The following is a 47845-nucleotide window of genomic DNA, read 5'->3' as shown; positions in this document are numbered from 1 at the left end:
GCCGCGTTGCGTGCCGATCCGCTGCTGGCGGCGGCGCCGGCGGCATTCCGCGCAGAAGTGGCGGCCGCCGAGGCGCGCCTCGCGGAGTCGGCCAAATGAACGCGCCGACCCTGGAGCTTGCAGCGCGAGCCAGCACCGTGCGCCTGACCGACTTGCGCAAGCGCTACCGCGTTGGCGACGACTGGGCCGAGGCGCTGAAGGGCGTCAGCCTGACGGCGGCGGCGGGCGAGATGGTGGCGCTCACCGGGCCTTCGGGCAGCGGCAAGAGCACGCTGCTCAACCTGGCCGGCCTGATCGACACGCAGGACGCCGGTACGCGCGAGATCGCCGGCAGGCCGGTGGATGGCCTCGACGATGCCGCGCTGACCAGTCTGCGGCGCGAACAGGTGGGCTTCATCTTCCAGGGATTCAATCTGGTGCCGGTGATGAACGTGGCCGACAACGTGGAATACCCGCTGCTGCTGCTCGGCCGCGCGCCGGCGGAACGCCGCCGCAAGGTGGCGGAGATACTGGAGCGCACCGGACTGACCGGGCTGGCCGGCCGCCTGCCGGACGCGCTCTCGGGCGGCCAGCGCCAGCGCGTGGCGATCGCCCGCGCCCTGGTCAAGTCGCCCAGCCTGGTCATCGCCGACGAGCCGACCGCCAACCTCGATTCGCACACCGCGCAGCAGATCGTCGACCTGCTGCGCGAGCTGTCGCACGAACGCGGTGCGGCCGTGGTGGTGGCGACCCACGACGAGCGCATGAGCGCGCATTGCGACCGCGTGCTGCGCCTGGCGGACGGTGAACTGGTGGACGCCCATGGAGCGCCGACTGGACCCGCGGAAGAGAAGCAGGCGAAAAGCGAATTGATCGCCCCCCACCCCCTGACCCCCGCCCCTGGGCGGGGGCGACCGACTGGCTCGCTAAGCTCGACCGTTACCCGGGACTCCGCAACCGGTACTTCATCCGTTAAGGGAGAGCGGCAATGAAATGGATCCTGTTTGCCTGGAAGAACGTGATGCGCAACAAGCGCCGCTCGCTCACCGCGATGCTGATCACGGCCATGGGTACGGCGGCGGTGCTGATCGGCGGCGGCTTCGCGTTGTTCACCTACGAATCGCTGGAAGAGATGACGGCGCGTGACAGCGGCCACGTGGTGCTCGCCGCCGCGCGCGGTTTCGACAACGACGAGGACGTGCCGCTGCAGCATGGATTGAGCGGGGCGGCGGCGCTGGCGACGCACTACGCCACACTGCCCGGGGTGCGCGCCGTGGCGCCGCGCATCCAGTTTTCGGGGCTGATATCGAATGGCGACAAGTCGGCGGTGTTCATCGGCAGCGGCGTCGATCCGGCGCTGGATTTCCGCCTGCGCGGGCCGCAACTCGGCTTCGTCGCCGGCGAGGCGCCGGGGCCCTCGGACGCGGTGCCGGAAGTCGCCATCGGCGACGAACTGGCCAAGCTGATGAAGGCCAAGGTGGGCGGCTCGCTGACGCTGCTGGCCACCACCACCGAGGGCAACCTCAATGCGGTGGACGTGATCGTGCGCGGCATCGTCAGGACCGGCGTGCCCGACATCGACCGTCGCCTGGTGATGACCGACATCCGTGCCGTGCAGCGCCTGCTGCTGACGGACAAGGTCGGTAGCCTGGCCATCTACCTCAAGGACACGGCGCAGACCGCGGCGATGGCGGCGCAGGTGAAGGCCACCCACCCGGAACTGGCGGTGCGCACCTGGGGCGACCTGGCGGTCTTCTACCAGGCGGTGCGCGCGCTCTACAACCGCATCTTCGGCATCCTCGGCCTGATCATGGTGGTGATCGTCGCCTTCGCCATGAGCAACACGCTGGGCATGGCGGTGGTCGAGCGCACCCGCGAGATCGGCACCCTGCGCGCGATCGGCACCCAGCCGGGCGAGGTGGTGCGCAACTTCGTGCTCGAAGGCGTGGCCATCGGCGCGGCGGGCGCGGCGATCGGCATGCTGGCGGCGGGCGCCACCACGTTGGCACTGCTGTTCGCCGGCCTCGAAATGCCGCCTCCGCCGGGACGCTCGGCCGGCTACCCGCTGCTGCTCGCCTTTTCCGCTCCGCTCTACCTCGGCGCGACGCTGGTGGTGGTGGCGCTCGCCGCGGCTGCCGCCTGGCTCGTCAGCCGGCGCGCCGCACATAAACCCATTACGGAGGCCTTGGCACATGTTTGAGAATCCACTGAATTCACCGTCACACCGGCGCACGCCGGTGTCCAGTACCGTGTTTCCGCTGGATTCCGGCGTTCGCCGGAATGACGAACCGGAAGGCTTCGCAAGGAATGCTTTGAAGCTGGTCGCGCTGCTTGCCATTGGCCTCTCCGCAACGACCACTTTCGCCGCCGACGCCAAACTGCAGGCCATGGTCAAGGAGGCCGACGCCTACCGCCTGGCGATGGACGCCGGCCGTGTCGAGACCGAGATCCGCAGCTTCAAGGCCGGCCAGCTCGACAAGACGCGCAACTACACGGTGTACCTGAAGCCCGGACATCGCTCGCTGGTGCTGTTCCGCAGCCCCGCCGAGCGCGGCCAGAAGCTGCTGATGCAGGGCGACGACTTCTGGCTGATGATGCCCAGCAGCCAGCGCCCGCTGCGCATCACGCCGATGCAGAAGCTGCTCGGTGAAGCTTCGAGCGGCGACATCGCGACCATGACCTGGGGCGAGGACTACGAGGCCGCGTCGCTGGGCGAGGAGACTGTCGCCGGCCAGGCCTGCATCAAGCTCGAACTGACCGCCACGCGCAAGGGCGTCAGCTACCCGCGCGTGGTGGCCTGGCTGGCGAAGAAGGGCCACGCGCCGGTGCAGGCCGAGCTCTACGTCGCGTCGGACAAGCTGGCCAAGGTGGCGAGCTTTGCGCTGGGCGACGTCGATGGCCGCCGCCAGGTGACGACCATGACGCTGACCGACCATCTGCAGAAGGAACGCCGCACCGAGGTGCATTACCTTTCGCGCACGCCGAAGACACTGGGCGACGAGTGGTTCAACCCGGCCTTCCTGGTGCGCGCGGAATCGCCGCAATGAAATCGCCGTGTCTCCAGCGCCGACTCTTGGGTCTGCTGCTCGCCGCGTTGATGGGGCCGGCGGTGGCGCAGGACCTGGCGATGAACGCGCCGGCCATCGACATCGCCTGGACCACGCGTGCGGTGGCCGAGGCGCGCAGCCAGCGCGACGACAGCGTGTTCGGCGCCGGCCTGGCGCTGACCGGCTTCGGCCGCGACCGCGCGCGCATCGAGCAGGAGGCGCGCGGCAGGCTCGGCCCGGTGAACCTGCTGGCGACGGTGACGGCCAGCGGCCAGGAAGGCGCAAAGCCGGAGACGAAGTTCGTCGCCCACGAGACCTACGTCGACTTCAGCCTGGGCGGCGAGCGCTTCAGCCTCGGCCGCAAGGTGCTGTCGGGCGACGTCGGCTACGCCTTTCGCCCGCTCGACGTGCTGCAGCGTGAATCGCGCCTGCAACTGGCGCCGCCGCCGCTGACCGGCATCCCGATGATCGCCTGGGACAACTTCGGCGCCGACAGCGCCTGGTCGCTGATCCTCGCCAATCCCGGCCACGGCCCGGGCAATGCGGGCAGCACGGCGGCGGCGCGCGACGACAGTTCGCTGGCGCTGCGCGTTTTTCGCCGTGTCGCCAGCGCCGACTTTCATGGCATCACTCGTGCGTCGGCACGCCATGGCCTGGAACTCGGCGCGGGTTTCGCCGCCGTGCCCAACGACGCGGTCGAGCTGCACGGCTCGCTGCTGCTCCAGCAGCGCGGCGAGCGGCGCGTGCCGCTGGCGGCCGGCGCAACTGCGGCGCAATTGCTCAATGCCGGGCGGGCGCTGCAGGTGGAATCCCACGGTCGGGTTGGCAAGGCGCTGCTCGGCGCCACCTGGACCGCCGAGAGCGGCCTCTCGGCGATGGGCGAACTGTGGTGGGACGGCGGCGCCAACTCGGCCGACGAGTGGCGGCGGCTGCGGACCAACGCCGTGGCGAGGAACGCCTTGCGCGGCCTGCCGGGCGTGCCGGACCTCGCTATTGCCGGTGCCAATGCGGCATCGACGCGCCTCTTCGAGCAGGGCAACCTCGCCCGGCGCGGGCTGCTGGCGCGCCTGGCCTGGACCGAGCCGGCCGGCAAATGGAGTGCCGCGGCCGACTGGATGGCTTCACTCGACGACGGCAGCCGCAACCTGACGCTGTCCGCCGGCTATGCCGCCGACACGTGGCGGCTGGATGCCGGATTGCGCGCCTACGGCGGCAAGGTGGACTCGGCCTTCGGCATGCTGCCGGAGCGGCGCGCGGCCTTCGTCACGTTGTCGGCGTCGTACTGAGCTGGCGATTCGCCACGCCGCTGACCACGTTCCCCGTCGGCACCAGCCTCGCCGGCCGTCTCGCAGTGCCGGGTCCGGTCGTCGAAGAGGAAGTCGGGTTCGGGCTCGAGCAGGAAGTGAGGCTTTTCTACCGCCTGGATCCCATGGTCGGCGCGGCTCCGGCGGCGTGATTTCCGGGATACGTCTCGACCTGCTGCGCCCAATGCAAGGCCTCGGCCTGGCAGCGGTTGACCGCCTCCGCGTCAAGGCCGCATGCCGCGGCGGCTGCAGCGATACGTTCCTGGTCGAAGGACTCGCTGGCCAGCGCCAGTTCCACGTAGGGCGCGTAAATCCCCTCGTTGTGCAGCAGCGCGGCCGGAATCTCTTCCGCCAGTTGGACCTGGCGCAGGACTTCGGTCAACGGCACTTTCAGCACCAGATCCAGCATCGAGAACAGCCCGGTCACGAACAGTCCCTCGCGCAGCGCCGGGCTCGCGAGGCCCCGGCCGGCCAACTCCATGAATCGTCCCCGCAGCAGCGCGGTCTCCATCAACGCGGACGCGCCCTCCCTGCTATTCCCCGTGTGGAACAGCAGCAGCGTCAGCCAGCGGTAGAGCTGGGAGCGGCCCATCATCAGCAGGGCATCCTTGACCGACGCAGACTTCTTCTGCAAGCCGAAGGCGGCGGAGTTCAGGTAGCGGAGCATGCGGAAGGAAAGCAGGGGATCAAGCCGGATGATGTTCGCCAGGTCTTCCGTATCGGCGTCGCGACGCAGGCGGTTGAGCAGTTCGCACACCCTCAGGCCGTCCGGCGCGAGCGTGTTCGTCTTCCAGTCCTCGCGGCGCGTCACGAAGGGTCCCTGAAAGCGCTTGAAGCCGAGCTTGCGTACCACCTCGAAATCTTCCGGGCCGGACACCCCCTTGGCGACCGTCGTCGCTTCCGGGTTGATCTTCGCCAGGCCAGCCATCAACATGCGCAGCGAAACCGGATTGCGCGCCGCCACGTCGACCACGAAATAGTCGACCGTCGGTGCCAGCTGGCCGAAATAGGGCGCGTCGAAGCACTCTTCCAGAGCCACGCAGAAGCCGGCCTGCCGGAGTTCGCGCACCTGGTCCAGCAACTCGGTGCCATCCGGCTTCTCGCCCGTCCCCTGCTGCAAGACGATGACGACACCGTGGGGGGGCATCTGCCGCAGCACCGGGCTGGCCGCGAAGCTGTCAATCACCGGCACGAAGGTAACGCGCGGGCCCAGCATTTTGTGCACGGCATGCTGGACGAGATTGCGCACCAGCACCTCGTTCTGCAGATGTTGCACCCGCCTGCTCTGCGCCAGCAAGCGGCTTCCGGCACCCCGCCGCAACTGGAATTCGTAGCCGGCCACGCCCTGATCGCCGTCGAGCACCACCTCGCGGCAAAGAAACGACTGCGCCGATTGCGCGCCCTGCTCGGCGGGCGCGGCGACACGCTCCGGCGCAACGGCATCCAGCCGCCCCGTATCGATCTCGGATACGGACTTGGCGGGTGCGGGCGATGGACGGCCACCCATTAATCTGGAGAACAGGGCTCGCAGCATGGTTTGGCGATCAACGCCTTCGCAATCGGGACGCCATCATTCTAAGGCGTCCCCGCCGGACCGGGGCTACCGACCCGGCGTGTCGGTCCGCTCAAGGCAGTTCGATCAGGCGTCCGGCCGATGCCAACCACCGGCGAGCGGCTTAGCCTTGATTCGCCACGCCGCTGACCACATTCCCCGTCGGTACCAGCATCGCCGGCCGTCACCGGCAGGCCCGTGGCTCCGTCAGGGTTTCACATTCCTCCGCCGCGGGCCTGCCGGCGCCGGCCTCGTCGCCGTGTCGCCGGCGCCGACTCTTCGGATGTTGCCCATCTACCGAAGCGGGGTCGACACGGCTAATCCAATGGATTAGTATAACTAGATGCAGGTCACCGTTGCCGAACTGCCCGAATACATCCGTTGCGCCGAGCGCCTGCTGTCGGAGGTCGAGCGCAAGGACGTGATCGATTACCTCTCGGCGCAGCCGAAAGCGGGCGAACTGATGCAGGGTACCGGCGGTGTGCGCAAGCTGCGCTGGGCACGCGGCGGCAAGGGTAAGAGTGGCGGCGTGCGGGTGATCTACTACTTTCACAGCGACCGCATTCCACTCTATTTGCTGACGATGTTCGGCAAGGGTGAAAAGGACAATCTGAGCAAGGCGGAACGTAACGAGTTGGCCGAACTGGTCGGTCTGCTCAAGGATCTGGCAGGAGGCGAAAAATGAGCAAGGCATTTGCAAGCATCAAGCAGGGGTTGCAGGAGGCCATAGCGCATCAGCGGGGCAGGCAGGCGGGCGTCAAGCTCCATGTAGCGCCACAGGTCGACGTAAAGGAAGTGCGTCGCCTCACGGGCCTGACCCAGGTGGAATTTGCCGCCCGGTTCGCGATCAGCCTGGGCACGCTGCGCCATTGGGAACGCGGCGATCGCACGCCGCGCGGCACGGCATTGGTGCTGCTCAACATCATTGCGAAAGAACCGAAGACCGTCCTGCGTGCGCTGGAAGCGGCCTGAACGCTATCCCGGCCAACGAGCGACGAGATGACCCGCATGCACAATCCACCCCATCCCGGGGAAGTGCTGAGGGATGGCGTTTTCACCGGCACCGAAATCACCGTGACCGATTTTGCCCGGCGCATCGGTGTCACCCGCGTGACGTTGTCGAATGTCCTCAACGGCAAGAACGGCGTCAGCGCCGACATGGCGGTGCGCCTCGCCGCCGCGCTCGGCGGCAGCGCGGAATCCTGGCTGCACATGCAGGCGCAATACGATCTCGCGGCGTCGGAGAAGGCGTTGAAGAAGGTGATTGCGAAGATCGAGCCGCTGGATCTGCCTGAAACCGCTTGATCGCCTGCCCCGGCCCTCACCGGCAGGCCCGTGGCTCCGTCAGGGTTTCACATTCCTCCGCCCCGGGCCTGCCGGTGACGGCCTTCGCCGTGTCGCCGGCGCCGACTTTTTGCCGACTGCCGCGCCCGATTGCGCAAGCTGTCGGCAGAGGCTAGACTAGTCAGGTAACTAGTCATCGGAGATCGCCATGAACACTTGGCCCGTACAAGATGCCAAAGCCCGATTCAGCGAATTGCTGGATGCCTGCGTCAGCGAAGGCCCGCAGGTGGTTACCCGGCGCGGCACGGAAACGGCTGTGCTGGTGCCCATTGCGGAGTGGAAACGACTCCATGCCACGGCGCGTCCGACGCTGAAGCAGTTGCTGCTTTCCGACGAGGCGCGATCGGCCCTGACGCTGCCGGCGCGCGGCAAGGCAAGGCGCCGAACCCCGGCCGGCTTGTAGTTGCGCGATGTACCTGCTCGATACCAACGTCGTCTCCGAACTGCGCAAGCCGAGGCCGCATGGCGGCTTGCTGGCGTGGATCGAAGCTGTCGACGACGCCGACCTGCACATATCCGTGGTCACGCTCGGCGAGATACAGGCCGGCATCGAGATCACCCGAGAGCAGGACCCGGCCAAGGCCGCCGAGATCGAATCCTGGGCGGATCAGGTCGCCGCCGCTTACAACGTGCTGAACATGGATGCCGCGACCTTCCGCCTGTGGGCGAAGCTGATGCACCGCCAGTCCGATACCGTCTATGAGGATGCGATGATCGCAGCCACCGCGCTGGTGCGCAAACTGACCGTGGTGACGCGCAACGTCGGCGACTTCAAGCGCTTCGGTATGGCTGTGCTGAATCCGTTCCGGTAGGGGATTGCCCCGGCCATCACCGGCAGGCCCGTGGCTCCGTCAGAGAGATTCCTCCGCCCCGGGCCTGCCGGGGCCGGCTTTATCGCCGTGTCACTGGCGCCGACATTTCGAGCAGAGAATTCAAATCACTCTGACCCTTTGGTACTCTGACCCTTTGGTACTTGCCGGGCAGACCGGAACCTTGATCCATTGGCGGGATACGAAGAGTCGGCGCTGGCGCGACGGTGAGTGTCGGGTCATCGGCCAAAGCCACTATTGAAACGGTTGACGTGCTGCGGCAAGTATGCGGCTGATTGCCGCCGCTCAAGACGTTGAATCTTTGTCGACCACCGCTATATCAGGAACTCACGCTACAAGTAGGAAACTAACATTGTTCTAACTTGCAGTTGCTGACATTCCAAGAATATGCCGCTATGCTTACAGCGTGATTGTTGTCGATGGATTTGAGTTAGGCTCGCCTTGCTCTGGTTCGTCGCTTCGAGCTCGTACCGGCAACTATTGAGGAAGGCGAAAAATTTGCAGCGACGGTGCGCAAGTCGTCGTCGGCAAAAAATTTCCGGGTCACTATGGCGACGATGATTCCTGCCTTCGGGCCGTTAGAGACTGAGAGCTATGGCGAGAAGGTCCTGTTCAAAGTCATAAAGGACCAGCTGTCCGACGACTTCACCGTCGTGCACAGCTTGCCGTGGCTGTGTGCTGCCGTAAAGGAGGTCTCGGAGTCGTTTGCCCCAACGGGCGAAATCGACTTCTTAATCATTCACCGCGAGCTTGGTGTCCTCGCGCTTGAGGTCAAAAGCGGTAGGTATCGAGTCGACGGCCTCGAATTCATTCATCTCAAGTCGGGCAAGTGCATTGCCCCAGTGCATCAGGCGAGACGGAATTTGCACGGGCTCGCGCATTGGCTTGGAACCGATAAGAGCCTTAGGCTGCGTATGGGGTACGGGCTCGTCTTTCCCGATAGCGAGTTCGGAGATGAAATTATCAGCACAGCGCTTGTCGACGTCTCAGTGACCCCACCCCAGTGCATAGTTGTGGACAAGGGCCAAGTCCCGAAATTGGGCGCTCGGATTGTGGAGATGATGCAGTATTGGAAGGCAACGCTGAATACAGTCAACCTCACGGAGGCTGTCTTTGGCAAGCTGGTCCGGACGTTGTGTCCGAAGTTCGATGGTTCGCCAACATGGGGTACACGGGTACTCTATGACTCGTACATCTGGCTGCCACTGACCACAGAGCAGCAAAGAGTGGTGGCTGGCGCGTTGCGGCAGTCTCGTATGGTGATTACGGGCTGGCCAGGCACCGGGAAGACTCTGATTGGGATTGCACTCGCCCGAAAATTGGTCCATCAGCGGAAGCGCGTTTTGGTACTGACCTTCAACAACCTCTTGACTGACTACCTTGCGAAACAATTGAACTTCTCTCCTGCTGAAGGCCAGGTATCGACTTGGCATGGCATGTGTGCGCAAGCCCGGAAACGCCGTGGGTTGCCCGGAGACTTCGGCAATGAGGCATGGTACAAAACCGAGTGTGCAAATGACCTCAGCACAGCGCTGAAGGATAAGAAGCTTGAGTCTTACGATGTCCTCATTCTCGATGAGGCGCAGGCTCTTCGACCAGAGTGGTATGCCGTTCTGCTTGAATGGTTTCGCGACAGCAAAATTCTGGCCTTCTGCGATGAGACGCAGGTCTTTCCATTTGAAACGGGTACGTCGTTGAAGGACCTCTGCCGGCTCATCGGCGTAGACGCGCCATTCCTTTTGACCATCGCCCTGCGAACGCCAAAAGCTGTAACAGAACGGCTATTGGAGGTGAAGCCGGTTCCGTACCAGCTGCAATGCCCGCGGCCAGAAGAACTCGATACGGTTCGGGAGTTGGTTGTAGAAGACGATTGGAAGGCGATGATCGATCTTGTCCAGCAATTTAAGGCGGATGGCGTCGATGGCGACGACATCGTCGTATTGAGCAAGTTTGGTCTAACAGAGAAGTGCGAAGCGACGGTAAACAATCTTGGCGTACGTCATGAGGTGGTCGCGCGCTTCCGCGGCCTGGAGGCACCCGTCGTCATTGTTTTGGGGGCTGAACAAATGGGTGAGGGGCAGTTATTTTGCGCCTACTCGCGCGCGACTACTGCGTTCGTTGCTCTGTATGTTGCCGAGGTCCTTGGATGGCAGAAGACGATGGAGCGCTTTCAGGAGCTCGTCTTGCAGGACGACGATAATCGAACCCGCGCCGAGAGTGCCAGAGCGGCATCTCTTGCCTGCAACATGATTCGCAAGAACGTCGACATTGAATGGCTGCCACTTAGCACAATTGCACTGGGTTGGTGTTCTTCATGGGGTGCTTGGGTAGCCGAGTTTTCCGATTTTGGACAAGGTGACCTTTGGTTGGACTTTCTGGCAACTCATTACGATTGGCCGGTGTTCTATTGGAACACTGAAGCACGAGACACCTTTTCACACCTGAAGCCGGTGGCGAGCTTGGCCGAACACTTGTCCGGGATCGGCGGTGTCATGTTGCGTACGTGCGAATGCTGCGGCTTCTCCCCGCACTATGACAGCGCCCGACCGAAATGCGTATTCTGCTCAGAAGCCGAGTCTGTGCGTAGCGAGCGGCCTGGACCGGAAGTTCTGACGCGGTTAGGCGTGTTGGACGAAATCGTTAAGAGGAGCAGTAAAGGAAAGGCATCTCCCGCCCAGCTTGGTGCACTACCCATCTCACTAGCCGCGTACCGAGCACGCAGATATGTCGCAGAAAACGGTGTCCGCGAGTTACCCGACATGGGACATCCTGGGGGGCGGATCATCTACCGTGCTGCGCTCGCTCTGGTTCAGTCGCAGATTGCACTAGTGCCGATTGGAACACGAATCGAAACGGCGAGTCTTGCAAAGGGATGGTACGAAAGATACGGCGAGATCCAAGGCGCTATGACGGAGGCAGCTTGGAAGAGCGTCGTCTCGAACGCCGTTTCGACCTGTTATCAAAAGAAACTTCTTTCGCGTGTCGGTAAGGGTGTATTTGATACCGTCTAGCAATCGATGTCGTCTTAATGAGCTATTTGGGGTCAGCTTCGAATTACTTTCCAAACCCATCTGAATCGCCGTCTCGCCAGCGCCGACTTTCATTGAATCAATCGGGCTGTCGCGCGATTTCATCAGCCCAACAAAGATTCGACCAGCGCGTTCAGCTGCGGCAGATCGTTCTTGACCGTCTCCCAGACCACGGCGGCATCGACGCGGAAGTATTCGTGGGTCAGGACGATGCGCATGTCGTAGGCGTCGCGGAACTGCTGCCAGGCATCGGGGTTGCGCTGTGCGAGCACGGGATCGAGGCGCATGACACGGTTGGCGGCTTCGCCGATGACGATCAGACTTTCGAGCACGGCGCGTTGGGTCTTGCCGTCAGCGAGGAATTCCTCTTTGGTCAGGGCGCCAAGGTCGTCGCGGGCGTTGGCAATCGCCTCGCGCATGTCCTGCAGCCGCTCGGGGATGCGGCGTGCCTTGTCTTTCATACGGGCAGCGCTTCGGCCAGCACGGCCTGGCGGAAGCGTTCGTGCAGGGACATCGGCGTGAGGACGTCGGTGGCGACGCCGGTGATCGCCTCGATGTCGCGCTTGATGCGCACCAGGCTCAACAGCGTGGTTCGGCCTTCGATGGGATCGACCAGCAGGTCGAGGTCGCTGGTTTCCCCGTCCGTGCCATGGACGACGGAACCGAATACGCGCGGGTTGCGCGCGCCGTGGCTTTCCACCACGCTTCGAATCCGGTCTCGATGTGCCTGCAAGGCCACGGAAGGTTTCATGGGGTCACCTGAGTGCTGGTTGTTTCGCGTATTGCGAATTGCGTTGATTCTATCGCGGTGCCTCGAATGAGACTTCTACGCATGCATCCGCAAATTCCGTCCCTAATTACAAAAGGCGCGCCGACTGGCCTGCCGCCGTGAGCAGCGAAACCGCCTTCTTGTCGAAGGAAACAAAGGTTTCCCCGCCGAGCCAGCAGCCCTCGTAGGCGATGACACCATCGGCGAAATCCCCGCCGGCTTCGAGTACCGACAGGCCGGCCTCGACGGCGGGGCGGTTGACTTCCACATTGGCCGCGGCAAGCAGTGCCCGGATCGCGCTGGCTGCGTCGGCGACGGTGAAGCCGTAAACTTTGCGCAGCACCCACACAAACTCGCATAGACATGGCAATGCCACCGCGATCAATTCGGCCTTGGTCAGAATTTTGGCGGCGACTTTCGCTTGCACTGAGTCATCGCGCACGACGGCACGAATCAGCACGTTGGTATCGACGGCGATCCTCATTCCTCGCCGGCCCAGCCCTGTGCGCTTGCCGCGTTGATCTCTTCAATGGTGGCGACTTTCTTTGACCGGCCGGCGAGCAATCCGACGAAGCCATCTATCTTTCCGGCAGGCCTGGCCGCCTTGAGCATGCCCCGACCGTCCGGCAGCAAGTCCAGCTCGATTTTTTCTCCCGGCCTGATGCCGAGGTGTTGCAACACTTCTTTTCTGAACGTCACTTGTCCCCGGGAGGTAACGGTCAAGGTTGTCATGGCGATGCCCTCATGGTTTCCTGATCGCTTGGATGGTAATGCAGAATAGCCTTACTTGCAAGAAAGGAAGCAGAGAGAAGTCCGCGGCAAGCGAGGTTGTCGGGCCGCAAGCTACTCGGAGTTCGCCACCCCGCTCACCACATGCCCCGTCGGCACCAGCCTTGACGCCGGCTCGCAGTGCCGGGTCTGGTCGTCGAAGAAGAAGTCGGGTTCGAATTCGCGCAGGAAGCGCGACTTCTCCAGGCCGCCGAGGAACATGGCTTCGTCGACTTCGACCTTCCATTCCATCAGGGTGCGGATGGCGCGTTCGTGGGCGGGGGCGCTGCGTGCGGTGACCAGCGCGGTGCGGATTTTCATCGGGCAGCCGGCGCTGTCGGCGCGCAGGCGGTGCAGGGCTTCGAGCAGGGGAAGGAAGGGGCCGGGCGGCAGCGGGTGCAGCGCGCGGCTTTCTTCGTGGTCCTGGAAGGCGGCGAGGCCCTGCTCCTGGTACACGCGCTCGGCTTCGTCGGAAAACAGTACGGCGTCGCCGTCGAAGGCGATGCGCACTTCCTGCGGGTGCTGCTCGGCTTCGCTCAGCGTCGTCGAATACACGCGTGCGGCGGGGAAGCCGCCTTCCAGCGCGGCGCGCACGTCGGTTTCGTTGGCGGAAAGAAAGAGGTTGGCGCCGAGCGGCTTGAGGTAGCCGAAGGGCGGCCGGCCGCGCGTGAACACGCCGCGCTCGAGTTGCATGCCGGCGGCCTCGGCGGACTTGAAAATGCGCAGGCCCGAGACCGGGTCATTGCGCGAGAGGATCACCACGGCGACGCGCTGGCGCTCGGGCGTGTTGAAGGCCAGCAGCTTTTGCACCAGCGGGAAGGCGACGCCGGGCCGCGCCGGCTGGTCCATGCGATCCAGTTGCAGTCGCATGTAGGCGGAATCGTCCTGGTCCTCGAAGACGCGGTTTTCCTCTTCGAAGTCGAACAGCGCGCGCGAGGAAAGCGCGACGACAAGCTGGCCTTCGAGGCTGGCAGGCATCCTATATCACCGCCCGACCAGGCCTACTTGCCCAGTCCTCGCGTTCAGGCCGCGTTCAGATGAGTCAGAGGCATGTGGTTGATTGCCAACCGGTGAATATCGGCACGCTGCGAGGCATGCTGTACGTCGATTCCGACGAGGGCTCCTGCTGCGTCGTAATCCAGTACCACGCCATCCGCAACCTCGTCGGAGTCGACCGAAGGCCGTTCGGCCAGATGGATATAGAGCGAATCGGTCGCCGCGTCATAGTTGAGTTTCATGGCTTGAATCTCCTGTCGGGGAATGCATTGTGCAGCGTGACACCATCCGGCAGCGTTACGACACGCAGATAGCGTCCGAGTTCCTCAATCCAGACCAGTAGCGCACACGCCCGTCTTCCGCTTGGACCTCGCGCTTTACCGGACTTCGAAGCGCCTCGATACACCAAGTCAACCGAATGTACGGCCGCTTTTCCATGACGTCGTTGCGGAAGTAGTCGGTCATCGGCTGCATGCAAGAATGTTGCCGGTCATCTCCTACCTCGTCAAGCCATACGCCGTGCCACAGGCTACGACTCCTGCACGCTTTACCGGGTCAACAGCCGCCGACGCACTTGCCGCCGGCATCGAACTCCATGGTCTTGCCCGACAGCGGCACATGCACCGGCACCTTGCTGGCCTTGATGAAGGTCTCGGTGCGCGAGCCGGCGCGGACCTTGCCGCCGACGGTGCCGACTTCATTGGCATGCGAGGCGATCACGGCATTCGGCTTGACCAGGTCGTTGATGACGTAGGCGGCCTCGGTGGGGCCGGTGGTGAAGGTGTCGCCGATGTTCATCACCGCCAGCTTGGCGTTGTAGTGGCCGCGCACCACCTTGTCCTGGTCGCCGGTGATGCCGGTGTCGCCGGAAAGGTAGGCCACCAGGCCGTTGCTGAACTTCAGCACGTAGCCCGTGGCCTCGCCGACATAGGCGCCGATGCCGGCTTCCTTGAGGTACTGGCCGAGCACGCCGCCGATCAGGTCGGGGTCGAGCGCATTGCTGTGGATCGCGGTGACGGTGGAGATGGCGACGCCGCCGACCTTTTGCGTGGCGCCGAAGCGGGCGAGGACGGAGTTCTTCGGGTCGCCGCCGGCGGCCTTCAGCTTGTTGCCGAAGAAGCCGGCCATTTCGGAGCCGGTGACCATCTTGGCGCCCTTGGCGACGGCGATGTTCACCGCGCTCGAATTCGGCTTGGCCGATACCGAGAAATCGGGCTTGTCGCAGGCGCCGGAATTCGGCGCCTTGGCATGCAGGTCGCCGACGTGGTCGCCATGCATGTGGCTGACCAGCACCACGTCGATCTTGCCCAGGCGCGGATCGTCGGCGCCGGCGACGGTGCGGCCCGGGTCGTAGAGCACGCGCGTGCCGCTGGGGTCTTCGAAGATCAGGGCGCGATCGAGCGGGCAGAACTCGCCTTCCTGGCCGCCCAGGGGAGTGATCTTGACGTTCTGCGCGAGGGCGGGCTGGGCCAGCAAAATGCCGGCGGCGAAGGCGCCGAGCAATGATGTGTTTTTCATGCGGTTCTCCTGTTGGGCGATGGCTGTTATGTTTTGGACTGCGCCAAGACGGTAGCATGAATCGCGGCGCTCAAGTGCCGTGCCGCGGCAAAGGCGGGCCTCAGACCGTGGCGGCCTTGGCCTTGGGCGCTGCCGCATACAGCGCGGTCAGCCGCGCCGCTTCCTCGGCCACGCGCTGCCGCAGGTCGGCCGGGCCCAGCACCTCGACGTCGGCGCCGAACTTGAGGATGTCCATGATCAGCTCGCGGTGGTCGGCGTAGGGGAATTCCAGCCGCCAGGAACCACCGGCCTCGTACTGCCCCTTCTGCTTCGGGTGCCAGGTCTCCTGCGCCACCCAGCGCGCGCGCTCGGGCGTGAAGCGCAGCTTCGCGTGCTGCAGCCTGCGCCCGGAGAAGATGCCGTAGCCGGGACCGAGCACCTCGTCCATGCTGCGATGGGAGACTTCGCGCGCCTTCCTTTCGATGACGTTGGCCTCGCGGATGGAATCGAGGGCGAAATTGCGGATGTCACTGCGCAGGTGGCACCAGGCGTCCAGGTACCAGTTCTCGCGGTAATACACCAGGCGCTGCGGCGAGACTTCGCGCTCGGTGGTGAGGCCGCTGCCGCGGGCGAAGTAGGTGATGGCCAGGCGCTTCCTGCGCAGCAGCGCGGCGCCGACCTTCTCGAAATGCGCGAGCTTGATGTCGCGCTTGCCAAGCCCGACGATCAGCACGCGGCGACGGATTTCCTCGGCGGTGTTTTCGGCGCTGCCGAGCAGGCCGTTGAGGCGCGCGATCAGCGGCTGGATGTGCGGCGTGAGGATGCCGCCAGGGTCGAGGTCGGTCAGCAGATGCTGCATGGTCAGCAACGCATGGACCTCGCCCGAGTTGAACCAGAGGCCGGGCAGTTCGTACTGCGCGCCCGCCTCGGCATGCGGCGTGTCGAAGCGGTAGCCGCCCGCATCCCGATCCCAAACGATGGGCGCGTTGAGCCGGTTGCGCATGTATTCGAGGTCGCGCTTGAGCGTGGCACGCGAAACCTCCAGTGCTTCCATCAGGTCGACGAAGGGCACGAGCTTGCGGTCGTGGATCATCTGGTCGATCTTGTAGAAGCGCTCAGTGCGATCCATGTCGGCTTTCCGAAATGAATTGATGGAAGTGCTCGATGCGTCGTGGATGGATTATGCCTGCGGCAAGGCCTTGCTTGATGGCGCATCCGGGTTCCGCATCGTGCTGGCAGTCGCGAAAGCGGCACTGGCCGAGGAAGGGGCGGAACTCGGCGAAGCCATATTCGATTTCCTGGGCGCTGAGGTGCTTCAAGCCGAACTCCTGCAGGCCGGGGCTGTCGATCAGCGTGCCCCCCGGGCATGTGTCGCCGGGAAGCTTGTAGAGGCGGGCGTAGGTGGTGGTGTGCTTGCCGCTGTCCAGCGCGGTGGAAAGCTCGCGCGTGGGCGCCGCGGCTCCGGGCACCAGGGCATTGGTCAGCGTCGATTTGCCCATGCCGGATTGCCCGACCAGCACCGAGCTTTCGCCCGCCAGCAGCGGCAGCAGCGGCGAGGGATCGAATTTCGCCGAGAGTTCGACGACGCGGCAGCCGAGCGCGATGTAGGGCGCCAGCAGCTTTCTGGCGGCGGGCAGGGCGGGGGCCAGGTCGCACTTGTTGAGCACGATGGTGGTGGTCAGGCCTTCATGTTCGGCGGCGACCAGCGCTCGGGAGAGCAGCATGTCGGAGAATGACGGATCGGTGGCGACCACCAGCAGCAATTGCGTGGCATTGGCGGCGATCAGTTTCTGGCGGTAGGCGTCGCTGCGGTAGAGCAGGCTGCGCCGCGCGGCGTGGCCCATGATCTGGCCGTCGGGACTCAACTGGACTTCATCGCCGACGGCCAGCAGGCTTTTCTTGCCTTTCGGATAGCCGGTGGCGATGCGGCCGTCGGCCAGTTCTATTTCATAGTGCCGGCCGAAGGCGGCGACGATGGTGCCGGCGGCGTTCAACGAGGATTACAGGTCGAGCAGGGCATCGATCTTGGCCGCGCAGATGAAGTCGTTTTCCGACAGGCCGCCGATGGCGTGCGTGGTGTAGCTGACCGTGCATTGGCCCCAGCCGACGGCGAGGTCGGGATGGTGGTCCTCGCGGTGCGAGATCCAGGCGGTGGCATTGACGAAGGCCATGGTCTCGTAATAGCTCTTGAACGTGTAGTTCTTGCTGATGACCGTGCCGGTGCGCTGCCAGCCCGGCAGCGTAGCCAGCATCGCGGCGGCTTCGGCGTCGGAGAGCGGCGGCACGCCGCCTTCGCAGGGCTTACATCTGCCTTTGGATAGATCGCAGACCGTGTTCATCGTGTTTTCCTATGCCTGGTGCAGCCGCGCGATGCGCTGGCTGGCGGGGGGGTGGGAATCGTGGAACAGCGAATGCAGCGGGTCGGGCGTCAGCGTCGCCGCGTTGTCGCGGTAGAGCTTGACCAGTGCCGCGATCAGGTCGGCGGCGGCGGTCTGCTGCGCGGCATAGGCGTCGGCCTCGTATTCGTGCTTGCGCGACAGGGCCGAGGTCAGCGGCGCCAGCGGAAAGAGGAAGACCGGCAGCACCATCGAGAACAGCAACAGGCCCAGCGCCGTGCTGCCAGCGCCGACTCCCAGCCCGGCATAGAACCAGGGCTGGTCGATCAACTGGCCGAGCAGCCAGAGGAAGGCGAGGCTCATCGCGGACATCAGCGCGATGCGCTTGACCACGTGCTTGTGGCGGAAGTGCCCGAGTTCGTGGGCCAGTACCGCCTCGATCTCCTGCGGCGCGAGCTTTTCCAGCAGGGTGTCGAAGAAGACGATGCGGCGGGCAGCGCCGAAGCCGGTGAAGTAGGCGTTGCCGTGGGCCGAGCGCTTGGAGCCGTCCATGACGAACAGGCCGGAACTGGCAAAGCCGCAACGCGCGAGCAGTGCTTCGATGCGCTGCTTGAGCGAGGCATCTTCGAGCGGTGTGAACTTGTTGAACAGCGGCGCGATGACGGTCGGGTAAAGAACGAGCAGCAGCAGGTTGGTGCCCAGCCAGACCAGCCAGACATAGAACCACCAGTGGCGGCCCATGGCGTTCATCAGCCAGAGCACGGCGTAGAGCAACGGACCGCCGATGACCACGGCGAGTACCGCGCCTTTGGCGAGGTCGGCGAACCACAGCGGCAGGGTCAGCTTGTTGAAGCCGAAGCGTTCTTCGATGACGAAGCTGCGGTAGAGGCTGGCCGGCAGGCCGATGACGAAGCCGACCACGGCGACCGTGGCGAACAGCGCCAGTCCCTGCAGGTGGCCGCCGCCGAGCAAGTCGCGCAGCGCGGCGTCGATCAGTGCCAGCGCGCCGCCGAGGGTGAAGGCGAGCAGCAGCAGGGTATCGACGGCGATCTCGACAAAGCCCAGGCGCAGCTTGGCGGCCGTGTAGTCCGCGGCCTTGCGGTGGTCGACCAGTTCGATGCGACCGAAGAAATCCCCCGGCACCTGGTCGCGGTGGGCGGCGACGTGGCGCATGTGGCGGACGTCGAGCCACAGGCGCAAGGCGGTGGACAGGGCAAGGGCGGCGAGGAAGAGCAGCGTGAAATTGGAGGCAGTCATGGGCGGGCGGGGGCTGTGCGAAAATGCCGCGATTCCGGCAATGGCATTGGAAAATTATGGCACAGGATCAAAACGCGCTCGTCTGGCTGGACATGGAAATGACCGGTCTGCTCCCCGACAGCGATCGCATCATCGAGGTGGCGCTGGTGGTCACCAACTCCAACCTCGACATCGTTGCCGAAGCGCCGGTGTGGGTCGTGCATCAGCCGGACGAGGTGCTGGATCGCATGGACGAGTGGAATCGCGGCACCCATGGCAAGTCCGGCCTGACGGCGCGGGTCAAGTCGTCGATCCTGAGCGAGGCGCAGGTCGAGGAACAGGCGCTGGAGTTCCTGCGTCGCCACGTGCCCAAGGCGACGACGCCGATGTGCGGCAACTCGATCTGCCAGGACCGGCGCTTCCTCGCCAGGTACATGCCGAAGCTGGAAGACTGGTTCCACTATCGCAACCTCGACGTGTCCACGCTCAAGGAGCTGTGCAAGCGCTGGAAACCCGAAATCGCGAAAGGCCTGAAAAAGCACGGCAAGCACGAGGCGCTGGCGGACATCCTCGAATCGATCGAGGAGCTGAAGTATTACCGCGAGCATTTCCTCAAGCTTTGACTAGTCGGCGCGGCGGTACAGCCGCAGCCGTTCGCCCTTGTCGCCGGGGCGCGAGGCATCGCGCAACAAAATCCAGCCGTCGACGCCCTTGTCGGCGCGCGGCGTGGCCTGCACGATCAGGTAGCGGCATCCGCCGGCCTGGCTGGCGCCCACGGTGCGGATGCCATCGAAGTAATCGAGCGAGGCGCGCTGCGCCAGGCCGAGGCCGCGCCGCGCGATGCAGCCGGGATGCTTGCCCAGCACCTGGCGAAAGTCGGCGCTGACGCTACGGTAGGTCTTGCCATGGTCGATCCACGGCAGCCAGAGCAGCGTCAGCAGCACCCACATGGTGGTCAGGCCCACGCTCCAGCGCGCGGCGGCGCGCCACGGCGAGCGCGGCGTGCGCAGCATGACGGCGATCCAGGCGACGCTGACGGTGATCGCCAGCAGGATCACCAGCGGCGACGCGTCGGCGACGAAGCCGGGCGCGGGCTTGCTGAAATTCTTGGCCACGCGTTCCGGTTCGCCGGTCAGCATGGCGATGCCGCCCAGCCAGATCAGGCCGGCGACCAGGGTGAAGGTCATCATGCCGAACCAGTCGAAGGCGTTCGCCGCGCCGCGCCGCAGGCGTCCGGCGCAGGCGGCACCGAGCAGGGTCAGCGGCACCAGGCTCGGCAGCAGCGCGGTCGGCTTGGGCGTGTCGATGGCATAGGTCGCCAGACCCGCCAGCGTCGCCACCAGCAGCAGGAATGTATGCGCCGCGAAGGGACGGCGGCGTTCCAGCCAGAGGCTCCATAGCGCCAGCGGCAGCACCGGCCAGGCGGCCCAGGCCAGCAGTTCGAGGTGGTCGCGGGAGAAGCCGCCGGGCGGCGTGAAACTCGCCACTTCGGCATTCCACCAGATGTCGAACAGGGCCGGGCTTTGCTGCCAGAGCAGCAGCGGCCAGGGCAGGCTCAGCGCCAGGGCGGCGACGGCCGCTGCCGGCCAGGCAAGCAGGCTGTCGCGCGTGCGCCAGGCCGGGTGCAGCAGCAGCAGCAGGGCGGTGACGAGGCCGATCGCCATGCCGTTCACGCCGCTGCCGAGGAAACTCATGGCCAGCCCCAGGCCGAACAGCGCGCCTCCGGCCTGCGCCTGTCGCTGCCAGATCGTCAGCCCCCACAGGCTGAGGGCGAAGCCGGTGATGCCGGCCACCGCCGGCTGCGCCTCGTGCAGCGGCACCAGCAGGCCGAGCGTACCGATCGCCAGCAGCGGTGCGGCGAGCGCGGCGCTGCCGCCATGCAGCGCTTGCGCGGTGCGCGACAGTGCCAGCAACATGACCGCGCCGAACAGCGCCGACGCCAGGCGCGCCGCGTCGTGCCAGGGCAGCAACCAACCCAGTGCCTTGCCGCAGAGGGTGGCGACCCAGTGGTAAAGCGGCGGCGTGACCAGCCAGGGATCGCCGGCGATGCGCGGCACCAGCCAGTCGCCGCCGGACATGCCGAAGGCGACGCCGAGGTGCAGCGCGTCATCGGTCTTCCAGGGATCGTGGCCGACGGTTCCCGCCAGCAGCCAGATGGCGCACAGCAGCAGCGCACCGTAGCGCGCCGGTTTCGGTGCGGAGCCGGGATGGCGGTCGATCAGGTCATGCACGATGGGAGCTTACCAGCACGCGATTGCAGGATGTCGCCCCCGCGCCATGCGCGGGGACACATCGCGGGGATGTCGTCTCCGCTTGGGTGGAGGCACAAAAAAGGCAGCCCGACGGGCTGCCTTTTCTTGGCGCAACGCGGGTCCGTGCCGGCTCAGGCTGCCTTCTTGCCGTATTTCTGGCGGAAGCGCTCGACGCGGCCCGCGGTATCGACGATCTTCTGCTTGCCGGTGTAGAACGGATGGCAGGCGGAACAGACCTCGATGTGCAGCGGCTTGCCGCTGGTGGAGCGGGTGCTGAACTTGTTGCCACAACTGCAGGTGACTTCAATCTCGGCGTAATTCGGGTGGATGCCGGCTTTCATGGATTTTCCTTTCAGGATCAAGCGCGATTCGTGGGTTTGGCGAACCGACAGAGCCGCGCATTATCCGCTAATTTGCCGCAATGCGCAATCGTCCGGACAGCCTCACCCCTACCGCGGGGACAGGTCAGCGCTGGCGCATCGCGTCGAAGAACTCGCCGTTGTTCTTGGTGGCCTTGACCTTGTCCAGCAGGAACTCGGTCGCTTCCATGTCGTCCATGTTGTACAGCAGCTTGCGCAGCACCCACATCTTCTGCAGCACGGCGGGCATCAGCAGCAGCTCCTCGCGGCGGGTGCCGGAGCGATTGACGTTGATCGCCGGGTAGACGCGTTTTTCGGCCATCTTGCGGTCGAGGTGGATTTCCATGTTGCCGGTGCCCTTGAACTCCTCGTAGATCACGTCGTCCATGCGCGAGCCGGTTTCGATCAGGGCGGTGGCGATGATGGTCAGCGAACCGCCTTCCTCGACGTTGCGCGCGGCGCCGAAGAAGCGCTTGGGCTTTTGCAGGGCGTTGGCGTCCACGCCGCCGGTCAGCACCTTGCCGGAGGCCGGTTGCACGGTGTTGTAGGCGCGCGCCAGGCGGGTGATGGAGTCGAGCAGGATCACTACGTCGCGCTTGTGTTCGACCAGGCGCTTGGCCTTTTCGATCACCATCTCGGCGACCTGCACGTGGCGGGTGGCCGGTTCGTCGAAGGTCGAGGCGATCACCTCGCCCTTGACGGTGCGGGTCATTTCCGTGACTTCCTCGGGCCGTTCGTCGATCAGCAGCACGATCAGCGTGACGTCGGGATGGTTGGTGGTGATGGCGTGGGCCACGTGCTGCATCAGCACCGTCTTGCCGGCCTTGGGCGGCGACACGATGAGACCGCGCTGACCCTTGCCGATCGGCGCGATCATGTCGATCACGCGGCTGGTGATGTTTTCCTCGCTGCGGGTTTCGCGTTCCAGCAGCAGGTGCACCGTCGGGTGCAGCGGCGTCAGGTTCTCGAACAGGATCTTGTGCTTGGCCGCCTCGGGCGATTCGCCGTTGACGCGATCTACCTTGACCAGGGCGAAGTAGCGTTCGCCTTCCTTGGGGGTGCGGATTTCGCCTTCGATGGTGTCGCCGGAATGCAGGTTGAAACGCCGCACCTGGCTCGGGCTGATGTAGATGTCGTCGGTGCTGGCGAGGTAGGACTCCTCGGGGGCGCGCAGGAAGCCGAAGCCGTCGGGCAGGATTTCCAGGACGCCATCGCCGAAGATGGTCTCGCCTTTCTTGGCCTGGTTCTTCAGCAGGGCGTAGATCAATTCCTGCTTGCGCAGCCGGTTGGCGCCCTCGATGTTGTTGGTGGCCGCCATCTCCAGCAACTGGCTGACATGATGGGCTTTTAGCTCGGATAGATGCATGGATTACCTGCGCAGGGATTCCGGCGTAGGACGCCGGAACAGGGGAATCGCGGGGGTGAATTCAGGACTGAATTCGGACGGGAAAAGAGTCGGTCCGGCGGTGGAACGGCTTGGGCGCCGGATACTGCTGCTGCGACGGCCCGGAATCAGACTCCGGGCCGAAATGTAACGGGATCAGAGATTGCTGTCAATGAAGGCCGTCAGTTGGGACTTCGAAAGGGCGCCGACTTTTTGCGCCTCGACCGCGCCGCCCTTGAACAGCAGCAGGGTCGGAATGCCGCGGATGCCGAACTCGCCAGGGACCTTGGGGTTGTCGTCGATGTTGAGCTTGGCCACGCGCAGCTTGCCGGCGTAGTCCTTCGCGACATCGTCGAGAATTGGGGCGATCATCTTGCAGGGGCCGCACCATTCGGCCCAGAAGTCGACCAGGGTCGGCACGGCGGAGTCGAGAACCTCGGCCTTGAAAGTACTGTCGGTAACGTGGTGGATGTGTTCGCTCATGAATTCCTCGGGGGGGTTGCGCGCCGCGTGGGGCATTGGATGCCGGATGGCGCGATGGGATGCAAGGCCTGCATCGCCTGCAGGTATGAATGCTAGCAAAAAAAACCCGTCATGGCGAACAGCCGCGTGCGCCAAGCGGGCACGGCAATGGTAAATTGTCCGGCGAATACGGAGCCTGAACATGACCTACGTTGTCACCGAATCCTGCATCAAATGCAAATACACCGATTGCGTGGACGTTTGCCCCGTGGATTGCTTCCACGAGGGACCGAACTTCCTAGTCATCGATCCCGAGGAATGCATCGACTGCACCCTGTGCGTGGCCGAGTGTCCGGCCGAAGCCATCTTCGCCGAGGACGACGTGCCCAGGGGGCAGGAACACTTCACCGCACTGAATGCCGAGCTGACCAAGCTGTGGCCGGTCATCATCGAGCGCAAGGAGCCGCCGGCCGACGCCGACGAATGGCTCAAGAAGGACGGCAAGCTCGCCCTTCTGGAGCGTTGATCCTTCGCCGATACGCGGTTTTTTCGTAGTCTGGATTTATCCCATGGCCGGCAATACCTTCGGTTCGCTGTTCTGCGTCACCTCCTTCGGTGAATCCCACGGGCCGGCGATCGGCTGCGTGGTCGACGGCTGCCCGCCGGGCATGGAACTCACCGCCGCCGACATCCAGAATGAGCTCGACCGGCGCAAGCCTGGCACGTCGCGCCACGTCACGCAGCGCCGCGAGTCCGATACCGTGGAAATCCTGTCCGGCGTCTTCGAAGGGCGCACCACGGGCACTCCGATAGGTCTCCTGATCCGCAATGAGGACCAGCGCAGCAAGGACTACGGTGACATCGCGCAGAAGTTTCGCCCCGGCCACGCCGACTATACCTACTGGCAGAAATACGGCATCCGCGACCATCGTGGCGGCGGCCGTTCGTCGGCGCGCGAGACCGCGGTACGAGTCGCCGCCGGCGCCATCGCCCGCAAGTGGCTGCATGAACGTTACGGCGTCACGGTGCGCGCATGGATGAGCCGCCTGGGCGAGATCGACATTCCCTTCACCGACGAGTCCGCAATCGACGGCAACCCTTTCTTTGCGCCCGATTTTGCGGTCGTTGCCGAGCTCGAAGCCTACATGGACGCACTGCGCAAATCAGGGGATTCGGTGGGTGCCGAAGTTACGGTCATTGCGCGCGGCATGCCGGTGGGCTGGGGTGATCCGGTGTATGACCGACTCGACGCCGACATCGCCTACGCCATGATGGGCATCAACGCCGTCAAGGGCGTCGAGATCGGCGCGGGTTTCCGCTCCGTGACGCAGAAGGGCAGCGAACATGGCGATGAACTGACGCCACAGGGCTTCCTCGGCAACAACGCCGGCGGCGTGTTGGGCGGGATTTCCACCGGCCAGGAGGTGGTGGCGCGCATTGCGGTCAAGCCGACCTCCAGCATCCGCCTGCCGCGGCGGACCATCAATGTCGTCGGTGAAGCGACCGAAATCGCCACGCTCGGGCGCCACGATCCCTGCGTCGGCATTCGCGCCACGCCGATCGCCGAGGCTATGCTGGGTCTGGTCCTGATCGATGCCGCGCTGCGCCACCGCGCCCAGTGCGCCGACGTCGACTGCCCGACGCCGAAGATCGCGGCCAGGGCCCCGGGGCAGGGCTGATAGAATTTCTCAGAACCTTATCGAAAACTATATCCAGGGAAAAAATAATGCGCGTTGACCATCACGATCTCTATACCGAATTCCCCGACATGCGCGACGCCATCGACGCCTTGAAGGCGCAGGGCGGCTACATCGGCAGCCTGTTCGGGCGTTATAACCGCCTCACCGGCAAGGTCGAGGACCTCGAAGAGCACGACATGCCGGTCGCCGACTTCACGCTCGAGGACATGAAGAAGGCGCGGGTCAAGCTCAAGGACGAGATCTTCCATTTGCTGATGGCCTTCCGCGCCGGCCAGAAACACTCGGCTTGATTTTCCCGCCGCACGGCCGGCTGGCCGTCTGGTACTTCTGGTACTTCGCGTTCATCGGGGCCTTCCTGCCGTACTTCGCGCTGTACCTGCAATCCATAGGGCTGTCCGCCGGCCGCATCGCGGTGCTGATGTCGCTCGGCCAGTTCATGCGGCTGCTGGCGCCCCTGCTCTGGAGCTGGCTGGCCGACAGCAGCGGCCGGCGGGTGCGCATCGTCGTGGCGTCGTCGGCGGCCTCGCTGGCGAGCTTTTCCGCCGTGTTCCTGACCCAGGATTTCGTCGGCCTGCTGCTCGGCCTGGCACTGCTGCATTTCTTCTGGAGCGCCTCGCTGCCGCTGGTCGAAGCCCTGACCCTGGCGCATCTGGCGCCCAATCCGGAACGCTACGGGCGCATCCGGCTGTGGGGTTCGGTCGGCTTCATCGTCACCGTACTTGGTGTCGGGCTCCTCCTCGACTTTGCGCCGATCAGCGCTCAGCTCTGGGTCAGTTGGGCGCTGTTGCTGGGCGCCACCGTCAGCGCACTGACCCTGACCGAGGTGAACGGCGTGGCAGGACAAGTTGCCGGCCAGATCATGGACGTGCTGCGCCAGCGCAAGGTGCTATTCCTGCTGGCCGCCGGGTTGTTCATGAACGCCGCCCATGGAGCGCTCTACGTTTTCTATTCGATCCACCTGGTGGCTCAGGGCTATGGAAAGACGCTGGTCGGTTTGTTGTGGACCCTCGGCGTAGTGGCGGAAATCGTGGTTTTCCTTGCGATGCCGCGCATCGCGCGATGGATTTCGATGCGGCGCATCCTCCTTGCCTGCTTCATCCTCGCGGTGCTGCGCTTCCTGGTGATCGGCTGGGCTGTCGAGTTCGTCGTCCTGCTGTTCATCGCGCAACTGCTGCACGGCGCCAGTTTCGGCGCGCACCACGCGGCCACCATGGCGGCGCTCAACCGCTGGTTCGTCGCCGGCCAGCAGGCGCGGGCGCAGGCGCTGTATGGCAGCGTGGCCTATGGTGCGGGTGGCCTGGGTGGCGCGCTGCTGGCCGGCATCCTGTGGGACAGCGCCGGCGCGGCGATCACTTTCAGCGCTGCTTCCGGGCTTGCCCTGATCGGCCTGATTCTGGTCTGGCGCGGCGTTCCGGCGGAATCGGCACGGGAGCCTGTGCGATAATCGCCGGTCCAGTTCGCACCACCTGACATCATGGCAAGAACGCTTTACGAAAAACTTTGGGACAGCCACGTGGTCCATGTCGAAGACGACGGCACGGCGCTGCTCTACATCGATCGCCACCTGGTGCACGAAGTCACCAGCCCGCAGGCCTTCGAGGGCCTCAAACTGGCCGGGCGCAAGCCCTGGCGCGTGGGTTCCATCGTTGCCACGGCCGACCACAACACGCCGACCTCGCACTGGGAACAGGGCATCACCGATCCGATCTCGCGCCAGCAGGTAGAAACGCTCGACGCCAATATCCGCGAAGTCGGCGCGCTGGCCTACTTCCCGTTCAAGGACAAGCGCCAGGGCATCGTCCATGTCGTCGGTCCGGAGAACGGCGCCACGCTGCCCGGCATGACCGTGGTCTGCGGCGATTCGCACACCTCGACGCATGGCGCCTTCGCCTGCCTCGCGCACGGCATCGGCACCTCGGAGGTCGAACATGTGCTGGCGACGCAATGCCTGCTGCAGAAGAAGTCGAAGACCATGCTGGTGAGGGTCGATGGAAAAGTCGGCGCCGGCGTCACGGCGAAGGACATCGTGCTGGCGCTGATCGGCCGCATCGGTACGGCGGGCGGTACCGGCCATGCAATCGAATTCGGCGGCGCGGCGATCCGCGCGCTGTCGATGGAGGGCCGCATGACGGTGTGCAACATGGCGATCGAGGCCGGCGCCCGGGTTGGCTTCGTTGCCGCGGACGACACCACCATCGCCTATCTCAAGGGCCTCAGCTTCGCGCCCAGGGGCGCTGACTGGGACAAGGCCGTGGCCCATTGGCGCGGCCTGGTATCGGACCCCGATGCGCGCTTCGACGCGGTGATCGAGATGGATGCAAGCCGCATCGTGCCTCAAGTGACCTGGGGCACCTCGCCCGAAATGGTCACCGGCATCGACGGTACCGTCCCGGCACCCGAGGATTTCAAGGATCCGGTGAAGAGCGAAGGCGTGGCTCGCGCGCTGCAATACATGGGCCTGACGCCGCGCATGCGCATCGACCAGATTGCCATCGACAAGGTCTTCATCGGTTCCTGCACCAATTCCCGCATCGAAGACCTGCGTGCTGCCGCCGCCGTGGCCCGGGGTCGCCGCGTCGCCGCCAATGTGAAGCTCGCATTGGTGGTGCCGGGCTCCGGCCTGATCAAGGCGCAGGCGGAGGCAGAAGGCCTGGACAAGGTCCTCACCGCCGCCGGCTTCGAGTGGCGCCAGCCGGGCTGCTCGATGTGCCTGGCCATGAACGACGATCGCCTGAACCCGGGCGAGCGTTGCGCCTCTACCTCGAATCGTAATTTTGAAGGCCGCCAGGGTGCGGGCGGCCGCACCCACCTGGTCAGTCCGGCGATGGCGGCAGCGGCGGCGATCGCCGGCCGTTTTGCCGATGTTCGTGAATTGTCGTAAGGAGAATTTTCGTGAGCAACAAGCCCCTGTCCCGCATCCTGGTTGCTATCGCATTGACGCTTGCCCTGTCCGCCTGCAATACCGTATCCGGCATCGGCAAGGATATCAAGAAGGGTGGCGAAGCCATCGAGAAGTCGGCCAAGTAATGGAAAAGTTCATCAAGCTCGACGGCCTGGTTGCGCCACTCGATCGCGCCAACGTCGATACCGATGCCATCATCCCCAAGCAGTTCCTCAAGTCGATCAAACGATCCGGCTTCGGTCCGAATGCGTTCGACGAATGGCGCTACATGGATCATGGCGAACCCGGCCAGGATTGTGCGAAGCGGCCTAAGAACCCTAATTTCGTGCTCAACCAGGAACGCTACCAGGGTGCGTCCATCCTTCTGGCGCGCAGCAATTTCGGTTGCGGCTCGTCGCGCGAGCATGCGCCCTGGGCGCTGCACGACTTCGGCTTTCGCGCCATCATCGGCGAATCCTTCGCCGACATCTTTTTCAGCAATTCCTTCAAGAACGGCCTCCTGCCGGTGGTCCTGCCCAAGGCTGAAATCGATGCCCTGTTCGGCCTGACGGAACACACACCGGGCTATCGCCTGACGGTCGATCTTCCCGCGCAACTGGTGTTGCGGCCCGACGGGCATGCGATTCCTTTCGAGGTCGACGCGTTTCGCAAGGAATGCATGCTCAACGGTTGGGATGACGTTGGCCTGACCCTGCGGCACGCCGAAAAGATTCGCGAATTCGAGGCACGGCGCCGCACCGAGCAACCCTGGCTTTTTGCCTGAAGGAAATTCGATGAAGATCTGCGTTCTCCCCGGCGACGGCATCGGCCCGGAAATCATGGCCGAGGCGGTGCGCATCCTCAAGGCGCTGGACCTCGGGCTGGAACTGGAAGAAGCCCTGCTCGGCGGCTGCGCGGTCGATGCCACCGGCAACCCCTATCCGGAAGCCACGCAACGGCTTGCGCTGGCGGCGGACGCCGTGCTGCTGGGGGCCGTGGGTGGTCCGCAATGGGACAACAACCCGCGCGAGCAGCGGCCTGAACGCGGCCTGCTGGGCATTCGCAAGCAGCTCGGGCTGTTCGCGAACCTGCGCCCGGCGATCCTGTATCCGGAACTCGCCAATGCCTCGACGCTCAAGCCCGAAGTCGTGGCCGGCCTCGACATCCTGATTGTGCGCGAACTGACCGGCGACATCTATTTCGGCCAGCCGCGCGGCATCGAGGTGCGCGATGTTGACGGCCAGAGCCAGCGCTTCGGCTTCAACACCATGCATTACACCGAGAGCGAGATCCGCCGCATCGTGCGCGTCGCCTTCGAGGCGGCGCGCAAGCGCCGCAAGAAACTGTGCTCGGTGGACAAGATGAACGTGCTCGAGTGCACCCAGCTCTGGCGCGATGTGGCGACCGAGACGGCGAAGGAATACCCTGACGTCGAACTCACCCACATGCTGGTGGACAATGCCGCCATGCAGTTGGTAAAGAATCCCAAGCAGTTCGACGTCATGGTCACCGGCAACATGTTCGGCGACATCCTGTCCGACGAAGCCTCGATGCTGACAGGTTCGATCGGCATGCTGCCCTCGGCTTCTCTCGACGCGAACAACAAGGGTCTCTACGAACCCTCGCACGGGTCAGCGCCCGACATTGCCGGCAAGGGCGTGGCCAATCCTCTGGCGACGATCCTTTCCGCCGCCATGATGCTGCGCTACACTTTCGCGAACGAAGCCGCTGCCGGGCGCATCGAGGCCGCCGTGAAGAAGGTCCTTGCACAGGGTTTCCGCACCGGCGACATTTTTGAACCCGGCACCAGGAAGGTCGGCACCCGGGAAATGGGCGATGCGGTGGTCGCGGCGCTGTAGTCCGATAATGAAAGATTGATCATGAAGCGAGTGGGTCTGGTGGGTTGGCGTGGCATGGTGGGTTCGGTCCTGATGCAGCGCATGCGTGAGGAGGGCGATTTCGCCCTCATCGAACCGGTATTCTTCACGACCTCGAATCCCGGCGGCAAGGCCCCGGCTTTCGCCGATGGCGCGCCTCCGCTCAAGGATGCGAAGGACATCGATGCGCTGCGGCACCTGGACATAATCATCAGCTGCCAGGGCGGTGACTACACCACCGAGGTTTTCCCGAAGCTGCGCTCGGCGGGCTGGAACGGCCACTGGATCGACGCCGCGTCGAGCCTGCGCATGAAGGACGACTGCGTGATCATCCTCGATCCGGTCAACATGGACGTGATCAAGGACGCGCTGGCCAAGGGTGGCCGCAACTGGATCGGCGGCAACTGCACGGTCAGCCTGATGATGATGGCGCTGGGCGGCCTGTTCAAGGCCGGGCTGATCGAGTGGATGACCTCGATGACCTATCAGGCGGCATCCGGCGCCGGGGCGCAGAACATGCGCGAACTGCTGTCGCAGATGGGCGAGGCGCACCGCGTGGTGAAGGGACTGCTCGACGATCCGGCCTCGGCGATTCTCGACATCGACCGCGAAGTGGCGGGCATCCTGCGCGATGACGGCTTCCCGACCGCCAACTTCGGCGTGCCGCTGGCTGGCTCGCTGATTCCCTGGATCGACAAGGACCTCGGAAATGGGCAAAGCCGCGAGGAATGGAAGGGGCAGGCCGAGACCAACAAGATCCTCGGCCGTGGCGCCGCGCCGATTCCGGTCGACGGCCTGTGCGTCCGTATCGGTGCAATGCGCTGCCACTCGCAGGCGATGACCATCAAGCTTGCCCGCGATGTTCCGCTTGACGAAATCGATGGCCTGCTGGCGGCGCACAACGACTGGGTCAAGGTTGTCCCCAACCAGCGTGACGTTACCCTGAAGGAGTTGACCCCCACCGCGGTGACCGGAACCTTGGGCATTCCCGTCGGTCGCCTGCGCAAGCTCAGCATGGGGCCGCAATACCTGTCGGCGTTTACCGTGGGTGATCAACTGCTGTGGGGAGCCGCCGAGCCCCTGCGACGCATGTTGCGCATCCTGTTGCATTGATGCTGCGAGCTCCGTGCCGCCGGAATGTGATGGGAAGGTTGAGCTTGCATCGCTAACATCATGATGTTATTTTAGTTACGGTTGCCGGGGTTGTCCCGGGAACCTAGGGGTCGAGCCGCTGGCGGGTTTTCGGCGATGACCAATGCGCGAAGCGCCGAAAAGACTGGCGTCAACCCTTACTGAAACAGGAGGTTTTGGTTTCGGCACAAACGCCAATGAATCAGGCGTTGGCCTCCACTGAAACAGGAGGTTCAGCCTCCACTGAAACAGGAGGTTCAGCCTCCACTGAAACAGGAGGTTTTAGTTTCGGCACAAACGCCAGTGAAACCAGCGTTAGCCTCCACTGAAACTTCGTTTTGATAACATGACAAAAAGCCCGTCGGGAGTCACAGTGCCCAATACTGCCAAGCGAAATCATTTCAAGGCCACCGTCATAGCGGCGGCCATTGCCGTCCTGCCGCTGACGACACATGCGGCCGGTCTGGGGAAGATCACCGTGCTCTCTGCGCTGGGACAGCCACTCAAGGCAGAACTGGAAGTCACGGCGAGCCGAGAAGAAGCCACCTCCCTGGTCGCCAAGCTGGCGGCCGCAGAGGCTTTTCGTCAGGCGGGCATCGAGTACACGCCCGTACTGTCGACCTTGCGCTTTTCGCGGGACATCAAGGAACGCGGCGGGCGGCGCTATCTCGAAATAAGCACCGACCGTCCGCTCAACGAGCCGTTCATCGACATGCTGGTCGAATTGAGCTGGGCGTCAGGGCGACTGGTTCGTGAATACACGTTCCTGCTGGACCCTCCGGAACTTGCCGCGAAGGCTGTGCCGGTGCCCGTTGCGGCGCCGGAGGCGCGGGCCGTTGCACCAATGGTCAAACCCACGGAAAAGGCCGCACCTGCGCCGGTGGAGGCCAAATCGGTGGGCGAGAGCCAGGCACCTGCGCGATCCGCCGCAGCAACGTCGGCCAAGCCCGCCGCCGGCGCGACGCGCGAAGTGGTCGCGGGGGACACACTGGGCAAGATTGCGGCGCAGACGGTTCCGCAGGGCGTCAGCCTTGACCAGATGCTGGTTGCGTTGTTCCGCAACAACCGGGATGCGTTCATCGGCGACAACATGAATCGGCTGAAGGCCGGCAAGATCCTGTCGATTCCCGATGCCGAGACTGCGGGCCAGGTGTCCGCCGGCGAGGCACGCAAGGAAATCGTGGCCCAGGCGGCGGATTTCAACGCGTACCGGCAACGGCTCGCTTCGGTGGCGGCGGCGGAGCCGGCGCGCGACCAGGCGGCGAAGCAGTCGGTCAGTGGCAAGATCGCGCCCAAGGTGGAAGACAAGGCGCCAGTGGCGACCGGCAAGGACAAACTGGAAGTTTCGCGCACCGAAGCCGCCCGCGATGCCAAGGGCAAGCCATTGCAGGGACGTATCGCGGCACTCGAAGAGGACCTGGTGACGCGCGACCGGGCGTTGAAGGAAGCCAGCAGCCGAATAGTCGAACTGGAAAAGAACCTCACCGATCTAAAGAAACTTGCGGAACTGAAGACGCAGGCCGGTGCAGACCTGCAGAAGTCGGCGCAGGCGGCCAAACCCGCCGCGCCGGAAGCCAAGAAGCCGGACACACCGGCCCCGGCGCCTGCGGTTGCGGCGAAGCCTGTGGACGTGGCCAAACCCGCCGAAGCGCCGAAACCGGCGGAAGCGGCAAAGCCGGCCGAACCGCCGAAACCGGCAGAAGCGGCAAAGCCTGCCGACGCAGCCGTCGCGGCCAAACCTGCGGAGACGCCCAAGCCGCCACCGAAGAAGGTTGTTCCGCCACCACCGCCGGAACCGGAACCCGACTTCATCGAGGAGAACGCGCCACTGGTGTTCGGCGGTGGCGCCCTGCTTGCCGCTCTCTTTGGTTGGCTGGGATTCTCCGCCTATCGCAAAAAGAAGGCTGCGGCGAGCAGCGCCAATGCACTGGTCGCCGAGGCTGACCTGTCGGCGCATTCCGTATTCAGCACCACCTCCGTCGCGCCGCCCCCAAGCGAGCAGGAGGCCAGTCAGTTCAGTACTACCGGCGTCGGGATGGTAGCCAGCAACGAAACCGTTGATCCGGTAGTCGAGGCGGATACTTTCCTTGCGTTTGGCCGTGAGGCCCAGGCCGAGGAAATCCTGCTTGAAGCGCTGAAGACCGAACCGAATCGTCAGGCGATCCACCTCAAACTGCTGGATATCTATTCCGCGCAAAAGAATGCCGGCCGGTTTGGCGAAGTCGCGCAGGACATGCATGCCTTGACCGGTGGCAGCGGTGATGCCTGGGAAAAGGTCGCCACGATGGGTATCGCCATCGATCCGGAAAATCCGCTTTATTCGTCTGCCAAGCCGGTTGATCACGATGCGACAGTGGTTCGTGAGCCGAGCATGGAGTCGACCACGGTTTTGCGCGGCCCCGTGCCGGAAATCGAGCCGGTGCCCATGGCATCCGCTCCGGTCGCGGAAGTTGCCGATGCCGCCGTGGTCGATTTCGACCTTGACATCGGCACTGCTCCCGCTGCGGACGCAAGTGCCGCCGTAGCCGCGCCGGATATTGGCGCTGGCCTGGATTTCGACCTTGATCTTGGCACGTCCGAGGCGGCGCCGGCCGCCGCCGTGGCTCCGGTTGAGGCCAAGAGCGACGACGTGGTATTGGATATCGATTTCGACATGCCGACGCCGGTCGCCGCGCCGTCCACGATTGATTTCCCGCTCGAAACCGCGCCGGCCGCAGCCGTGCCGGAAACCCCGGTTGCCGCCGCCGATTCCGGCAGCATCGATTTCGAATTCGACCTCGGTTCCGGTGGCGGAGCAATCACCGCCCCGGCGCCGGAATTGACGCTGGACGTTCCGCTTGCACCGGCCGTGGCGGAGCCACAACCGCTCGATCTCGGCGGCATCAGCCTTGACCTCGATGCACCGGCGGCTGCATCCGCCGGCGCTGACGTTCCGGACAATCCCGAAGTCGCCACCAAGCTTGAACTGGCGGCGGCGTATGCCGAAATGGGTGACCGGGACGGCGCGCGCGAGTTGTTCCAGGAAGCCATTGCGGAAGGCAGTCCGGCGCAGCAGCAGGTGGCACGCGCCAAACTTGACAGCCTCGGCTGACCGGCGCGCTCCCGGCCCCAAGGTGCCGGGAGACGATGTTTCCGTCAGACCCGGGGGTGCGGGCCAGTCGATACCGACGCTCGCCTTCCTGCCGTCAAGGGTCGGCCGGAGGCCGCATTCCGCGAGCCTGATCCTGGTTTGCATCGCGATGATCGTCGCGGCTTCGTCGCGCGAAGGCGGGGAACTCGCTGTTGCCTGTTCGCTCCTGATGGTACTGGCGCTGGTTGCCGCCAGGGCGCATTTCCTAGCGATGGTTCGGCGCAGTAGATGGTTGTTGCTGACCATCGTGATCCTGTTCGGTTGGCTGACGCCGGGAACCCCCGTGGCTGTGTTGCCTGGCGCCACCATCGAGGGCGTGCATCTCGCGGCAAGGAACCTGGCCTACCTCTTGATCGCGATTTCGGTGGTTGCGGGCCTGCTGGCCTCGCTGTCAGCACCACAACTGGTAGTTGGCTTGCGGTCCTTGCTGGCGCCGTTGTCCCCGTTCAATATTTCCCCGGACCGTGTTGCGGTTCGACTCGCGCTAACGCTGGAACAGGTTGAAGCGTCGCGACGCGGGGAGGGAGGCACGGCAGACGGCGCGGTGACTACGCTGACCCTGCCGACCGCAACCTGGGGATTGGTCGATGTGCTTGCGGGAGGGTTGGCCGGCACCTTGTTCATGGTCGCGTGGTTTGCATGAGGATCGCGCTCGGGCTCGAGTATGAAGGCGCCGGGTTTTGCGGCTGGCAGTCGCAGGCAGGGGGCGGGGCCGTGCAGGATGCCGTGGAGGCCGCAATTTCCCGGGTAGCGGACGCCGCGACGCGGGTGGTATGCGCCGGGCGCACCGATGCCGGGGTGCATGCGCTGGCCCAAGTGGTCCATTTCGATACAACTGCCGTACGTCCCGATAGCGCCTGGGTGCGCGGCGTCAATGCGCACTTGCCGGCCGCCGTCGCCGTGCGCTGGGCACAACCGGTAGCGGATGAATTTCACGCGCGCTTTTCTGCGCGTGGTCGGCGCTATCGTTACATCCTGCTCAATCGTCCTGAGCGTCCGGGCCTGATGGCGGGCCGCGTAGGCTGGTTTCACCGGCCGCTCGAGGCCGATGCGATGCGCGAGGCAGCGGGATTCATGCTCGGAGAGCATGATTTTTCGGCCTTCCGCGCGGCGGAGTGCCAGGCCAAGTCACCGATCAAGACGCTACGTCGCGCCGACGTGGCTCGCCATGGTGACGTGCTGGTATTCGATTTCGAGGCCGGAGCCTTCCTCCACCACATGGTGCGCAACATCGTCGGCGCGCTGGTTTACGTGGGCAAGGGCACCCATCCACCGGCTTGGGTCGGCGAAGTTCTGGCCGGCCGCAACCGCGCCCGCGCGGCGCCGACCTTCGAGGCCTGCGGACTGTATTTCGCCGGAGTCGACTATGATCCGGTCTGGCGGTTGACAGTCGGCGCTGGCGACACGGCGCTGGTCCTGCCCTGAAGCCGGATCCCATGACGCGCACCCGAATCAAGATTTGCGGCATCACCCGCGAGCAGGACCTTGCCGTGGCCGTTGCCGCGGGCGCCGACGCACTCGGGTTCGTCTTCTATGCACCCAGTCCACGCCATGTCACTGCCCAACGAGCGGCGGAACTTGTGGCACAGGTGCCGGCTTTTGTGACCCGGGTTGGCCTTTTCGTCAATGAAACGGAGCAGGCGGTGCGCGATGTCCTCGCGACGGTGCCGCTCGACCTGTTGCAGTTTCACGGCGACGAGGATGTACCTTACTGCGCCCAATTCGGCCGGCCCTGGATCAAGGCGGCGCGGGTCAGGCCAGGTTTCGATTTGTTAGAATACGCGGCCGCGTTCGCTGGCGCCGAGGGAATCGCCGGCCTGTTGCTGGATGCCCATGTCGAAGGCTACGGCGGTGGTGGCAAGACCTTTGACTGGTCACTGATTCCGGGGTCCCTGCCGCTACCGGTGATCCTGTCGGGAGGCCTGCATCCGGGCAATGTTGCCGAGGCGGTGCGTGTCGTAAAACCGTGGGCGGTGGATGTCAGCAGCGGCGTGGAATCCGCCCGAGGCATCAAGGATGCGCAAAAGATCACCGATTTTGTTGCCGGAGTGCGAAATGCAGATGCAGGACCTTCCCTATAGCATGCCCGACGCCGCGGGTCATTTCGGCCCCTACGGCGGTATCTTCGTTGCCGAAACGCTGATGCCGGCGCTGGCGGAACTGCGCGAGGCCTATGCCGCGGCACAGGCCGATCCCGAGTTTCGCGCCGAGTACGAATACGACCTGAAGCACTATGTCGGGCGGCCGAGCCCGATCTACCACGCCAAGCGCTGGTCCGGGCTGCTGGGCGGCGCGCAGATCTACCTCAAGCGCGAAGACCTCAACCACACCGGCGCGCACAAGATCAACAACTGCATCGGTCAGGCCCTGCTGGCGCGGCGCATGGGCAAGCCGCGCGTGATCGCCGAAACCGGCGCCGGACAGCATGGTGTGGCGACCGCCACCGTGGCCGCGCGCTACGGCATGGAATGTGTGGTCTACATGGGCTCCGAGGATGTCAGGCGCCAGGTGGCGAACGTCTACCGCATGAAGCTGCTTGGCGCCACGGTGGTGCCGGTCGAATCGGGCTCGAAGACGCTGAAGGACGCCTTGAATGAGGCCATGCGCGACTGGGTGACCAACATCGGCAACACCTTCTACATCATCGGCACCGTCGCCGGGCCGCATCCGTATCCGATGATGGTGCGCGATTTTCAGGCGGTGATCGGCGAGGAATGCAAGACCCAGATACCGGAACTTGCGGGGCGCCAGCCGGACGCGGTGATCGCCTGCGTCGGCGGCGGCTCCAACGCGATGGGGATCTTTTATCCCTACATCCCGGTGGCCGGGGTCAGGCTGATCGGCGTCGAGGCGGCCGGCCATGGGCTCGACACCGGCAAGCACTCGGCATCGCTGACGGCGGGCCGCTCCGGCGTGCTGCACGGCAACCGTACCTACCTGCTGCAGGACGAAGACGGCCAGGTGATCGAGACGCACTCGATCTCGGCGGGCCTCGATTATCCCGGGGTCGGTCCGGAACACGCCTGGCTCAAGGATTCGGGTCGCGCCGAATACGCCACCATCACCGATGCCGAAGCTTTGCAGGCTTTCCATGACCTGTGCCATTTCGAAGGCATCATCCCGGCGCTGGAATCCAGCCACGCGCTGGCCCATGCCGCCAAAATGGCGCCGACGCTTTCGTCCGACAAGATATTGCTGGTCAACCTGTCCGGACGCGGCGACAAGGACATGCACACCGTCGCCGAAAAATCCGGCATCCGGTTCTGACATGTCGCGCATCTCCACTACGTTTGCTTCGCTTGCCGCGCAAGGCCGCAAGGCACTGATTCCCTTCATCACCGCGGGCGATCCGCAGCCCGACCAGACTTTGCCGCTGATGCGGGCGCTGGTGGCCGGCGGCGCCGACATCATCGAGCTTGGCGCGCCGTTTTCGGATCCGATGGCCGACGGCCCGACCATCCAGCGTGCCTCGGAGCGGGCGCTGGTGCACGGCATGAGCCTGCGCCGGGTACTGGCACTGGTACGCGACTTTCGCCGCGAGAACGACGCGACGCCGATCGTGCTGATGGGCTATGCCAATCCGGTCGAAGCCTATGGCATCGACGCCTTCGCGCGCGATGCGCATGAGGCCGGCGTCGACGGCGTGCTGGTGGTCGACTATCCGCCGGAGGAATGCGCCGGATTCGCCGCGGCGATGAAGCGCGTGCAGATCGATCCGATCTTCCTGCTGGCGCCGACATCGACCGCGAAGCGCTTCGGCGAGGTGGCGCAGTTCGGTGCCGGCTACATCTATTACGTGTCGCTCAAGGGCGTGACGGGTTCCGCCACGCTCGACCTCGATGAAGTCGCGCGACGCATTCCGCTGATCCGCGAACAGGTCGGCATGCCGGTCGGCGTCGGTTTCGGCATTCGTGATGGCGCCACCGCGGCGCGCATCGCGACGGTGGCCGACGCCGTGGTGATCGGCAGTCGCATCATCGAAGAGATCGAGAATTCCCCGGCTGGCGAGGCTGCGCCACGCGTCCAGGGATTCCTTTCCGGCATACGCGCGGCGATGGATACCGCCACCAAACAGGGAGTTGCCCTGTGACGGCCTTCCCCCCTTCCCCCTCGCCGTGGCAGGGGGTGACACGGGTTCGCTGCGCTCCATACTTTTTTGCTGTCCCTCCTTGGGGCGGCCCTGCGGAGGGACCATGAGCTGGCTCCAGAAACTTTTGCCGCCGAAGATCAAGCGTTCGGAGGGCGTGCGCAAATCCATTCCCGAGGGCCTGTGGGCCAAGTGCCCGGCCTGCGAAGCCGTGCTCTACAGCTCCGACCTGGAAAACAACCAGAATGTCTGCCCCAAGTGCTCGCATCACTTGCGCCTGCGCGCCAGGGTGCGGCTCGATGCGCTGCTCGATCCCGAGGGGCGCTTCGAAATCGGCGCCGAAGTGCTGCCAATGGACCCGCTCAAGTTCAAGGACAGCCGGCGCTATGTCGATCGCCTGGCCGCGGCGAACGAGGATACGGACGAGGCCGACGCGATGGTGGTCATGCAGGGCGCGATCAAGACCGTGCCGGTGGTGATCGCCTGCTTCGAATTCGAGTTCCTCGGCGGCTCCATGGGCGCGGTGGTCGGCGAGCGCTTCGTGCGCGGGGTCAAGGCGGCAATCGAATTGCAGTCACCCTTCATCTGCATCACCGCTTCGGGCGGCGCGCGCATGCAGGAAGGCCTGTTCTCCCTGATGCAGATGGCCAAGACCACGGCGGCCGTGACGCAACTGGCACACCACCAGTTGCCTTTCATCACGCTGCTGACGGATCCGACCATGGGTGGCGTTTCTGCTTCGTTCGCCTTCGTCGGTGACGTCGTCATTGCCGAGCCCGGTGCCCTGATCGGTTTCGCCGGCCCGCGCGTGATCGAACAGACGGTGCGTGAAACCCTGCCCGAAGGTTTCCAGCGTGCCGAGTTCCTGCTGGAAAAGGGCGCCATCGACATGATCGTCGATCGCCGCGAACTGAGGGATCGACTGGCCTCGCTGCTGACCCTGCTGCAACGCGTTCCTGCCGTCTGATGCCATTGCGGCTCGACGGCTGGCTGGCGCGGATCGAAGCGCGGCATCCGCGCGGCAGCGCGGGCATCGAACTGGGGCTGGAGCGGGTCGCGGCCGTCAAGCTGCATCTCGGCCAGCACGAATCCTGCCCGGTCATCCTGGTCGGTGGCACCAACGGCAAAGGCTCGACCTGCGCCATGCTGGAGCGCATCCTGCTCGCTGCCGGCTACCGCGTAGGGCTCTACACCTCGCCCCACCTGCTGCATTACAACGAACGCGTCCGCATCGACGGCGTGGCGGCGTCCGACGCCAGTCTGTGCGGTGCGTTCGAGCGCGTCGAGCACGCGCGCGGCGAGGTTGCGCTGACCTACTTCGAATTCGGTACCCTGGCGGCCTGGGAAGTGTTTGCCGCGGCCGCCACCGATGTCGTGATCCTCGAAGTGGGCCTCGGCGGCCGGCTCGATGCCACCAACATCTACGAACCAGCCTGCACGGTCGTCACCGGCGTCGACCTCGATCACATGGAATTCCTCGGCGCGGATCGCGAAGCCATCGGGCGGGAAAAGGCGGGGATCTTTCGCGCCCGCGTTGCTGCGATCTGCGGCGATGCGCGGCCGCCGCAATCCCTGCTGGATCATGCCGCCAGGGTCGGCGCCGGGCTGCAGGTCATGGGGCGCGATTTCGGCTACCAGCGGCAGGAGCAGCAATGGTTGTACTGGGGGCCGGCGCCAGGCGCCGGCGGAATCCTGCGCCGCGGCGGGCTGGCCTTTCCCGCGCTGCGCGGCGAACGCCAGTTGGCGAACGCGGCCTGCGCGCTGGCGGCTCTCGATGCGCTGCATCGGGAGCTGCCGGTGGCCATGAAGGATATCCGCCGGGGCTTGGGCGAGGTCGAATTGGCGGGGCGCTTCCAGGTACTGCCGGGCCGGCCGCCGATCGTGCTCGATGTCGCCCATAACCCGCAGGCGGCGCGCGTGCTGGCGAGCAATCTCGGCGACCAGGGTTTCCACCGCAATACCTGGGCCGTGTTCGGCATGCTCGCCGACAAGGACGTCGAGGGCGTGATCGACGCGCTGGGCGAGCGGGTGACGCATTGGCTGCCATGCACTCTCGATGGACGCCGTGCCGCCAGCGCCGACTTCTTGTCGACGCGGCTGGAATCGCGCGGCATGAAGGTCGCCGCGCGCTTCGCGACGCCCGCGGCGGCGCTGGCTTATGCGCAAGAGAACGCGGGTGAAGATGATAGAATTCTCGCCTTCGGATCCTTCCTCACTGTCGCCGCGGCCCTGCAAGCGCTTGGCCGGCCGGCGTAACCACGATGGCGGAAACAGACACATCGCCTGACGCAGATTTGCAGCTGAAGAAGCGTGCTCGCCGCCGACTGGTCGGCGCCGTTGCGCTGGCGTTGTTGGCCGTCATCGTGCTGCCGATGGTCATGGATCGCGAGCCGCGTCCGGCAAGTCAGGACATCCAGGTGCGCATCCCCAGCCAGGACGCGACGGGTCTGGCTTCGAAGGTTTTGCCGGGCAAGCCTGCGGCGTCGCCGATGCCGGCACCGGAACCCCGCCCTGCCGCCGATCCGGCGCCGAAAGCGGATGCTGCCGGTCCTGCCCCGGTCGCCGCCGCGACCGCTGCCAAGCCCGCACCCGCTGCGCCGCCGGAGAAGGCATCCGAAAGGCCCCCTGCGCCTGCCAAGGCATCCGCACCCAAGCCGGCGGCAGATGGCTCCGGGCAGTGGATCGTGCAACTCGGTGCCTACAAGGAGGCCGGCAACGTCAAGCTGCTGTTGGGCAAATTGAAGGGGATCGGCGTGCCGGCGTATTCCGAACAGTTCGAATCGGCGCAGGGACAGCGCACCCGTGTCCGCGCCGGCCCCTTCCCAAGCCAGGAAGCGGCCGAGAAAGCCCGCACGAGGATCAAGATCATCGGTGTCGACGGCCCGGTAGCGCAAAAGTAGGGCGATGACTGCTTTCGATTACGCCGTGCTGGCGCTGGTGTTTGCGTCGGCGCTGCTCGGTTTGTGGCGCGGTGTGGTGAGTGAAATACTGGCCCTGGTGGCCTGGGTGGTGGCCTTCCTGGTGGCCCGTGCGCAAGCGCCGCAGGTGTCGGAGTGGCTGGCGGGGCAGGTGGCCGAACCGGGGATGCGTCTGGCGGCGGCCTATGTGCTGGTATTTCTTGGCGTGTTGCTAAGTTTCGCCGTCGCGCGCCTGGTTGTTTCGCTGATGGTCAAGGCGGTCGGCCTGGGATTGCTGGATCGTCTGCTCGGCCTCGCATTTGGCGTTCTGCGCGGCGTAGTGGTGGTATTGTTGGCGGTCATGGTGGCGGGCATGACGCCGTTGCCTAAAGCGGACTGGTGGCGCGAAGCAATGCTGGCGCAGCCTCTCGAAACGGCGGTGATCGCGGCAAAACCCTGGTTGCCGCCGGAAGCGGCAAAACGGATTCGGTTTCGATAGCTGAAGATGACAGTCCTCCCTTCCCCCTTCCCGGGGAAGGGGGTGATAATTGCTTGCGGGCGTCGCTCGCTTCATGTTCTGGCCGCTGCTCCCCGGGGCGGCCCTGCGGAGATGGACCATGTGCGGAATTCTGGGTGTGGTGGCGACCACACCGGTGAACCAGTTGCTCTACGACGGCCTGCAGGTGCTCCAGCACCGCGGCCAGGATGCCGCCGGCATTGCCACGGCGGAAGGCGGGCGCTTCCACATGCACAAGGGCTCGGGACTGGTGCGCGACGTCTTCCGCACCCGCAACATGCGCAGCCTGCTGGGCAACTGGGGCATCGGCCACTGCCGCTACCCGACCGCTGGTTCCGCCGACAACGCCGCCGAGGCACAGCCCTTCTACGTCAATTCGCCCTTCGGCCTGATGCTGGCGCACAACGGCAACCTGACCAATGCCGACCCGTTGAAGCAGGACATGTTCCTGCAGGACCTGCGCCACATGAACACCAACTCCGATTCGGAGGTGCTGCTCAACGTGCTGGCGCACGAACTGCAGGCCGCCTCGACCAAATACCAAGTCGATGCCGAAACCATCTTCAAGGCGGTGGCCGGGGTGCATCGCCGGGTCAAGGGTGCTTATGCCGTGGTCGCGATGATCGCCGGCTACGGCCTGCTGGCCTTCCGCGATCCCTGGGGAATTCGCCCGCTGGTGATCGGCAAGAACGAGACGGCCGAGGGCACCGAGTACCTGGTGGCTTCCGAGAGCGTGGCGATCGACACGCTCGGCTTCAAGATGTTGCGCGACGTCGAGCCCGGCGAGGCGGTGCTGGTGGACATGCGCGGCAACTTCGTCAGCCGCCAGTGCGCCGAAGCCACCCTCCATGCGCCCTGCATGTTCGAGTTCGTCTATCTGGCGCGGCCCGACTCCGTGATGGACGGGATTTCGGTGTACGAAACGCGAGCCAAGATGGGCGATTACCTGGCCGACAAGATTCGCCTGACCATGCCGCACCTGGCGATCGACGCGGTGATCCCGATTCCCGATTCCAGCCGGCATTCGGCGATGGAACTCGCGGCGCGCCTGAACCTGCCGTATCGCGAGGGCTTCGTCAAGAACCGCTACATCGGCCGTACCTTCATCATGCCGGGACAGGCCACGCGGCGCAAATCGGTGCGCCAGAAGCTGAATGCCATCAGCCAGGAATTCAGGGGTCGCAACGTGCTCCTGGTCGACGATTCCATCGTGCGCGGCACCACCAGCCGCGAGATCATCATGATGGCGCGCGAAGCCGGCGCGAAGAAGGTCTATTTCGCCTCCGCCTCGCCGCCGGTGCGCTTCGCCAACGTCTATGGCATCGACATGCCGACGCGCAGCGAACTGATCGCCGCCTACCGCAGCGACGAGGAAATCTGCCGCGAGATCGGCGCCGACGCGCTGATCTACCAGGACCTCGACGCCCTGAAGGCCGCAGTGCGTTCGGTCAATCCCACCGTGACGCAGTTCGAGACCTCGTGTTTCGACGGCCAGTACATCACCGGCGATGTTTCGGCCATCTACCTCCAAAGCATGGAAGACAGGCGCAATCTGCCTCCGTCGGCGAAACCCGAGGATAACGACGGTTTCGACGGCGCCGACGGCGAGCAGTTGGACTTGAATCTGGTGCAGGCCGGATGAGCCTGGCCGACGAACAAGCGGACGCCGCCTGGTCCTTCGATACGCTCGCGGTACGCGCCGGCCAGGAGCGCAGCCAGTTCAACGAGCATTCCGAGGCGCTCTATCTCACGTCCAGCTTCGTCTTCGAGAACGCGGCGCAGGCCGCCGCCCGCTTCTCGGGAACCGAGCCGGGCAACGTCTACGCCCGCTTCTCCAATCCCACCGTAAGCACCATGCAGGAGCGGCTGGCGGCCCTTGAGGGCGCCGAAACCTGCATCGCCACCGCGACCGGCATGGCGGCGATCCTGGCGACCGTGATGTCGCTGATGAAGTCCGGCGAACACATCGTCTCCTCGCGCAGCATCTTCGGCGCCACGCAGCAACTGTTCGGCACCATCCTGCCCCGCTTCGGCGTCGACACCGACTTCGTAGACCAGGGCTCGGTGGCGGCATTTCGCGCCGCGATGCGACCGACCACCCGCCTGGTGTTCATCGAAACCCCGTCCAATCCGCTGACGGAGGTGTTCGACATCGCCTCGCTGGCCCAGGTGGCGCACGAGGGCGGGGCGCTGCTGGTGGTGGACAATTGTTTTTGCTCGCCGGCCCTGCAGCGGCCGCTGACCCTGGGCGCCGACCTGGTGATCCATTCCGCGACCAAGTACCTGGACGGTCAGGGGCGCGTGCTCGGCGGCGCCGTCTGCGGATCGAAGGCGCTGACGGAGGAGGTCTTCAAGTTCCTGCGCACCGCCGGGCCGACCCTGTCTCCATTCAATGCATGGGTCATCCTCAAGGGGCTTGAGACGCTTTCCGTGCGCATGAAGGCGCAGTCGGCAAATGCGCTCGAACTGGCGCAATGGCTGGAAGCGCAGGCAGACGTGACGCGCGTGTTCTATCCCGGGCTTGCTTCGCATCCGCAGCACGCGCTGGCGATGCGCCAGCAGGCCAGCGGGGGCGCCATCGTCTCCTTCGAAGTCAAGGGCGGACGGGAAGCGGCATGGCGCGTGGTGGACCACTGCCGCCTGCTGTCGATCACCGCCAACCTCGGCGACACCAAGACCACCATCACCCATCCTGCATCGACCACGCATGGCCGCATCAGCGCCGAGGCGCGGACCGCTTCGGGCATCGGCGAGGGCCTGCTGCGGATCGCGGTCGGACTGGAAGCGCCGGCCGACCTGAAGGCGGACCTGGCGCGGGGCCTGGGCTAGCGCGACAGGTCGAGCCGGCGCACGCCGGCCGGGCCGATTTCCAGCGCGTCGCCGCGTCCGGTATCCCAGTCGGAAAGCACCCAGCGCTCGGCACTGCCGGAAGCGAGTGCAATAGCTTCGCGGCCCGGCCGATGGGTGTGGCCGTGGATCAGCCGGGTGCAACCGTGCGCCGTCAGCGCGGCCTTGATCGCGTCTGCGTTGGCATCCATGATTTCGGCGGTTTTGCCCAGCATCGCCTCGGTGCTGCGGCGGCGCAGGCTGGCGACTTCGGCGCGGCGCTCGGACAGCGGCCGCGCCAGGAATTGGCGCTGCCATTGTGGCGAGCGCACCATGCGGCGGAACTCCTGGTAGGGCAGGTCATCCGTGCACACCGTGTCGCCGTGCATCAGCAGGATCGCCGTACCGCCAGCGCCGACTTTTTCGACCTCGTCGAGCAAGGTAATGCCTGCCGCGGCGGCAAACCCCGCACCGATCAGGAAATCGCGATTGCCGGCGATGAAGCACAGGCGTGGCCCCATGTCGGCCGCGCTGCGCAGCAGGTCGCAGACCTCCGCGTTGAATTCATCCTGCAGATCGTCGTCGCCGATCCAGTACTCGAACAGGTCGCCGAGGATATACAGCACCTCGACATTGGAGGCGGCGGTATCGGCGAGGAAGCTGGCGAAGCGCTGCGTCAGGTCGGGCCTTTCCGACCGCAAGTGCAGGTCGGAGACGAAGCGCGCGGTTCCAGTGATGGTCAACATGGAACCGCGGGTGCTTATACGACTTCGGCGCGCTCGATGATGACGTCTTCCTTCGGCACGTTCTGGTGGAAACCCTTGTTGCCGGTCTTGACGGCCTTGATCTTGTCCACCACGTCCTGACCTTCGACGACGCGGCCGAAGACGCAGTAGCCCCAGCCATCCTGGCACTTGTCGTTGTCGAGGAAGTCGTTGTCGCCGACATTGATGAAGAACTGTGCGGTGGCGGAATGCGGGTCGCTGGTGCGCGCCATGGCAACCGTGTAGCAGGCGTTCTTGAGGCCGTTCTTGGCCTCGTTCTGGATCGGGTCGCGGACCGGCTTCTGGTCCATGCCGGGGGCAAAGCCGCCGCCCTGGATCATGAAGCCGTCGATCACGCGATGGAACACGGTGTTGTCGTAATGGCCGGATTCGACGTAGGCGAGGAAGTTGGCGGCGCTGATCGGTGCCTTCTCCGCGTCGAGTTCGAGGGTGATGGTGCCGTGATTGGTGGTGAGCTTTATCATTGCGATTTCCTTCGGATTTATTTCTTGGCCGGCAGCAACTTGACGGATTCGATGAGGACCGGGGTGGTCGGTACGTTCTGGTGCGGGCCCGCATTGCCGGTGGGCACGAGGGCGATCTTCTGGACCACGTCCATGCCTTGCACCACCTTGCCGAATACCGCGTAGCCCCAGCCGTCGCGACTCGGGTAATCGAGGAAGCTGTTGCCCTTCAGGTTGATGAAGAACTGTGCGCTGGCCGAGTGCGGATCGCCGGTGCGCGCCATGGCCAGCGTCCCGGTTTCATTCTTCAGCCCGTTCTTGGCCTCGTTCTGGATCGGCGCTCGGGTTTCCTTCTGCTTCAGGTCCGGAGTGAAGCCGCCGCCCTGGATCATGAACCCGGGAATCACGCGGTGGAACACGGTGCCGTTGAAAAAGCCGTCCTTTGCATATTGCAGGAAATTTTCCACCGTCTTCGGCGCCTTGTCCTGGAAGAGCTCGATGACCACCATGCCCTGCGAGGTCTTGACCTCGAGTTGCGGGTTCGCGGCGTGCGCGGCAAGGCTGAAAAGGAATGCGAAAACGACGACAAGCAGGCGATGCATGTGACCTCCGGAGCTGGCGAAAAAGGGGATTGTGAAAAACGGACTGTTACACGGCGCCTTCGAAGACGATCTTCCAGCGGCCGCTTTCCTTGATCCAGTACTGGCGCTTTTTCATCTGGTTGGAAAGGTTGCTGGAGCGATAGTCCTGCTCGAAGGTGACGACGACGTATTCTTCCTTGCCGGGGTTGCGGAACATGCTGATGTCGCCGGTGACGACCTTGATCCAGCTCTTGCCGGCATTGACCCTGCGCTTGTGCTCCACCCACTCGCGGTAGCCCTGGCCGTCGGCGTTGAACTTGTGCGAATAGTGCCTGGCGTACTGTTCGATGCTGCGGCTCTCCCAGTCCTGCCGCCATTCTTCGATCATCTGCAGCAGGGAAGTACGCTCGGTCTGCCAGTCGTCGAGCGAAAGCCATTCGATGCTGTTGCTGATGATCACCGGGGTCAGCCCGACCTGCAGGCTTTTGGACAGCGAGTCGAGGTCCTGGTTGGCCAGCACCACGCAGCCGTCGGAGGCTTTTGGCGGCCGCGAAAAGGTGTCGGACGGCGTGCCGTGCAGCCAGATGCCGTGGCCGTTGCGTCCCTGGCGCTTGTCCCATTCGTTCGGATAGTTGATGGGGAAGGCGCCACTGCCGTAGAAATCCGTCAGCTTCTGGCGCGGCAGGCTGGAGGTGACGTGATACACCCCGATCGGGGTTTTCTTGTCGCCTTCGCGAAATTTCTCGGCGCCGAGCTTGCCCTGCGAGATGTAGTAGTCGGCTACGAACCGCGGCGTGCCATTGTCGTTCTGGTAAAGGTAGAGCCTGGACTTCTGCGTATCGACGACGACCGCGTGCTTCTGTTCCGGATGCATCTGCAACAGGTAGCGCGGCACGTAGTTGGCCGGCGGTTTGCTGCGGTAGCCCTTCAAGCGAACGATGGCCTCGTCGCGCAGGTCGGCCACCTTTTCGCCGGCCTCCGCTCCACCGCCCTCGCCGAAGGCCATCAGCGGCCGTGCGCGTGCCAGCAGCAGGTCACCCTTGACCAGGTGCGCCAGGCGGAAATTGGGATAGGCCTTGACCAGCATTTCGCTCTGCTGCATGGCCACGTCGAGCCGGTTGGCCTCGATGGCATCGAACACTTGCGCCAGCAATGGCTCCGGACCGGAGTCCGTGTAGCGCGGCTCGACCGCCGAAGCGGCCGGGTTCTTCTTGATGTGGCTGGGTGCCTTGCCGGCCGCAAAGGCCAGACCTCCCGCGAGCAGCAGGCTGCATCCAGCAATGACGGTGCGTGAACGCAGCGCGCGCTTCATCAACTGCCGACCCGCTCCTGCAGGATCTGCCACTTGCCGTCACGCTTGCCCAACTGAAGGACCTTGTTGCTTGAGGTCTTCAGCGACGCCGACTTGTAGTGCTGACGGAACTTCGCGGTGGCAGTGTCACCGTCGATGCTGACGCGCAGGTTCTCGTAGCTGACCACGATGGCGCCCGGCTTTTCGATGCGCTTCTGTCGTTCGGCATCCCAGGCCGCGCGCGATTCACCGGCCGGCGTCTTGAAATCGCGGGCGTAGGCCGCGAGGTAGGCCCTGACGTCCTTGCGCGACCAGGCGGCGGCCCACAGCTCGATTGCCCGGGTGATTTCTGCGTTCGCGTCACCTGCGGGTTTTGCGGCGGCGGGTTTTGCGGCGGCGGGTTTGGCGGGTTCGACCGGTTTGGCGACCTCGGCGGGCTTGGCCGGGGCGGCAACCGCAGGTGGTGCGGCGGGTGCAACGGCCGGCGCGGCGGCCACCGGCGTGGCGGGCGCCGCTGTCACCGGCGCGGCAGGGGGTTTTTGCGCCTTGGCGGCC

53 protein-coding genes are annotated in these 47845 nt (G+C 64.8%); 32 read left to right on the top strand and 21 right to left on the bottom strand.

The window, feature by feature from the left end; all coding sequences use genetic code 11:
• Window positions 1-95 precede the first annotated feature (95 nt).
• The 4 genes from J0M27_RS15620 to J0M27_RS15605 are packed head-to-tail and all read left to right on the top strand — an operon-like array spanning window position 96 to window position 4312.
• The gene (locus tag J0M27_RS15620) at window positions 96-971 is read left to right on the top strand and encodes an ABC transporter ATP-binding protein (protein WP_294993641.1); all 876 of its coding nucleotides are present in this window, start codon (window positions 96-98) and stop codon (window positions 969-971) included.
• Entirely contained in the window at window positions 968-2179 is a 1212-nt protein-coding gene (locus J0M27_RS15615) for an FtsX-like permease family protein (RefSeq protein ID WP_294993639.1), read from the top strand. Before J0M27_RS15620 ends, J0M27_RS15615 begins: the two co-directional genes overlap by 4 nt.
• Entirely contained in the window at window positions 2172-3026 is an 855-nt protein-coding gene (locus tag J0M27_RS15610) for an outer membrane lipoprotein-sorting protein (RefSeq protein WP_294993636.1), read from the top strand. Before J0M27_RS15615 ends, J0M27_RS15610 begins: the two co-directional genes overlap by 8 nt.
• Window positions 3023-4312: a hypothetical protein gene (locus tag J0M27_RS15605; protein ID WP_294993633.1), complete on the top strand. Its 1290-nt coding sequence runs from the start codon at window positions 3023-3025 to the stop codon at window positions 4310-4312. The genes J0M27_RS15610 and J0M27_RS15605 overlap by 4 nt, the downstream gene beginning before the upstream one ends.
• A gap of 127 nt (window positions 4313-4439) precedes the next feature.
• Here J0M27_RS15605 and J0M27_RS15600 read toward each other — a convergent pair whose 3' ends face one another.
• Window positions 4440-5864 (bottom strand): HDOD domain-containing protein, encoded by a 1425-nt coding sequence (locus J0M27_RS15600; RefSeq protein ID WP_294993630.1) that lies wholly within the window; start codon window positions 5862-5864, stop codon window positions 4440-4442.
• A 361-nt stretch (window positions 5865-6225) separates the two neighbouring features.
• Here J0M27_RS15600 and J0M27_RS15595 point away from each other — a divergent pair, with 361 nt between their 5' ends.
• The 6 genes from J0M27_RS15595 (at window position 6226) to J0M27_RS15570 (ending at window position 11067) form a co-directional block, all read left to right on the top strand.
• A complete protein-coding gene (locus tag J0M27_RS15595) occupies window positions 6226-6567 on the top strand; it encodes a type II toxin-antitoxin system RelE/ParE family toxin (RefSeq protein WP_294993627.1) in 342 nt (113 codons plus the stop codon).
• Window positions 6564-6854 (top strand): helix-turn-helix domain-containing protein, encoded by a 291-nt coding sequence (locus tag J0M27_RS15590; RefSeq protein WP_294993624.1) that lies wholly within the window; start codon window positions 6564-6566, stop codon window positions 6852-6854. Before J0M27_RS15595 ends, J0M27_RS15590 begins: the two co-directional genes overlap by 4 nt.
• Window positions 6855-6890: 36 nt before the next feature.
• Window positions 6891-7187: a HigA family addiction module antitoxin gene (locus J0M27_RS15585; RefSeq protein WP_294993622.1), complete on the top strand. Its 297-nt coding sequence runs from the start codon at window positions 6891-6893 to the stop codon at window positions 7185-7187.
• Window positions 7188-7374: 187 nt separating this feature from the next.
• Entirely contained in the window at window positions 7375-7629 is a 255-nt protein-coding gene (locus J0M27_RS15580) for a type II toxin-antitoxin system Phd/YefM family antitoxin (protein ID WP_294993619.1), read from the top strand.
• A 7-nt stretch (window positions 7630-7636) separates the two neighbouring features.
• Window positions 7637-8038: a type II toxin-antitoxin system VapC family toxin gene (locus J0M27_RS15575; protein WP_294993616.1), complete on the top strand. Its 402-nt coding sequence runs from the start codon at window positions 7637-7639 to the stop codon at window positions 8036-8038.
• A gap of 527 nt (window positions 8039-8565) precedes the next feature.
• Window positions 8566-11067, top strand: coding sequence for an NERD domain-containing protein/DEAD/DEAH box helicase (locus tag J0M27_RS15570; RefSeq protein WP_294993613.1), 2502 nt, complete (start codon window positions 8566-8568; stop codon window positions 11065-11067).
• Window positions 11068-11189: 122 nt separating this feature from the next.
• On the opposite strand, the gene J0M27_RS15565 is transcribed toward J0M27_RS15570, so the two are convergent.
• The 11 genes from J0M27_RS15565 to J0M27_RS15515 form a co-directional block, all read right to left on the bottom strand.
• On the bottom strand, window positions 11190-11546 hold the full coding sequence (locus tag J0M27_RS15565) for a HepT-like ribonuclease domain-containing protein (protein ID WP_294993611.1): 357 nt from the start codon (window positions 11544-11546) through the stop codon (window positions 11190-11192).
• Window positions 11543-11836: a nucleotidyltransferase domain-containing protein gene (locus tag J0M27_RS15560; protein WP_294993609.1), complete on the bottom strand. Its 294-nt coding sequence runs from the start codon at window positions 11834-11836 to the stop codon at window positions 11543-11545. The genes J0M27_RS15565 and J0M27_RS15560 overlap by 4 nt, the downstream gene beginning before the upstream one ends.
• A 106-nt stretch (window positions 11837-11942) precedes the next feature.
• Entirely contained in the window at window positions 11943-12338 is a 396-nt protein-coding gene (locus J0M27_RS15555; protein WP_294993606.1) for a type II toxin-antitoxin system VapC family toxin, read from the bottom strand.
• Complete coding sequence (locus tag J0M27_RS15550; RefSeq protein WP_294993603.1) at window positions 12335-12586, bottom strand: AbrB/MazE/SpoVT family DNA-binding domain-containing protein; 252 nt, start codon at window positions 12584-12586, stop codon at window positions 12335-12337. The genes J0M27_RS15555 and J0M27_RS15550 overlap by 4 nt, the downstream gene beginning before the upstream one ends.
• A gap of 111 nt (window positions 12587-12697) precedes the next feature.
• Window positions 12698-13600 carry a 5'-nucleotidase gene (locus J0M27_RS15545; RefSeq protein ID WP_294993600.1) on the bottom strand — a complete coding sequence of 301 codons (903 nt, stop codon included), beginning with the start codon at window positions 13598-13600 and terminating at the stop codon, window positions 12698-12700.
• 44 nt (window positions 13601-13644) lie between these two features.
• Entirely contained in the window at window positions 13645-13860 is a 216-nt protein-coding gene (locus tag J0M27_RS15540; RefSeq protein ID WP_294993597.1) for a DUF2283 domain-containing protein, read from the bottom strand.
• 313 nt (window positions 13861-14173) lie between these two features.
• Window positions 14174-15136, bottom strand: coding sequence for an MBL fold metallo-hydrolase (locus J0M27_RS15535; RefSeq protein WP_294993594.1), 963 nt, complete (start codon window positions 15134-15136; stop codon window positions 14174-14176).
• 100 nt (window positions 15137-15236) lie between these two features.
• A complete protein-coding gene (locus J0M27_RS15530; protein ID WP_294993591.1) occupies window positions 15237-16244 on the bottom strand; it encodes a YafY family protein in 1008 nt (335 codons plus the stop codon).
• Window positions 16231-17109 (bottom strand): ribosome small subunit-dependent GTPase A, encoded by an 879-nt coding sequence (gene rsgA, locus J0M27_RS15525; RefSeq protein ID WP_294993588.1) that lies wholly within the window; start codon window positions 17107-17109, stop codon window positions 16231-16233. The genes J0M27_RS15530 and rsgA overlap by 14 nt, the downstream gene beginning before the upstream one ends.
• A 6-nt stretch (window positions 17110-17115) precedes the next feature.
• Window positions 17116-17454: a 4a-hydroxytetrahydrobiopterin dehydratase gene (locus J0M27_RS15520; RefSeq protein ID WP_294993585.1), complete on the bottom strand. Its 339-nt coding sequence runs from the start codon at window positions 17452-17454 to the stop codon at window positions 17116-17118.
• A 9-nt stretch (window positions 17455-17463) separates the two neighbouring features.
• Window positions 17464-18708, bottom strand: coding sequence for a M48 family metallopeptidase (locus J0M27_RS15515; protein WP_294993582.1), 1245 nt, complete (start codon window positions 18706-18708; stop codon window positions 17464-17466).
• A 56-nt stretch (window positions 18709-18764) separates the two neighbouring features.
• On the opposite strand from J0M27_RS15515, the gene orn reads away from it, so the two are divergent.
• Window positions 18765-19310 carry an oligoribonuclease gene (gene orn / locus J0M27_RS15510; protein ID WP_294993579.1) on the top strand — a complete coding sequence of 182 codons (546 nt, stop codon included), beginning with the start codon at window positions 18765-18767 and terminating at the stop codon, window positions 19308-19310.
• Here the strand turns inward: orn and J0M27_RS15505 are convergent, their stop codons facing one another.
• From J0M27_RS15505 to trxA, 4 genes are all read right to left on the bottom strand, one after another.
• Complete coding sequence (locus tag J0M27_RS15505; protein WP_294993576.1) at window positions 19311-20918, bottom strand: hypothetical protein; 1608 nt, start codon at window positions 20916-20918, stop codon at window positions 19311-19313. It abuts the gene before it with no gap.
• Window positions 20919-21070: 152 nt separating this feature from the next.
• A complete protein-coding gene (gene rpmE / locus J0M27_RS15500) occupies window positions 21071-21280 on the bottom strand; it encodes a 50S ribosomal protein L31 (RefSeq protein WP_294993572.1) in 210 nt (69 codons plus the stop codon).
• A 124-nt stretch (window positions 21281-21404) separates the two neighbouring features.
• Window positions 21405-22664, bottom strand: coding sequence for a transcription termination factor Rho (rho, locus tag J0M27_RS15495; RefSeq protein ID WP_294993570.1), 1260 nt, complete (start codon window positions 22662-22664; stop codon window positions 21405-21407).
• Window positions 22665-22838: 174 nt separating this feature from the next.
• Window positions 22839-23165 (bottom strand): thioredoxin TrxA, encoded by a 327-nt coding sequence (gene trxA / locus J0M27_RS15490; RefSeq protein WP_294993567.1) that lies wholly within the window; start codon window positions 23163-23165, stop codon window positions 22839-22841.
• Between the two features lie 181 nt (window positions 23166-23346).
• On the opposite strand from trxA, the gene fdxA reads away from it, so the two are divergent.
• The 21 genes from fdxA (at window position 23347) to J0M27_RS15385 (ending at window position 44193) form a co-directional block, all read left to right on the top strand.
• Window positions 23347-23670 carry a ferredoxin FdxA gene (fdxA, locus tag J0M27_RS15485; RefSeq protein WP_294993564.1) on the top strand — a complete coding sequence of 108 codons (324 nt, stop codon included), beginning with the start codon at window positions 23347-23349 and terminating at the stop codon, window positions 23668-23670.
• 43 nt (window positions 23671-23713) lie between these two features.
• Window positions 23714-24823 (top strand): chorismate synthase, encoded by a 1110-nt coding sequence (gene aroC, locus J0M27_RS15480; protein ID WP_294993561.1) that lies wholly within the window; start codon window positions 23714-23716, stop codon window positions 24821-24823.
• Window positions 24824-24870: 47 nt separating this feature from the next.
• The gene (locus J0M27_RS15475; RefSeq protein WP_294993558.1) at window positions 24871-25134 is read left to right on the top strand and encodes a DUF465 domain-containing protein; all 264 of its coding nucleotides are present in this window, start codon (window positions 24871-24873) and stop codon (window positions 25132-25134) included.
• Entirely contained in the window at window positions 25131-26288 is a 1158-nt protein-coding gene (locus tag J0M27_RS15470; RefSeq protein ID WP_294993555.1) for an MFS transporter, read from the top strand. Before J0M27_RS15475 ends, J0M27_RS15470 begins: the two co-directional genes overlap by 4 nt.
• Before the next feature lie 30 nt (window positions 26289-26318).
• Complete coding sequence (gene leuC, locus J0M27_RS15465; RefSeq protein ID WP_294993552.1) at window positions 26319-27725, top strand: 3-isopropylmalate dehydratase large subunit; 1407 nt, start codon at window positions 26319-26321, stop codon at window positions 27723-27725.
• 26 nt (window positions 27726-27751) lie between these two features.
• Window positions 27752-27871, top strand: a complete 120-nt coding sequence (locus J0M27_RS15460) for an entericidin A/B family lipoprotein (protein WP_294993644.1) — start codon at window positions 27752-27754, stop codon at window positions 27869-27871.
• Complete coding sequence (gene leuD / locus J0M27_RS15455; RefSeq protein ID WP_294993550.1) at window positions 27871-28509, top strand: 3-isopropylmalate dehydratase small subunit; 639 nt, start codon at window positions 27871-27873, stop codon at window positions 28507-28509. Before J0M27_RS15460 ends, leuD begins: the two co-directional genes overlap by 1 nt.
• Before the next feature lie 10 nt (window positions 28510-28519).
• The gene (gene leuB, locus J0M27_RS15450) at window positions 28520-29584 is read left to right on the top strand and encodes a 3-isopropylmalate dehydrogenase (RefSeq protein WP_294993547.1); all 1065 of its coding nucleotides are present in this window, start codon (window positions 28520-28522) and stop codon (window positions 29582-29584) included.
• A 21-nt stretch (window positions 29585-29605) separates the two neighbouring features.
• Window positions 29606-30715 carry an aspartate-semialdehyde dehydrogenase gene (gene asd, locus J0M27_RS15445; protein ID WP_294993544.1) on the top strand — a complete coding sequence of 370 codons (1110 nt, stop codon included), beginning with the start codon at window positions 29606-29608 and terminating at the stop codon, window positions 30713-30715.
• Between the two features lie 391 nt (window positions 30716-31106).
• On the top strand, window positions 31107-33824 hold the full coding sequence (locus J0M27_RS15440; protein WP_294993541.1) for a FimV/HubP family polar landmark protein: 2718 nt from the start codon (window positions 31107-31109) through the stop codon (window positions 33822-33824).
• Window positions 33825-33972: 148 nt separating this feature from the next.
• On the top strand, window positions 33973-34506 hold the full coding sequence (locus J0M27_RS15435; RefSeq protein WP_294993538.1) for a hypothetical protein: 534 nt from the start codon (window positions 33973-33975) through the stop codon (window positions 34504-34506).
• On the top strand, window positions 34503-35288 hold the full coding sequence (gene truA, locus J0M27_RS15430; protein WP_294993535.1) for a tRNA pseudouridine(38-40) synthase TruA: 786 nt from the start codon (window positions 34503-34505) through the stop codon (window positions 35286-35288). Before J0M27_RS15435 ends, truA begins: the two co-directional genes overlap by 4 nt.
• Before the next feature lie 11 nt (window positions 35289-35299).
• Complete coding sequence (locus tag J0M27_RS15425) at window positions 35300-35944, top strand: phosphoribosylanthranilate isomerase (protein ID WP_294993533.1); 645 nt, start codon at window positions 35300-35302, stop codon at window positions 35942-35944.
• Window positions 35919-37130: a tryptophan synthase subunit beta gene (gene trpB / locus J0M27_RS15420; protein ID WP_294993530.1), complete on the top strand. Its 1212-nt coding sequence runs from the start codon at window positions 35919-35921 to the stop codon at window positions 37128-37130. Before J0M27_RS15425 ends, trpB begins: the two co-directional genes overlap by 26 nt.
• 1 nt (window position 37131) lies before the next feature.
• Window positions 37132-37953, top strand: a complete 822-nt coding sequence (trpA, locus tag J0M27_RS15415) for a tryptophan synthase subunit alpha (protein ID WP_294993528.1) — start codon at window positions 37132-37134, stop codon at window positions 37951-37953.
• Window positions 37954-38056: 103 nt separating this feature from the next.
• Window positions 38057-38917, top strand: a complete 861-nt coding sequence (accD, locus tag J0M27_RS15410) for an acetyl-CoA carboxylase, carboxyltransferase subunit beta (RefSeq protein ID WP_294993526.1) — start codon at window positions 38057-38059, stop codon at window positions 38915-38917.
• Window positions 38917-40206 (top strand): bifunctional tetrahydrofolate synthase/dihydrofolate synthase, encoded by a 1290-nt coding sequence (gene folC / locus J0M27_RS15405; protein ID WP_294993524.1) that lies wholly within the window; start codon window positions 38917-38919, stop codon window positions 40204-40206. The genes accD and folC overlap by 1 nt, the downstream gene beginning before the upstream one ends.
• A 95-nt stretch (window positions 40207-40301) precedes the next feature.
• Window positions 40302-40850, top strand: coding sequence for an SPOR domain-containing protein (locus tag J0M27_RS15400; protein WP_294993523.1), 549 nt, complete (start codon window positions 40302-40304; stop codon window positions 40848-40850).
• A 25-nt stretch (window positions 40851-40875) separates the two neighbouring features.
• Window positions 40876-41346, top strand: a complete 471-nt coding sequence (locus J0M27_RS15395) for a CvpA family protein (protein WP_294993521.1) — start codon at window positions 40876-40878, stop codon at window positions 41344-41346.
• Window positions 41347-41464: 118 nt separating this feature from the next.
• Window positions 41465-43006: an amidophosphoribosyltransferase gene (gene purF / locus J0M27_RS15390; protein WP_294993519.1), complete on the top strand. Its 1542-nt coding sequence runs from the start codon at window positions 41465-41467 to the stop codon at window positions 43004-43006.
• Window positions 43003-44193: an O-succinylhomoserine sulfhydrylase gene (locus J0M27_RS15385; protein ID WP_294993517.1), complete on the top strand. Its 1191-nt coding sequence runs from the start codon at window positions 43003-43005 to the stop codon at window positions 44191-44193. Before purF ends, J0M27_RS15385 begins: the two co-directional genes overlap by 4 nt.
• Here the strand turns inward: J0M27_RS15385 and J0M27_RS15380 are convergent.
• The 5 genes from J0M27_RS15380 to J0M27_RS15360 all read right to left on the bottom strand — a co-directional run.
• Complete coding sequence (locus tag J0M27_RS15380) at window positions 44190-44936, bottom strand: UDP-2,3-diacylglucosamine diphosphatase (RefSeq protein ID WP_294993516.1); 747 nt, start codon at window positions 44934-44936, stop codon at window positions 44190-44192. The two genes, J0M27_RS15385 and J0M27_RS15380, sit on opposite strands and share 4 nt — an antisense overlap.
• Window positions 44937-44950: 14 nt before the next feature.
• The gene (locus J0M27_RS15375; RefSeq protein ID WP_294993514.1) at window positions 44951-45439 is read right to left on the bottom strand and encodes a peptidylprolyl isomerase; all 489 of its coding nucleotides are present in this window, start codon (window positions 45437-45439) and stop codon (window positions 44951-44953) included.
• Between the two features lie 17 nt (window positions 45440-45456).
• A complete protein-coding gene (locus tag J0M27_RS15370; RefSeq protein WP_294993512.1) occupies window positions 45457-46020 on the bottom strand; it encodes a peptidylprolyl isomerase in 564 nt (187 codons plus the stop codon).
• A gap of 46 nt (window positions 46021-46066) precedes the next feature.
• Window positions 46067-47311, bottom strand: a complete 1245-nt coding sequence (locus tag J0M27_RS15365) for a L,D-transpeptidase family protein (RefSeq protein ID WP_294993510.1) — start codon at window positions 47309-47311, stop codon at window positions 46067-46069.
• A partial coding sequence (locus tag J0M27_RS15360) for a nuclear transport factor 2 family protein (protein ID WP_294993507.1) occupies window positions 47311-47845 on the bottom strand: 535 nt, incomplete at its 5' end. The genes J0M27_RS15360 and J0M27_RS15365, both read right to left, overlap by 1 nt.

Origin of the sequence: Sulfuritalea sp. (assembly GCF_017302275.1) — a bacterium.
Taxonomy (GTDB): Bacteria; Pseudomonadota; Gammaproteobacteria; order Burkholderiales; family Rhodocyclaceae; genus Sulfuritalea.
This window is presented reverse-complemented; position numbering and strand designations above follow the sequence as displayed.

Bases quoted from the DNA above. Each gene is read 5' to 3' on its own strand.
- J0M27_RS15620 (WP_294993641.1), top strand. From the start codon at position 96: ATGAACGCGCCGACCCTGGAGCTTGCAGCGCGAGCCAGCACCGTGCGC.
- J0M27_RS15615 (WP_294993639.1), top strand. From the start codon at position 968: ATGAAATGGATCCTGTTTGCCTGGAAGAACGTGATGCGCAACAAGCGC.
- J0M27_RS15610 (WP_294993636.1), top strand. From the start codon at position 2,172: ATGTTTGAGAATCCACTGAATTCACCGTCACACCGGCGCACGCCGGTG.
- J0M27_RS15605 (WP_294993633.1), top strand. From the start codon at position 3,023: ATGAAATCGCCGTGTCTCCAGCGCCGACTCTTGGGTCTGCTGCTCGCC.
- J0M27_RS15600 (WP_294993630.1), bottom strand. From the start codon at position 5,864: ATGCTGCGAGCCCTGTTCTCCAGATTAATGGGTGGCCGTCCATCGCCC.
- J0M27_RS15595 (WP_294993627.1), top strand. From the start codon at position 6,226: ATGCAGGTCACCGTTGCCGAACTGCCCGAATACATCCGTTGCGCCGAG.
- J0M27_RS15590 (WP_294993624.1), top strand. From the start codon at position 6,564: ATGAGCAAGGCATTTGCAAGCATCAAGCAGGGGTTGCAGGAGGCCATA.
- J0M27_RS15585 (WP_294993622.1), top strand. From the start codon at position 6,891: ATGCACAATCCACCCCATCCCGGGGAAGTGCTGAGGGATGGCGTTTTC.
- J0M27_RS15580 (WP_294993619.1), top strand. From the start codon at position 7,375: ATGAACACTTGGCCCGTACAAGATGCCAAAGCCCGATTCAGCGAATTG.
- J0M27_RS15575 (WP_294993616.1), top strand. From the start codon at position 7,637: ATGTACCTGCTCGATACCAACGTCGTCTCCGAACTGCGCAAGCCGAGG.
- J0M27_RS15565 (WP_294993611.1), bottom strand. From the start codon at position 11,546: ATGAAAGACAAGGCACGCCGCATCCCCGAGCGGCTGCAGGACATGCGC.
- J0M27_RS15560 (WP_294993609.1), bottom strand. From the start codon at position 11,836: ATGAAACCTTCCGTGGCCTTGCAGGCACATCGAGACCGGATTCGAAGC.
- J0M27_RS15555 (WP_294993606.1), bottom strand. From the start codon at position 12,338: ATGAGGATCGCCGTCGATACCAACGTGCTGATTCGTGCCGTCGTGCGC.
- J0M27_RS15550 (WP_294993603.1), bottom strand. From the start codon at position 12,586: ATGACAACCTTGACCGTTACCTCCCGGGGACAAGTGACGTTCAGAAAA.
- J0M27_RS15545 (WP_294993600.1), bottom strand. From the start codon at position 13,600: ATGCCTGCCAGCCTCGAAGGCCAGCTTGTCGTCGCGCTTTCCTCGCGC.
- J0M27_RS15540 (WP_294993597.1), bottom strand. From the start codon at position 13,860: ATGAAACTCAACTATGACGCGGCGACCGATTCGCTCTATATCCATCTG.
- J0M27_RS15535 (WP_294993594.1), bottom strand. From the start codon at position 15,136: ATGAAAAACACATCATTGCTCGGCGCCTTCGCCGCCGGCATTTTGCTG.
- J0M27_RS15530 (WP_294993591.1), bottom strand. From the start codon at position 16,244: ATGGATCGCACTGAGCGCTTCTACAAGATCGACCAGATGATCCACGAC.
- J0M27_RS15520 (WP_294993585.1), bottom strand. From the start codon at position 17,454: ATGAACACGGTCTGCGATCTATCCAAAGGCAGATGTAAGCCCTGCGAA.
- J0M27_RS15515 (WP_294993582.1), bottom strand. From the start codon at position 18,708: ATGACTGCCTCCAATTTCACGCTGCTCTTCCTCGCCGCCCTTGCCCTG.
- orn (WP_294993579.1), top strand. From the start codon at position 18,765: ATGGCACAGGATCAAAACGCGCTCGTCTGGCTGGACATGGAAATGACC.
- rpmE (WP_294993572.1), bottom strand. From the start codon at position 21,280: ATGAAAGCCGGCATCCACCCGAATTACGCCGAGATTGAAGTCACCTGC.
- rho (WP_294993570.1), bottom strand. From the start codon at position 22,664: ATGCATCTATCCGAGCTAAAAGCCCATCATGTCAGCCAGTTGCTGGAG.
- trxA (WP_294993567.1), bottom strand. From the start codon at position 23,165: ATGAGCGAACACATCCACCACGTTACCGACAGTACTTTCAAGGCCGAG.
- fdxA (WP_294993564.1), top strand. From the start codon at position 23,347: ATGACCTACGTTGTCACCGAATCCTGCATCAAATGCAAATACACCGAT.
- aroC (WP_294993561.1), top strand. From the start codon at position 23,714: ATGGCCGGCAATACCTTCGGTTCGCTGTTCTGCGTCACCTCCTTCGGT.
- J0M27_RS15475 (WP_294993558.1), top strand. From the start codon at position 24,871: ATGCGCGTTGACCATCACGATCTCTATACCGAATTCCCCGACATGCGC.
- leuC (WP_294993552.1), top strand. From the start codon at position 26,319: ATGGCAAGAACGCTTTACGAAAAACTTTGGGACAGCCACGTGGTCCAT.
- leuD (WP_294993550.1), top strand. From the start codon at position 27,871: ATGGAAAAGTTCATCAAGCTCGACGGCCTGGTTGCGCCACTCGATCGC.
- leuB (WP_294993547.1), top strand. From the start codon at position 28,520: ATGAAGATCTGCGTTCTCCCCGGCGACGGCATCGGCCCGGAAATCATG.
- asd (WP_294993544.1), top strand. From the start codon at position 29,606: ATGAAGCGAGTGGGTCTGGTGGGTTGGCGTGGCATGGTGGGTTCGGTC.
- J0M27_RS15435 (WP_294993538.1), top strand. From the start codon at position 33,973: ATGATCGTCGCGGCTTCGTCGCGCGAAGGCGGGGAACTCGCTGTTGCC.
- truA (WP_294993535.1), top strand. From the start codon at position 34,503: ATGAGGATCGCGCTCGGGCTCGAGTATGAAGGCGCCGGGTTTTGCGGC.
- J0M27_RS15425 (WP_294993533.1), top strand. From the start codon at position 35,300: ATGACGCGCACCCGAATCAAGATTTGCGGCATCACCCGCGAGCAGGAC.
- trpB (WP_294993530.1), top strand. From the start codon at position 35,919: ATGCAGATGCAGGACCTTCCCTATAGCATGCCCGACGCCGCGGGTCAT.
- trpA (WP_294993528.1), top strand. From the start codon at position 37,132: ATGTCGCGCATCTCCACTACGTTTGCTTCGCTTGCCGCGCAAGGCCGC.
- accD (WP_294993526.1), top strand. From the start codon at position 38,057: ATGAGCTGGCTCCAGAAACTTTTGCCGCCGAAGATCAAGCGTTCGGAG.
- folC (WP_294993524.1), top strand. From the start codon at position 38,917: ATGCCATTGCGGCTCGACGGCTGGCTGGCGCGGATCGAAGCGCGGCAT.
- purF (WP_294993519.1), top strand. From the start codon at position 41,465: ATGTGCGGAATTCTGGGTGTGGTGGCGACCACACCGGTGAACCAGTTG.
- J0M27_RS15385 (WP_294993517.1), top strand. From the start codon at position 43,003: ATGAGCCTGGCCGACGAACAAGCGGACGCCGCCTGGTCCTTCGATACG.
- J0M27_RS15380 (WP_294993516.1), bottom strand. From the start codon at position 44,936: ATGTTGACCATCACTGGAACCGCGCGCTTCGTCTCCGACCTGCACTTG.
- J0M27_RS15375 (WP_294993514.1), bottom strand. From the start codon at position 45,439: ATGATAAAGCTCACCACCAATCACGGCACCATCACCCTCGAACTCGAC.
- J0M27_RS15370 (WP_294993512.1), bottom strand. From the start codon at position 46,020: ATGCATCGCCTGCTTGTCGTCGTTTTCGCATTCCTTTTCAGCCTTGCC.
- J0M27_RS15365 (WP_294993510.1), bottom strand. From the start codon at position 47,311: ATGAAGCGCGCGCTGCGTTCACGCACCGTCATTGCTGGATGCAGCCTG.